Raw genomic sequence first — 57,671 nt, forward strand, 5'->3', positions numbered from 1 at the left:
CATCGGCTCGTTTCGGTGGTTCTGGTATAAGCGGTTTGATTACTTTCCATTGTTCGTCTGTAAGGTCCATCGGCTCGTTCCTCGTGAGGATTTGAGCCTGAGTTTACCATTTTTGAGATAGCTTCTAAGGAGAGTTAATCATGGCAATTGTTCTCGATGGAATGGGAAGTGACCAATATCCCGAACCCGAAGTTACCGGCGCGCTAACAGCCGCGGAGGAACTGCAGGAAGAGATCATCCTGGTTGGGCAGCAAGAGCTGCTTGAGCCGCGTCTCAAAGCCGCTAACACCAAGGGTCTGCCGGTACGAATTGTCCACGCCCCCGATGTGCTGGAAATGGGCGAAAAAGCAGTCGAATCGGCACGCAAAAAACCCAACAATTCAATGGCTATCGGCCTGGACCTTGTCAAATCAGGTGAGGCGCGCGCCTTTGTCACCGCCGGGAACACCGGCGCGGCGATGTTTAACGGCCTGCGCAAATTGGGACGCATTAAAGGCGTCCAACGCCCCGCTCTCACCGCCATGTTCCCGGTGATGACCGGTTATACGGTTGTGCTAGATATTGGCGCCAACGCCGACTGCCGCCCCAATTTTCTGCAGCAGTTCGCCGTGATGGGCAGCATTTACGCGCAAAAAGCCCTGGGGGTCGAAAACCCACGGATTGGCTTGCTTTCCAATGGTGAGGAAGCGGGCAAAGGCAATCAATTGATCAAAGACACCTATCACCTCATGGAAGAAATTGGTTTGAACTTCATCGGCAATGTGGAAGCTAAAGAACTCTTTGCCGGTCACGCGGATGTAGTCGTTACCGACGGCTTCACCGGCAATGTGCTGCTCAAAACCAGCGAATCGGTAGCCAAAATGCTGCTGACGGTATTAAAAGAAGAATTGATGGCCTCCACCCGTACCAAGATGGGTGCCTTTCTCGCCAAACCCGCCTTTGGTAAAGTGAAGAAAATGCTCGACCCCTCCGAAGTCGGCGCGGCTCCTTTGCTGGGCATCGACGGATTGGTGTTCGTTGGACACGGCCGGTCAGACGCGCACGCCATTCACAGTGCGCTGCGTGCCGCGCACGTCGCCGCCAACAACAACCTGCTGGAAGCCTTACGCGAGAATATCCAATCTCGCTTTGAAACCACACCTGAAAACGAATAGGACGGACTGTAATAGAATGAAAATTGTTACCAACGAAAAATACGTCGTACGCAATCAAAAGATCGGGAAATACTTCTTGTGGGCCAGTCTGGCTATCTTGGGCGTGGGTCTTTACATGTCCTTTCAGCCCAGTCTGATGCTATATTCCTACATCGCCTTATTGGTTGGCTTTGTTACCTCACAGGTCAGCGTCTTTTACACCAACCGAATCGGGGTCAAATCGCGGGTAGATCACAAAATCAGCGCGGCGCTCAAAGGTCTGGACAATAAATTCACCCTCTACCATTTTGCCACGCCCGTCTCGCATTTGCTGGTCGGCCCGGCGGGCATCTGGATAATCATGCCGTACCACCAGGCTGGCACCATCACTTACGACGAGAAACGGAATCGCTGGAAACAAAAAGGCGGCAACTTCTTTATGAAGCTCTTCGCCCAGGAGAGTATCGGCCGCCCCGATTATGAAGTCAAAACCGCCATTGAAGACCTGGAACGGTACCTCACCCAAAAGCTGAACCTGCAAGAACACCCCCCTGTCAAAGCCATTTTAGCCTTCTACAATCCCAAAGCAGAGACTCAGGCCGAGAACGCCCCGCACCCCACTGTGCTGCTGGAAAAAGCCAAAGACTATTTTCGCCGCGTGACCAAAGAAAACCCGGTCAACATGGAAGAAATCAAATCCATCCAAAACCTGCTGCCAGACTCAGAAGAATAACCCACCACCATCACATTAAGAAAACAACAACCTCACATGGGGTTGTTGTTTTTTTTCTTTAAGAATCCCGCCGAAAGCGTTTTGTTCGCTCACCGGGTTTATCCGTCGGTTTCGCCACAGGTTTGCCATCTGGTTTCGAGGTTGGCTTTCCAACCGGCCGGCGAGCAGGTTTTTCCGCTGGTTTACCCGTTGGCTTCCCGGCTGGTTTCGCGCCAGGCTTACCCATTGGCTTGCGCGCGGGCCCAACCGGCCGGGCAGTCTTTCGCCCCGCCATCGATTCGGGCTTAATCCCCGCTGTGCGCTTCAAGCTCAGTTCTTCCTGCGCCGTCAGGTGACGCCACTGCCCCACCTTCAACTTGCCCAGTTCCAGATTGGCTAACCGCACTCGGATAATTCGCTTCACCGGCAGTCCAATCCGCGCGCCTACTTCGCGGATCTGGCGCTTGCGCCCTTCTTTCATCGTAACCGTCAGCCAGGTTTCTCCCCGGTCAGTGTGGTTCACTTCCACCGTCGCCGGCTGGGTGCGGTATCCATCTTCCAGAACCACACCGCTGCGCCAGGCGCGAAGCTGCTGGCCGTCCGGCTCACCGATCACCAGCACTTTATATTCCTTCTCATGTCCGTAGCGCGGGTGCGTCAGGCGGTTGGCCAGCTCACCATCATTTGTCAGCAGCATCAACCCCTCGCTGTCAAAATCCAAACGCCCAACCGCAAATAAATGCCCAAAATCGGGCACCAGATCAAACACCTTCCTGCGCTGATCGCTTTCGTCCTGCACCGACAGCACGTATTGAGGCTTGTGCACCATGATATAAACCGGTTTGGGGGCCGTGGCAGGCACATCCTTGCCATCCACCGCGATTTTATCCCGCCCGGATTCAGCCTTCGATCCAATTTCCACGATCGCGCCGTTGACCGTAACCCGCCCCTGGATGATCAACTCCTCACAAGAGCGCCGAGAGCCATAGCCTAGTTGCGCTAAAATTTTCTGTACGCGTTCTTCCATTGCCTCTATCCTTAATCTTTCAACAATCCATTGCCTTTGGGCGTCTCTTCTGCGGTTTCTTCCTCAAACGGCGGAAGCTCGCCTAATGATCCCAATCCAAAATACTGCAAAAAGTCGGCCGTTGTCCCATAAAGAATCGGCCGCCCCGGGCCATCTGCCCGGCCCACCTCTTCCACCAAACCTTTGCTCAAAAGACTGCGCATCACACCATCACTGTTCACACCGCGAATCGCGTCCACCCCCGGCCGGGTAACCGGCTGGCGGTATGCAATGATCGCCAGGGTCTCCAATGCCGCGCGGCTCAGTTTCTGGGTTGCATCGAGCCCCAAAAATTTTTCCACCAGGTCCGCGTATTCCGGCGCGGTGGTGATTTGAACCCGCCCGGCATGCCACTGCAAGCGCAAACCACGCTGGGCTTGATACTCCACCTCCAGCGCCTTGAGTTGTTCTTCCGCCTCTTTGACCTTGATCGCCAACGTCTCTGCCAATTGCCCTGGAGACACCGGACCGGCAGCCACATAAAGCAGTGCTTCGATGGCATTGCGGATATCACTCTGTGATAGATGAGAATATTGTGCCTGTTCACTCATGCTATAATATGGCTTGTCTCCTGATCATTAAAGTCGTTTGTTCAAGGATTATTTTTATGAAATCGATTTATGGAAAACTGATTCCATTCCTTCTTATTGTTACGTTTGTGTCCATCGCTTGCAACTTACCCGTCAGTGTGGCCAGTGATCCGCACAGCCCGGTGGAAGTCTCCGCGCAAGACGCGCAAAGCGCTGTCAACACTCTGGAAGAAGCCGCCGATCAATTAGGGCAGAGCGGTGCAACCACCATTCAGCTAACAGAATCGCAGCTCTCCGCGTTATTGGCAAATCAGCTTGCTGGAGCAGAAAGCGGCGGTTTTTCTAATCCGCAGGTCCAGATCGAAGGCGAACAGATTTGGGTGGTTGGAAACATCCAACAAGGCCCCATTTCTGTCGGCGTCCAGCTCACTTTGGCCGCTGTAAAAGACGCAGCCGGAAAGCCATCCATCCAGCTTCAGTCGGTTGATTTTGGGCAGTTCCCTGCCCCTCAAAGTATGGTAGACAACCTTTCCAGCTTTGTCAACACCAGCATTAACCAGGCAATGAGCGAGACTGCCGGAGAGCTTGAAATCGTAGACCTGGTCGTTGGGAATGACGCGATCACAATTACGGTGCGCAAAAATTAATTTTATCATGGAATACCGCATCCATCGAAGGGACTGGGGAAATTCAAATCACGGTTTGCGAATGAATACTGTCATCCACTACCCTGCCAACCAAAACCGGCTTTCCAAAACGCCATTCCTCTTCTACCTCATCACGGCCGTGATGCTTTTGCTTGTTGCTGCCTGCGTCCCGGCTGCCAATACTCAGCCAACCGTAACCGTAACCATTTGGGTGGACGGCGCGCAAACAACGCAGGTCTTTCCCGCCGGTTCTACCGTGCAGGCAGCGTTGCAAATGGCGGGAATACAAATTAACCCACTTGACCGCGTTTCTCCTCCCCTGGCCACCCTCCTGGCAGACAAGGACTCAGTTGTCATTATCCGCGTTACCGAAGAATTTGTTCTGGAAGAGACCACCATCCCCTTCCAGCGCCAGACGGTTCGTAATGAATCGCTTCCGGAAGGCCAAACCATGCTCATTCAGTTCGGCCAGAACGGAGTGCAGCAGATCACCCACCGCGTTGTCAAAGAGAACGGAGTAGAGGTCTCTAATTCCGCCATTAAATCCATTACCCTGCAAGAAGCCCTGCCAGAAATTGTGATGGTGGGTATTCAAACCCCATTTACATCGGTTGAAATCAGTGGATCGCTGGTATACCTCACAGCCGGCTCTGCCTGGCTGATGAGTGAAACCACGGGCAACCGCACCCCCCTCATCACCAGCGGCGACCTGGATGGGCGGGTTTTCTCGCTCTCACCCGATGCCACATGGCTCTTATTTACCCGCACCTCACAACAAGATGGTGAGATTAACGCCCTTTGGGCGTTAAACTTGCAGAGCAAATCGGCTGAACCTATTGATTTGCGCGTGCGCAACATCATTCACTTCGCAGACTGGGTCCCCGGCCGCGGTCAAACCATTACCTACTCTACCGTTGAGCCGCGCGAGATCGCTCCTGGTTGGCAAGCCAACAACGACCTGCAACTGCTATCCTTCAATTCTTCCGGAGTCATCACCAACCAGGAAGAAATTTTAGAAGCGAATTCTGGGGGCATTTATGGTTGGTGGGGCACTCAATTCCGCTGGTCGCCAGATGGCTCCGCGCTGGCGTTTGCCCGGCCGGATGGCATCGGCCTGGTGGATTTTGAAAACAACCAGTTACTCGCGCTGGAAGATCTGATCCCCTACCAGACCCGTGGAGATTGGGCCTGGACACCTCAACTGGATTGGGCGCCCGACAGCAGTGTGCTTTATTCCATCACTCACACGCCCATGCCGGGACTTTCCAGTGATGAAATTTCTCCGCTGTTTGACCTCTCCGCCCACATTCCAGAAGATGAACTGGCCTTTAGCCTGGCTGCACAAACGGGCATGTTTGCCAACCCGGTATGCGGCCCGTTTCAAACGAAAAACCGTTATTCACTTGCCTTTTTACAATCAATTTTTCCAGAACAGTCAGAATCTAGCCGCTACCGCCTTGTGATTGTCGAACAAGACGGCTCAAACCCGCGAACGATCTTCCCTCCCGATGGCTCACCTGGCTTGGAGCCGCAGCGAATTGTTTGGGGCAAAACCGCTAATGACCAGGCGCCCGTCTGGCTGGCGGTGATTTACCAGGGCAATTTGTGGCTCATCCAGTCGGAAACCGGCCAATCTCAGCAGATTACCGGCGACGGCTCCATTGCGCGAGTGGATTGGAAATAAACAACGAGGAGAAACGAACACATGAGAGTATTAATCACCGGAGCAGCAGGTTTTTTGGGTTCGCATTTATGCGACCGCTTACTCAAAGAAGGCCACGAAGTGATCGGCATGGATAACTTCATCACCGGCAACGCCGAAAACCTGGGACATCTTTCAGGCCATCCATCGTTTTCCTTTATCCGGCACGACGTTGCCAACTTCATCTTCGTGCCAGGGAAAATTGACGCCGTAATGCACTTTGCCTCACCTGCCAGCCCCAACCCGGCCTCTCCTTTTGGATATACCAACCTGCCCATTCAGACCATGAAAGCCGGCGCCCTGGGCACGCACAATACCTTGGGAGTTGCCCGCGCGCATAATGCCCGGTACTTGCTGGCTTCTACCAGTGAAATCTATGGCGATCCCCTCGAGCACCCACAGAAAGAGTCGTATTGGGGCCACTGCGACCCAATCGGCGTGCGCTCTGTATATGACGAAGCCAAACGCTTTGCCGAAGCTCTGACGATGGCCTACCATCGTGCCCACGGCATTAATACCCGCATCGTGCGCATTTTCAACACTTACGGCCCGCGCATGCGCCTGGATGATGGTCGGGTGGTGCCAAATTTCATCCAGCAAGCCCTGCGCAACGAGCCGCTCACGATCTATGGGGACGGCGCGCAGACCCGCAGCTTTTGTTTTGTGGAAGACCTTGTCGAAGGCATCTATCGCCTGCTCATGTCCGATTACCACGAACCTGTTAATATCGGCAATCCGGTAGAAACCTCCATCCTCGATTTCGCCAAGACCATCATCAATGTTCTTGGCAGCCAGTCTGAAATCACCTTCAAAATGGAAAAGCGCCTGGGAGACGATCCACAGCGCCGCAGACCCGATATTTCGCGTGCCAATCAAGTTCTGGCCTGGAACCCGACCATTGCACTTGCGGATGGCATTCGCCGTACTGCACCCTACTTCAAATCCAAATTAGGTCTTTAGCATGATCCTAACAAAACGTAACGAACAAAGACGTTTTTTTCGCTTTGCCATTGTGGGCGCCATCGGCGCGGTCGTTGATTTTGGACTGTTCAATCTCTTATCCGCAGTTCTTCATGTGGATACAGTGGTGTCCAGTGTCATATCATTCGTCGCCGCCGTGCTCAACAACTTTCTCTGGAATCGCTATTGGACCTATCCCGATTCCCGTTCCAAGTCCGTCAGCACGCAGATCATTCAATTCGCGGCCATTAATGTCATTGGCCTCCTCATCCGCACGCCGCTGTTTGCCTTCCTCGAGTCGGCCACCGTGCCCGTCTTTGAAAAGATGCTGCCCTCCAATTTCTTTTTCTCGGCCACTTTCCTGGGGCATAATCTCTCTCTGGCAACCGCGATCCTGGTAGTGATGATGTGGAATTTCTTCGCGAACCGTCTGTGGACGTATAATGATGTCAAAAGTGATTGATTCAATCTATGGACATAAATACGACCGACCCAGATATAAATCCTGTTGAACAGCCCGAGAACACCCCGGTTGATCCGGAAATCTTCGGTGGCCATGCGTTGGAAGAAGATCACCCCAACCACACATTACCCCCAGTCAGGTCGCTGCGCGAATTGATCGATCGGGTTACTGGCCGCGATCTGCCCAAAGATATACCCCACGAAGATATGGGCATCGCCGAGACGCTCCCCTATCCCTTCCTCGGGCTGGTTGGGCAGGATGAGATGAAACTTTCTCTCATCCTCTCCTTGGTTAATCCCATGTTGGGCGGCGTGCTGCTGGTTGGCCCGCGCGGAACCGGTAAAACCACCGCCGTCCGCAGCCTGGTTAACCTCATTCCCGATGTACCCCGCAGCCTGTGTGTTTATGGCTGCACCGAAGCAGACGTGGAAGCCGGCGGCATGGACGCCGTGTGCCCTGATTGCGCGCGCAGATTTGCCGAAGGCAAACCTCTCTCCTGCATGGAACCTGCCCGCCTGGTGGAATTGCCTCTTAACGCCCGCCTGGAAGACGTGATTGGCGGCGTTGATGAACGCTCACTGCTTCAAAACCGCTTGCGCCTCAAAAAAGGCATTCTGGCACAGGCCGACCAAAACCTGCTCTATCTGGATGAGGTCAACCTGTTGCAGGACGATATCATTGATGCTGTGTTAGACGCGGCCGCGCAAGGCAGCTTTACCGTGCGCCGCGGGCCGCTTTCAGCTACCTACCGTTCCCGATTCACCTTAATCGGTTCCATGAATCCCGAAGAGGGCAATCTGCGCCCACAGATTCTGGACCGCTTTGGCTTGCGGGTGATCGTAAAAGGGCTTGAGGACGAAAAAGAGCGCAAAACCGCTTATGAACGCACAGTGGCGTACCGCAGCAACCCCCATCTCTTTACTTCCTTGTTTGAAGAAGAATCCATCCAGGCCCGTCAAGAGATCCAGGCCGCCCGCAAGTTGGTCCGCACAGTATCCATACCAGAAAAGATCGCCCGCTCAGGCATTCAACTCATCCAGCAGCTAAAGATCGACTCCCTGCGCGCTGAAATCACCCTGTTTGAATCGGCCAAGGCGCATGCCGCCGCCGATGGCCGCAAGCGGGTGGAACCCGAAGATCTCAAGGCAGTGATTCCGATGGCCTTACGGCTGCGCCGCTCGAAATATATGGTGGACTATATCAAAGACCGCGAGCGCGAAGACGCCGAACTGCATAAATACCTGGATAAGGTCATCACCAACGCCAGACCCTGATCGTCAAGTGAGGTATTTCTTTGAGTAACCCCAGAATCATCGCGGGGAAAGCCCGCGGTTTACGCATCCAATCCGTTCCCGGCGACACCACTCGTCCCATCACTGATCGGGTGAAAGAAGCGCTGTTTAACATTATCGGGCAGGATATTGTTGACGCTCATTTCTTTGACCTGTTTGGCGGAACCGGCAGCGTTGGCATAGAGGCGCTCAGCCGGGGCGCGGCGTATGTCCGTTTTTCCGACATGGCGCGCGCCGCGGTGACCACCATTAAAGCCAATCTGCAGCACACCCGCCTGGAAGCCAACGCCCAGGTCATCTTTGGCGATGCCTTTGCCCTGCTAAAACAAAAACCAGATCACCGCTTTGATTACCTCTACATCGCTCCGCCGCAGTACAAGCAGTTATGGGTGCGTGCCCTGCGTGAGGTGGACGCCAACCCCGGCTGGATGGACCCCTCCGGATGGGTGATCGTCCAAATCCACCCGGTTGAGTATGAAGAAGTGCCTCTGGAACATTTTGTCGAATTCGACCAGCGTAAATACGGCAGCACCCTGCTGATCTTTTACGAATTCAAAAAATCCGATTCGTCATCAACCTGAAATTTCCACCCTCAACTGGTTTTGCTCGTCATACCAATAGCGGGCTGAAAACGGAATTTGCGTTTCCCGGCTGCGCAGCACCGCCGGGATAAGCTGGTACAGGTCTTCCACCAGCGGAAGATGAATCAGCTCCGCCAAATGGACCCAATTTAACTCTCCCTCTTCTGATTCTTGCGGCTCGCCGTTTGCCGCTTCACCCCAATAAACCAGCAAACAAATCCCGTGCTCCGCTCCAGCGTCAATCAAAACTGTGCCGCACAGACGCAGCAGCGTTGCATCCAGACCAGTTTCCTCTTTCAATTCCCGCCGGGCCGCATCCAGCGCGCCTTCTCCGCGCTCAAGATGCCCCCCAATACCGTTATAGCGGTTGGCCCATAATCGTTTCTGTGGGCTGCCTTTCAGTAAAAGCACTTCATCCCCACGAAACAAGAAAATCAGCGTCCTGGGGATTACGGTGTAACGTTCCGCGTCAGCGCCCTGGTCTTCTCTGCCCATGTCTGCTTCTCCTCACATGATGAAAAAAACCCTGCCTGATCCAATCATCAAGCAGGGTTTATGGTATAACCGGAAATCGGTTAGCCCTTGATTAACTTCCAAACGGCGTCCAACTCGCCCGCGCTGCCGAGATAATCGTTCTTCTCAGCAATGAACTTGGCATACGCGGCCATGAATTCTTTTCCTGGCGGGCGCAGATCAAAGTTCTCAGGGTGCTCTTTGAAGAATTCGCGGTGTACGCGCGTCCACACCAGGCGACCGTCAGTATCGATATTGATTTTTGTCACGCCCAATTCTGCGGCGCGACGGAACTGGGTCGCATCCACGCCCTTCGCGCCTTTCAACTGGCCGCCGGCGGCATTGATGCGCTCTACTTCTTCCTGCGGAACCGAGCTGCTGCCGTGCATCACCAGCGGGAAGCCGGGAAGTTTCTTCTGAATTTCGGATAAAATGTCGAAGCGCAGCGCCTGGCTGCCGGAAAATTTATAAGCGCCGTGGCTGGTGCCAATGGCTACGGCCAGCGAATCGCAGCCGCTGCGCTCCACAAATTCTTTCGCGGTTTCGGGGTCAGTCAGGTGAGCGTCAGCTTCAGAGACCTGAACATGTTCTTCCACGCCGCCCAGCTGGCCCAACTCTGCTTCCACAACGATTCCGCGCGCGTGAGCCGCTTCGACAACTCGCCGGGTAATTTCAATGTTCTTATCAAAGTCTTCATGGCTAGCGTCGATCATTACCGAACTGTAAAAACCGCTCTGGATGCAGTCCATACAGGTTGCCTCATCGCCATGATCCAGATGCACCGCAAAAACCGCCTCCGGGAAGATTTCGTCGGCTGCGCGGATTAATGCTTCCAGCATGTTTTTGTGCGTATAAGAACGCGCGCCCTTGCTGATTTGGATAATAAAGGGAGCTTTGCTGTCAATACAACCCCGGAACAGGCCCATCGTTTGTTCCAGGTTATTGATATTGTACGCGCCAATCGCGTACTTACCATATGCTGCTTCAAACAGCTTTTCAGTAGTAACAATCATTTGAATTTCTCCTTAATTTCATCGGCCCGATCAACAGCCGTGCCTAACTTAAGAACATCGGAACGCCCAGGAAATCTTTAATGAATGGTTTGTAAGTGCTGATGTCATAGAAAGACTTCACATCCACAACTTTCTTACCCGAAAGCACCATTTCCACCGGTACCGTTGTGTACTTACCGCCATGCAGCGCGGTCAGCTTGCCAAAATCGTTGCGCTGGATCAATTGAATAGCCAGATGCCCAAAAGACATCGCCACCATCCGGTCCAGCGAATCTGGCGCGCCTGAGCGCATCAGATAGCCCAATTGCTGGTACATAATACCCTGGCCGGTCAGGCGTTTAATCTCTTCCGCAACAACTTCGCCAATCCCACCTAATTTGCGATGACCGTAGGCATCTTCCTCGCCAGATTCAATGATTGAGCCGGCTTCCATGATCGCGCCTTCTGAAATGGTCAAAATGGCGTAATTGGAAGGGTTGTTGCGTTTGTCTTCCATGATGTAGCCGGCCAACCGCTCCATATTGAAAGGCACTTCAGGGATCAAAACCCGGTCAACATAGGCCAGGTAACCGGCAATCAGACTGGTCTCACCGGCGTTGCGGCCAAACAATTCCACCACACCAATCCGCTCATGTGAGCCCACCGATGTGCGCATATTGGTGATGAAATCAACGCTGCGGGTAATGGCAGTTGAAAAGCCGATGCAGTAATCCGTGCCAAAAACATCGTTATCCATTGTTTTCGGGATGGCCACAACCGGGAAGCCTTCTTTATGCAGGCGAACCGAGTAGCTGAGGGTATCGTCACCGCCAATGGTAACCAAAATATCGATACCGAGGTGCGACAGCACCTTCATGATATAATCGGTGTAATCCATCGTGCCTTTATCATCGATGGCTTTTCCATAAGCGGAATTCTTTAAGAAATCTGGCACATCCTGAGGCTTTACACGCTGAGGGTTGGTGCGAGACGTGTGCAAGAAAGTGCCGCCCGTTCGATCAATCCGGTGAACATCATGTAACGACAGGTCTTTCACATAATAATCATGCGTGCTGTGCTCATCCAGGTTGTAATGCAATAAACCAGCCCAACCCCGGCGAATACCAATCACACGATAATCATTCTCGAGAGCGCTCATTACCACGGACTTCATGCATGGGTTGAGGCCGGGAACATCTCCGCCACCCGTCAAGAGACCAATTACCTTTTTTGCCACGAAAGCCTCCTTAATAAAAATAGAATTAATGAATGATCTTTGCGACCTGCCGCTGAGTTTTTTACACAGGAATCTGCAAAGCTATTCGTGCGCCTTTTGTGGGTCCCGAATCCAATTCCATCACACCGCCCATTAATTCGACCCGTTGCTTAATAAACTTCAAACCCATTCCAGAGGTCTCATTGAGGACCCCTTCATGGAAACCTTTCCCATTATCACTGACAGAGGCGCGAACAAAATTCTCCTCAATGGACAGTTCTACTTCAATCCGCACCTTCATAGGCATATCTTGATTATGCTTTTCGGCGTTTCCAATGAGTTCTTGCAGCGCGCGGAAAATCATCACCTCCATATAGGATTCCAGCCGGCGCTCCCGGCCTTTAATGGCCAACTGCACATCGCAGCCGGTTTGTTCTTTGAAAGTATCAACATATCGTTTCAAAGTGGGTATCAGGCCCAGGTCATCCAGCATCATCGGACGCAGCTCAAAAATAAAACCGCGTACCTTCTGGAATGTGCTCATCGCGGCGACTTTCAGGTTATTTAATTCTTCCTTGGCACGGTTGGGGTCAATTTCCAGCAAACGAGCCGCAATTTCGGTTTGCACAATGAAATTCGAAAGAGTTTGCGCTGGCCCATCGTGCATCTGCCGAGAGAGCCGCTGCCGGATCGATTCCTGACCATCAATTAACATTTCCAAAAGCGCTGTTCCGTTGCCGCCTTTCGCAATTCCGGTCAGGTCGGCGCCAAAAATTTCCTGCGTGCGTTGCAGCACTTCCACCAACTTCTGCAATCCGGCACGCTCGCTTTGCAATTTTTCGAGCTGAGTTCGCATCACCAGCAGGCGTTGTTGGGCGTCTAAAGATGCGTTATAAGCGGATACAATATCACTCCGAGGGATCGCTTCAAGCTGACCGATGATCTGCTGCACATGACCGGTAATGACCGCGTTGCGCTGGGTTAATTTTGCCAGTTCCGCCTGGCTCTGCTCCAACATCAACGTGATTTCATTCAAAGCGCGCTTCGACTCTTGCAGTTCGCTGGAAATAAACTGCTTGAAATCTTCCCAGGGATTGGGCTCGGATTGGTTTAGCAGACCCATGCGTTTGAACTCCTGTTCTTTTCTACAAGCAGCTCCGTTGGAATGGAAGAAAAATCTCTCAATCGTGAAGTATAGCATATACACGTCTGAACAGGCAAATACATCGCAGATTTCATTTCTTTTGATGGATTTCCCACCGGTATACCGCCATATTTTCACCTCCGGCGTTGGGCGCGAATTGCGCATCTGACCGGTAGACAGGCATGCGTCCCTCGCTCAACCTGGGGTACCAACCTGGAAACGTAACCAGATAATCTACGCCCCGTTCATCCATAAAAACCGCCAGCCCATCCTCATCCCGGATATAAGGCACCACCTCCGGTGAGACCAACCCCGCCAGGTCAACCAAAGAACGTTCAGAAAAATAACCGATGGCGCCAATATCATGAACCGCGATCAGATCGCCGGGTTGCGTGTTCTCATTCAACCAATGTGCCGTATCCACCATTTCGGTTTCAATAATCGCCACATCCTCGCCATAGGCGTTTGCCCCCACCCCCCAAAAGACCAGCAACACCCCCGCGAAGCTAAGTTTCCAGAGCGTTTTCAACCCCCAGGCCCATTTTCCCGGCAGATTCAGCCCGGCCAGGCTGAGCATCCCCGCCGCGCCAATCACAAAATAGACGCACATGGCCGGGATCAGGTAGCGCCCGTGCTGGTAAGTAACCGGCAGCCTCGCGGCATAAATTCCCGTGTACCCCAGCCACCACAAAATTGCCGACATCAGGATAAAATTGCGTTGTTTCACACTCTGATATGCGCTCGCAGCGAAACCCGGCAGCAGCAGCACCCCCGCACCCACCAGGGGTAGGCGCGCCAGATTCAAAAACCGCAGAATCAGCGGCGTCTGATACAACACCGCGTATTCAGCCTGCTTCGCGTAAAACGTATTCGGCCAGATGCTGCCAGAAATGGAAAGATTAAATCCCAGATAGGGGACGAAGGCGAGGGAAAACCCCGCCAGGGCAAACGCGGCTTTTTTCCAGGTGGGCAGATCAGATGTTTTTTCCAGCGCAGCCACAAACAAGATGGGGCCCAACAGGGTAATGGCGTCTGGCCGCACCCATACCATCCCTCCCGCCATCAAGCCGATCACAAGCCAATGTTTGCGCTTTCTGGCCAGCAGGTAAAAGCACACCAGAATCAGTCCCCCATAGACGCCGGTTTCCATCCCCGAAACCGCCGCCCACACCAGATGCCATTCAAATCCCAAAAACGCCGCCACCCAGGGCCAGCGGCCCGGCGCGTCAACTTGAATCTCAGACACAAAGGCCTGTCCGGCCCAGGCTGTCAGAAATAATCCACACATGCCTAAAGCCATTGCCCATCCATACGGAGACAAGCCCAGCATATAACCAGCCGCCAGCAGAAAAGTCCACAACGGCGAAGTGGAACCCGCCGCCGGAATGCCGCGCAAGAAAGACCACTCGCCATACAACCCCAGGTTGCGCGCGAAAGTCTGGTGAATCCAGGCGTCATCCAGCGGAAAGCCCGTTTTATACACCAGGCGGCTGGCCAATATATACCCTGCCGCGCTTATCAGACAGGCCGCCGCCAGCAGGGCCAGAACCAGCGTTTGATTTCTGATGAGCTTTTCAGGCTTGCCAGCGGATTGTGTCATTCATTCCCTCCCCACCCGGTAGATAGGAAATAGTGCGATTCCGCGAATGTCCCCAGGTAATGAAAGCCCGGAACATCCCGCGGGTTTTCGTACAAATCTTTTAACCCGCTCACCGCATTGCGGTCCAGCACCAAATATTGCACGTCATAACGATCCGCCACTTCCGCCAGTGTATCCTCATTGCCATCTGGAATCACCACTGCCGGATATCCCGTTGCCGCGTGAAACCCAGGAGGGTTATTGACCATCACGATATCCGTCTCTTGCGCCCCATACGCGGCCAACTGCCGGCCAACTTGCTGATGAACGCGCCAGGTGAGGTTCCAGTCTTCTCCGCTGGCGCCCCACACCCGCGCCGAGAACAACATCCCGCTGATCAGCGCGCATAATACTGCCAGTCCAATCCCAAAAACCGTTCCCGCTTGCCCAGGTTTCCAGCCGCGCTTCCGCGCGCCCAGCGCAATCAACTCTTCCAATCCGGCAGGCGCCAGCGCCCATAGCAACGGCTGCAGCGCCGAACCCGAATGGAAGAACCCACCCCGCGCCCCCGAATAGGGAAAGACCAGCGTCATCACCAACACCGTGGCCAGCCAGGCCAGCAACCCGACCCAAACCATGCGTTGTTTTCTCAACCGCCAGCCCCCCAAGCTCATCAAAGGCAGCAGAACCACCAGACTCTGCACACCCAACAGAGTCATTAAATTGGATTGCAGAGCTTGCAAGCGGTCTGATAGATGCTCCCGCCAACTGGTTTGCAGCCAGGTTTCCAGTGTCAGAGAATCTGCCGGATAAACAAAAGTCTGGTTGTAATCTGTCAGGTAGATGGTTTTCGAGCCGCCCGGCGGCATCACCTGGCCGTAAAAGCTCAAATTTCGCCCATACCAGGCTCCCATCACCAGCGCGTAACCGGCCCCGGCCAGCAACACGCCAGCCAGCACTTTTTTCCACCGGCCCGCGGGCTGGCTGGCAAGCGCGTCCAGTATAATCACGGCAGCAGCCCCCAACCCCCACAACAGACCGTCCGCGCGCGAAAGGTGCATCAACCCGGCAATCAACCCCAGTGCCGCAGCGCGTACCGGCTGCTGCGCCAGACTGCCCGAAACCGGAAACGCGGTAAGAAAAAAACCGCCGCCCAGGAGCATGTACAGCGAAAAGGATTCAGGCAGGGCAGCATACGGCAGGTAAAACCCACTAAACAGCGCCAGAACGCCTGCCAGCGTCCCCTGGCGCGTATTCAACCCCAACCGCCAGGCGATCAGCGCCGTCACCAGTGGCACCAATGCGGCCAGAGGAATAAATAGTGACCGAGCCGCGTTGAAACCATCATTTCCCTGCAAAAACATCCCACCTGCCGCGATCAGCGAAGGCAGAGGCATCCAATAAGTATGCGAGATATGCGGCAGACCCGCGGGGTCATCCAGATAATTCCATAAGAATGGCTCCCAAAATCCATCCCCCCGGTAGAGTTGCTGGCCGCCCGCGAAGTAATATTCTGCGTCCATATAACCGGGTGTTTGCACCAGCAGCACCACACCAACCTGCAAGGCCAGGCCAGCGATTAAGAGCAGGACGAGGATGCGCTTTCGGATAGAGCCTGCCGGATCAGCGTTCATAGGTGCGAACCTCCAGGTCTCCAAACACCTCTTTGCTGGTCAGCGCATAATTCATCTCCAGCCAGCGAATCGCCGGGTGCGCGCTGCCCATTTGCGCGTACTCTTCCAGGGTTTTCGCGAACACAATAAAGCGCAGCCGGTCCGCCGAACCCGCGGCTGCCGCGATGCTGCCTTCAGCTGTCAAATCCATCGCGGCTTGCGTGGCCGGCGCCAGCGTATCATTGGCCGATCCCACCTCATCAGCCAGAAATTTCATCTCCAATTCAGGGGCATAGACTGCCAGCGGAAAGTGACTCAACTTGTTGTCATTGACAATCACATCCCCCGGCCGCTGAGACTCACTCAGGTAAGCTGCCGCTTCCGCGAATGGCGAGCGCGGGAACGCCTGGTAAGTGATCTGGTAAGGGATCGAAATCACAGCGGCCAGCACAAACAAGCCCAACAAAAGCTTACCGCCGCCCGCCTTCCACTGCCGGGCAATCACCAACCCTGCCAGGCCTAACAACCCCGCGCTGGAAATCAGAAAGCCTCTCGGCACAAACACCGGCCGGATCAGGTAAGACACCCCAAAAAGCAGCGCCGGCGGCAGCAAAAGCAGCAGACCGAAGAAAACCAGCGCGTCGCGCGTTTGCGCTTCCTTGCGGTAAAGCCGCGCTGCTTCAATCGCGGTCAGCACAACCACCTGCAGCGCTATCAATACACCAGCCCACAGCCACACCCCCGGCAGCGGAAGGCTGGCCACCAGCATCACCAATGCCTGCACCAGCTCGATCACCCCTGGCCGCGGGGTCCAAAAGGCTGCCTGAATCTTTTGCAATTGCCCGGGCAAATAGACCAGCCAGGGGGCAAAGAAAACACCAACCAGCAATTGCAGCGCCAGCAGCCTGCCCAGGTTTTTCCAATCCCGTTTCAACAGCAAATACGCGTTGGGAACGATCAGCCCAAAACCAGCCAGATTGTGGCTGTAAAGCGCCGCCGCCGCGCACAGGATCATCCCCGCCGCAAACAGACTTCGCCGCCGCGCGCCGTTTTTGGCCCGGATCCAATGAAAAAAGCACACCAGGTAACCGGCTTCAGTCAGCATCACCAGGGCGTACATGCGAATATCCTGCGCGTGGTAAATTTGCAGGGGAGAGACAGCCGCCAGAAAGGCCGCTGCCAGCCCGCCGCGCTCGCTGCCGCTGACCAGGCGCACCAGCTCATAAACCAACCAGACGGTGCCCAGGCTCAGCAAAACGCTCAACAGACGGGCAAACACAATCCCAGGCTGAATCAAACCCCAAAAATGCAGCAAAAAATAAAACAGCGGCGGCATGGTATCGGCCGCCGTGCCTTGAACAATCTCTAGCAGGCTGCGTTCAGCCAGCAGCAGGCTAAAGGCGTCATCGTATTGGATACTGCGCGTGCCAATCAACAGCAGCCGCAGTCCAGCTGCCATTGCCAGAATTGCCAGCAGCCAGCCCGTCTTTTTCTTCATTCCAATTCAGGGTTTTCCAGCTCGTAGATGGAATCCATCCATGTGCTTGGCGGGCGCACAGCCCACCAACGCACCCAGTACAGCATCACAAACAGCGCCAGCGGCAGGGGGATAAACATCACCGGGCTTTGAATAGGCTGGTAAGAATATTCCACTGTCGCCAGAAAAATTGCCCAGATTCCAACCATCAGCACCGCGGAAAAGGCGTAAATGATCTTTTTCCCGCCCACTCTCCAGCGTTTATCCCACAGCGAAAAGGTCAACACAATCCCCGGGAAGGCCACGATAAAATTGCCCGGGTCAGTTTGAATGCCAATCCACAGACTGGCTGCCAGTGTCAGGCAGGCCGCCCATAAAAATCCGCGGAAATTTGCCCGCCGGGCCATATTCCATTCCAGCAATAAAACCAGGCTCAATACCCCCGTTACTGCCCAGCCAATCCGCTTACCGGCATCCGGCAGCCAGACGGCCAGCGCCGCGCCCAACGTGCCAGGCGGGTTATACCCTGGGTAGCGCAGAATTTCACGCAGATTTTGCAATATCCAATCCGGAATCAACAAAGACGCAGTCGCAACCAGCAACGCCAAAATTCCGAAGAACCAGCCCACCAGCTTCCAGCGCCGGTTGGCAACCGCCCAAAACAGGATAAAAACAATGAACAGCGCCACAACCTGCGGCTTGATCGTTGAAAATGCCAGCAGAACCCCTGCCAGCTCATCCGCCCGCTTGCGTATCGCCAACAGAACCCCTGCCAGCATCACGGCCACCAAAATCACCGCGTTTCCCAGAATCAGCGGGCGCACCGCGTGATACCACAGTAGGCTGAACCCCAAAAAAACGCCCAGCATCAGTAAAGAAGGTTTCCAATCCGTCAATTGAATGCTGATCAGGCTTAAGCCCACAAGACTCACTTCCAAAACGGTCATCCATAGCGCGCGCGCCAGATCAAAATCCGCCGCGGCGGCAAAGGGCATAAACAGAAACATTGAATACAGCGGGTAGGCCACCCGCAGCTCGTGTTCGCCCGGTCCGGCCGCCCGTCCGTAGGTAAATGTTTGAATTTTCAAAGAGGTCTCGTCGCTGTAAGGGCTTAATCCGTCCATAAGATAAGTGCGCGTTCCCATCCAGTGCACCATAAAATCAGTGCCCCCCGGATTTTGTTTCGAATACTGGTAATTGGCCGAGGTTAAGAGTCCCAAAAGGATCACGGCCGATAAAATGATCCAGAGTGTATTCAAAGTCGGTTTTGTTCTTAATTGATTCATACCATCTGCCTCTACCTGAATCGGATTCCCCCCATTCGCTTCACTGCTTGCAATCAATTATAATTCAATCATTCATGAAAATTCTCGCCGCCATTGCTCAAACCCGCATCCAGTTTGGTTCGCTGACCGCCAACCTGGCAATCACTCGCGCCCGTATGCAAGCAGCCGCCCGCCTGCACGCCCATTGGATTGTCTTTCCCGAGTTATGGCTGCATGGCTACGATTTGAAACACTTCAGCGAACACGCCCGCGGAACGCCCGCCGCCTTACAAGAAATCGCCGCTCTGGCCGCGGATTACCAGCTCACCGTTTGGGGCACCGTTCTGCAATCGGAAGGCGACAATCTCTATAACAGTTTGGTTACCATCACGCCCCAGGGAGAAATCCGTTACAGATACCGAAAAACACACCTCTTTCGGCCTCTCAGAGAAGACAGCTGGTTGCAAGCCGGCGGCGAGCTTGCCCCGGTGTTCACCCACCAGGGCATTTCAATTGGCCCAGCGATCTGCTATGATCTGCGCTTCCCCGAGCTGTTCCGCGCGCAAATGCTGGCCGGCGCCCAATGCGTTGTGCTGCCGGCGCAATGGTCGCGCCCGCGCCTGGAACACTGGCAAACCTTGCTGCGCGCCCGCGCCATTGAAAACCAAACCTTTGTCATTGGAGTTAACGCGGTTGGGCTGACCGGCAAAGAAACCCTGACCGGGTCCAGCGCCATCATCTCCCCCAGAGGCCAGGTTCTTGCCCAGGCTTCGCTGGAGGAGGAAGCCCTGCTGACAGCCGAATTGGATTTTGACGCCCTGCTGGCCTGGCGAACAGACTTCCCGGTGCTGAAAGACCGCCGCGGCGATCTCTATGGTTGATTTTTCGCCTCACGCTGCAGAATAACTGCCTGATCATCCGCGTAGACTGTTTTCCAGTCCTCAGCCACCAGCAGACGCGCCAGCGGACGGTTGGGCCTCAGCAGCAGTGTCTCAATCTCATACCGCTCCAGAAGTTCGTCAGCCCCCTCTCCTCCCTGAACCAGCCTAATCCAATCTCCCAGAATTTTATCGCCATACAAATCTGTCCGCCCATCGATGAACACAGGCACATCGCGCGCGAACCAGATCAGGTAACCGCCCCAATCATACTCATTGAGCAGGTTGCCCATATCGCTTTGTGAGCGCAGCCATTCCACCGCTTTAACCGGGTAGCTTTCCGAGAGATAGCGGTCCATCATCACCGGGTGAGATACGCTGTACAGTTTCCCCAGCCCTACCACACCCAAAACAGCCGCCATCCCCAGGTTAAGCCATTTGCGCGCTCGCAGCAAAAACGGGTGCTGCGGGCGGTTGGCCTGTTGGAACCACTGCCGCATCGCCAGAGACACACGCTTCAAAGGCGACCCCGGTGCGATCAAACCGTCCAACCCGCGGTGCAGCGCCCTTGCGGCAGCCGGCGCGGCGATCACTGCGAACGGCGCGATGTTCCTGCGCGCGTAAAAGGCCAGCAAGCTGAATGCAAAAAACTTGGCCAGATCAGCCCCGCTGACGCGCTCTTTGCAAAGCACCAATATCACCGTGCAAAACAGAAAGAACAACAAAAACAGCAGTTGGTCCAACTGGTGAAAATCCGGGGAGGCCCACTCGGAAATGAATTGCTGCAGCGCCTGCACATCCACCGTGGAAAAAACGACGCGCCAGGTGTTCAACCCGTTAGGGTTAATCAGGGTTGCCAGCCCCGCCAGCCCTGCCCACAACGCCAGCGCGCTGGCGGGTTTAAGGCTTTTCCCGGTCAGCAGCCAGTCCAATCCATCCCCGGTCAGAATTGCCGCGATGAGAATGAACCCCAGGCTGTAACCGGCGTGCAAATTCGACCACACCGCGAACAGCAGCGGCAGCGCCCACAACCACTTCGGTTTGCCCTGCCGGGACGTTTCGATCAATTCCTCCAATACCGCCAGAAAGAGCAAAGACATAATCTGCGGGCGCGGCGCCCAGGCCAGCGAGCTGAAGATGGCCGCCGCCAGCAGCCACACCGCCCTATACAGCGGCGGGCCTTCCAAACGAGTCCACACCATCAACATCGTCGCACACGCCGTCAGCGCCACCCAACCCGCCAGGCCACTGTAGCCCAGACCGCGATAGGCCAGCGCCATTAGCACTTCAGAAAACCAGCTGTGATTCATCCATCCTTCGCCGCCGCGCGTAAAAGAGAAAATATCCATCAGCAACGGCTTGCCGCTGGCAAGCGTGCTTTCACCGGCGCGCAAATGCCACCACATATCGGTGTCCAGCGGCGCCCGCGCGGAGATGATCCACACCAGCAACAGGCAGATAACCAGCATCAAGCCCTCTACTTGTTGTTCGTTGTTTTGCGGGGAACTCTTCACGCTCATTTTGCCTCAATTAAATCAAGGTTTAGATCATCCACTCGCAGCATTGGATTCAAGTGGTAAAACACCACATAATCCCCAATGGTTTTTTCTTCCCACGCCGCCCCCAGCCGCTTAAATTCACCGCGCAGTTGTTGGTTGAGCGGTTCGTTGTGGGTGGTAATGTAAGCAATTTGCTCCGCCTGCGCAACAATGTCATTATAAGGTGCGTAACGGTTATCGCGCGCGGTATAGCGCAAGTCCGGGTGATATGGCAGCGCGGGGATATAAATCAGCTCTTCCTGGCTGAGAAAAGCCAGCGGGTAAGCCACCCAATAATTGGTATATCCACGAGTCAACTGATTGGCTTTCAAAAAATCAATTAATTCCGGAGCGTAACGGTGATCCACCTGCGCTGGCGCGTAAAACTGGGTGGTCAGGCCGGGCGGGTTACGCAGCGCGGACTGTACCGTTCCCACCCCGTGAAACGCCATCACCGCGCCAACCGCAGCCCAGGCCAGCCGGCGATTGGGTGCCTTCGCGGCTAAAAAGACCCCACCACACACCGCCAGAAACGCTCCCAACGGCAAAAAATACCGCCCGGAAGGGTCCACCCCAAAAGAAGTCAACAAAAATCCAGCTATCAATGCCAACGCGGAGAGGGCAAATAACAGGTAAAAACCCCGTTCTTGCCAGGTCTTTTTCGCAAAGTACGCCGCGCTGAGCCCCGCAAAGACCAGTGCCAGCGGCGCCAGCGGCAGCGCCAGCCAGCGAATTTCCCACGGCGGCCGCACACCCAGCAGCACCGGCAGCCCCAGCAGCAGAAAATTCACGGTGTGCCGCCCCAACCGGCTTAAATATGAGCCCGGCTCCACCGCCACAGCGCTGCCGGTCAGCTCGCCCAGCAGATGGTCAAACCCGTGCTCAACAGCGAACCCCCACCACGGCAGCGCGCCAACCAGCCCGCCCGCCACAAACGTGAAAGCGAAAATCCACAAAAAATCGCCTCGCCGCTCCCGCGTGGCGCGGGCCGCTTTGAATAGCACGATCAATGCCGCGGGCGCGGTGAAAACAAGGCTCAACGCGTTCGCCCATACTCCCAGGCCGGTTAAGAAACCCAGTCCCAGCCCGGCCAGCCACAAATACCCGCTTTTCGATTCATCCAACTCCAGGCGTTTCACAGTGATCACCGCCAGCCAGGTTTGCAACCCGCCGATCAGCAGCGCCTCACCGTACCCGCCCATGCTGACGGTGGTGTAGAGCGTCATATTGACCGTAGGAATCGCCAGCAGAAACGCCGTCCAAATACCGGCTTCGTCGCTTTCAAACGCGACCCGCACTGCCGCGGAGATGGACACCAAGAATCCCGCATACAGCAGCATCTGTACCAGGCGAATCACCATCACTTGCTCGCCCAGCAGCACGAACCCGGCTGCCGCCAGATAAGCATCGAGGCTGCCCATGTACGCCTGCCCGTAAAAGAAAACCGGCCTGGCACCCTGCAAAATATGCCGCGCCATCAGGGCCACAATCGCTTCATCTGAATTGAACGGAAATGCCTCAAATGCCAAAAAAATGGCTTTCCAGACCGTTGCCAGCGCCACTGCAACGCAAACCATGACCCAAAATCGCTGTTTTTTAATCATCAATCGTCACAATTCCCAAGCGAAGAAAACAAGAATTGACCTGCATATCCGTTTCGAAGTAGAATCGAATTGCAGCTCGTTCTTAATTGTAGTGTTAGCGGCATAAGCTCGCAATGACATCATGAAACCACTCAGTCAAACGCCCGTTAACCGTGTATTTCTGGCATGTTTTATTCTCATCGCCAGTTATTTTTACTGGCAGGGTGTGGATGGTGTTCCTTTCCACCCCGACGAAGCCACCCAGCTCTATATGAGCGCCGATTTCCAGCAGTATATTACCGATCCATTTTCAATGGCCTGGCGGCCCGAACAACGATACGACCCCGTCATTCATTTTCGTCTGCTCGACGCGCCGCTCACCCGCTATGCGGCTGGGGCTGTTCTCTACTTCACCGGCCGGGAGCCACTGCCTGTTGATTGGGTTTGGAGTCAGAACTGGCAGACCAACGTAAACCGCGGCGCCCTGCCCGATGCGGCTATGCTGCACGCTGGCCGACTGGCTGTTGCCTGGGTTTTCCCTTTTTCCATGCTACTCCTCTATGCCATCGCTGCCGGGGTGATGGACTACCGCGCCGCCTGGATCAGCCTGCTGCTCTTTGCCGGCAACGCTCTGGTGTTGTTGCATACCCGGCGCGTAATGACCGAAAGTTTTCTCACCTTTTTTGTGCTCCTCAATATTTTCATGCTCATTTACGTCAAGCCACCCCATCTGCCCTGGCTGGGGCTGGCCGCCGCCTTAGCCATTTGCGCCAAGCAGTCTGCTGCGGCGCTGATTCCGCTTAACCTGCTGGCCATCGTGTGGATTACACAAAAAGAATATCAATCCTGGAAAAGAACCTTGCGCGCCGTTTTGTTATTCCTCTTTCTTTTTGCGCTTATTTTCATGCTCCTCAATCCGGTCTTTTGGGCACACCCAATTCCATCTCTTCAAGCCGCCGCTACAGAACGCCAGCAGCTCCTGCAATCGCAGATCGAAACCATCTCCCGCCAGGACCCCGATCAGATTTTGACCAGCGTCCCCATGCGGGCTGGCAGCCTGATCGCGCATACCTTTTTCACGCCGCCCATGATCGCCGAATCGCGCAATTATTATGCCGCCACCCTCGAAGCAGAAAGCATCTATTTCGATCAACCCCTTCACTCTCGATATCGTGCCATGTTCCCCGGAACCATCTACCTCATTTTCACGCTCATAGGCCTGGCAACCGCGGTCTACCAGACTGTAACCCGCCAAAATCCACCCGATTCACGCATTCCCTGGCTGCTTCTTTCTTTGGCATTCTTGGCTGGCGGATTGATCGCCGTAGTTCCGCTGACCTGGCAGCGCTATGTTATGCCGTTGATCGCCTTCCCTTGCATTTTCGCGGCCTGGCCTTTTTATCGCCTGCTCTGCGCCAATCAGACCATCGGTCAGGATTAGAAAAGCCCCCTTGCGGGGGCCACAGCCCCCTTGCGGGGGGGCAAGATGCTTTCGGGGGTGATTCACGGTCAGCCAGGGACTAGATAGCGCGGTGATACACCCGGTGATTCTTATACTCAACACCACCCACGTTGATCAGGTCTTTACGCATTTGGCGCGTCGTCTCAGCCACCTGGGTAAGTTCGGCGTGCACAAACCCAAAATCGTGAATCGTTTTGTACATTTCGCTGTAGAGCAAGGCGTTCCCACCCCGGCCCTGGAAATCGGGCAAAATACCCGCCCCGTTCAGCGTAACATATTTTGTCCGTTTCATCGTCGTCAGCAGATCCACAATGCCCCACGGTGTGATGCGCCCCTTTTGACGCTGCAGCGCGTCAGAAATATCAGGAAAAGCCACCAGGAAGCCGATCATTTTTTCTTCGTGCGTAATAATCTTGATCAGCCGGTAATCCAGCACCGACATTAACTGGCTCAACAGGTATTTCACTTCCGCCGGGCTGAGCGGATAATATTCCCAGTTATTCACAAAGGTATTGTTGTAGGCTTCTCCAATGGTCGGCGCGTAATCAATTAATTCGCGCCGGCTCTTAAAGTTTTTCACCTTCAGCGTGCCGCGTTCTTGCACGCGCCGCGCCACTTCATGAATTTTTTCCGGCAGGATGAACTTCTCCATCGGCAGCGAACAGCTCACAAAATCTACTTCTTTCTCAAATCCCATATTTTCCATCAGCTTCGGGTAATAGGGATAGTTATAGCTGCTCATGGTCATCATTTGGCGCTGGTCAAAACCGCTTTCCAGAATGCCGTAACCATCAAAAGAGCACATACCCTTCGGACCCACAACTTCATTCAGGCCTCGCTTGCGGCCCCATTCAAACCCGTATTCAAACAGGGCATTAGCCACTTCCTGGTCATCGATGCTATCAAACATGGTGAACGACATTTTCTTGCACTGGTGATAAGCATTGAATGGCTTATGCTCCATCACCATCAAGCGTCCAACCACCTCATTTCCCTTCGTGGCGATTAAGAAATCACCGTCCGATCGCTCAAAAAAGGGATGCTTGTCGCGATTCAACATGAACTTAACATCACTGATGAAGGGCGGCACCCACTGCGGGCAGTTCTTATACAAATTGAAAGGGACTGAAATAAATTGGTTAACATCTTGCTTGTTCCGCGTATCAACAACTTTGACCTGGATCATAATAACCTCACGAAGGAATAAATGGATGTACAAAATGGAAAAAATACGGAATGAACCTTAATATTGCGAGTATACACCTATTTGGAATCTTCGTCTCTGTTTTTTTATTTAACAACCCCACCATTCAGTCATTGTTTCACCACAGCACTGCCAAAAAATGATATGATGATTATACAGACTTGATTTGTCATATTACAAAGGAAAAGCACATGCCCAACCGCCTGAAGGATTCAAACTCCCCTTACCTGCTCCAGCACGCTCACAACCCGGTTGATTGGCAGCCCTGGGACGAACAGGCGTTGCGGCTCGCGCGCGAGCAAAACAAGCCCATTTTCTTAAGCATAGGGTACGCCGCCTGCCACTGGTGCCATGTGATGGAATCAGAATCGTTCACCGACCCCGAAATTGCCAATCTTCTCAACACTCATTTCATCAGCATCAAAGTGGACCGTGAGGAGCGCCCGGACCTGGACACGATTTACATGAATGCTGTTATATCCATGACCGGGCAGGGCGGCTGGCCGATGAGTGTCTTTCTCACACCCGAGCAAAAACCCTTTTTCGGCGGTACCTATTTCCCACCCCACCCACGCAATGGCATGCCTTCTTTCAAACAGGTTCTGCTCTCCATTGTCCGCTTCTGGCAGCAAGAGCCTGAAGAAGCCCGCCGCCTGGCCGGCTCGCTGACCGAGCAGATTGCCAACGCCCTGGATTTCCAGATTGATTCATCCGCGTCCGGCGCTGCCGACGAGCAAGCCATCTCACAGGCTGCGCAGAAATTAATCGAAACGTACAACTGGAACGATGGCGGCTGGGGGTCTGCCCCCCGCTTCCCCGCGCCAATGAGCATTGAATTCCTTCTTCAGCAAGGAATGCGGGGCAACGCCGATGCCATGCGCCTGTGTTTGCACCTGCTTGATCACATGCGCCAAGGCGGCATGTATGACCTGGTCAGCGGCGGATTTCACCGCTACAGCACAGATCGCTACTGGCATGTTCCGCACTTTGAGAAGATGCTTTACGATAACGCCCAGCTTGCCAGGGTGTATCTGCATGCGTGGATAGTGAGCGGAAACCCTGCCTACCGGCAAGTCGCCCAACAAACCCTGGACTTTATTCTCAGGGACCTGTCTCACCCGGCAGGCGGCTTCTTTAGCAGTCTGGATGCCGACTCGGAGGGTGTGGAAGGGGATTATTATACCTTCACCGCTGAAGAGATCCAATCTGCGCGATCCACACTGCCAGCCCGGGTCTTTGAGCCATTCGCCCTGACCGGGAAATTTGACAAAGCCGGCCCTTTCTTGCTGCGCTACAAAGATCAATCCGACTTGCAAACCGCCGGTGACCCAGCCGCGCTGGATGTATCACCTCTGCTTGAATCGCTGCGCAAGATTCGCGAGAGCAAAAAACGCCCGCGCGTCGATGATAAGATCATCGTCCTCTGGAACGCCCTGGCGCTGCGCGCCTTCTCTGAAGCCGCCCGCTATCTGAACGAGCCGCGCTATCGGAAAGCCGCTCAAAAGAATGCCGCGTTTTTGCTGGAAAACCTCTATTCATCCCCTCAACTGTATCGCTCCTGGCGAAACGGCGCCGCCGCCCAGCCCGCCTTTTTGGAAGATTACACCGGGCTGGCCGTCGCGCTTTTCTCACTTTACCAGGTGGACGCCAACCCGCGCTGGTATCAAGCCGCGATTGACCTAACCCGCCTGTGCCTGGATCGGTTCTCTGCCCCGAACGGAGGTTTTTATGAATCGCCGCCCGCCCAAGAGAACCTCATCGCTCAAATGAAGAATGTTCAGGACAACGTTACCCCCTCGGGAAACGCCCTGGCTGCCCACGCAGTATTGCTGGCCGCCCAAATGGATGCGCAATTCCCCTACCGGGCAGAAGTCATGAAGCTCTTTACCAGCCAGCAATCCCTGATATCCCGCTATCCTTCTTCATTTGCATACTGGCTTACCCTCTCCCCGCTGGTCTTGTCTCAACCCATGCAGCTAATTATTGTCTATACGCAATCTTCACAACAATCAAAAACCTTTCTCGATCTCGCCCGCCGCGTATTTCTGCCCGGCAGCGTCTTCATCGCCGCGCCAGAGCCCATCGACACCGCTCATGCTCCCCTGCTGAATAACCGCTCCGCGCAAAACGGCCAGCCCACAGCTTATCTCTGCCAGAATTTTGTTTGCCAGCTCCCGCTGATCTCGCTCTCGCAGTTCGCGCAAGCCCTCCAGCAGACGGGCGCGGTCATCGCTCCCGCAGAAACGTCAGCAAAGTCCGGTTAAATTCCTCCGCCTGGTCAATCAACACCGCGTGGCCGGATTGCTCAATCCGCACCTGGCGCGCGTTTGGCAGCCGGCTGGCCAGCTCGGTTTGGATCGATGGCGCAATGGTCGTGTCCTCCTCGCTGGTGACAACCAGAGCGGGCATCGATAATTTTTTTGCTTTGCGCCGCGCGTCAAAAACCGCCAGCGAGAGCATTGCCTGCCGGTAAACCCTGGGACTGGCTTGCAAAATCTTCTCTACCACCAGCTCCCGCCAAATCGTCTGGTCTTCCCGTGGAAAAACACGCTCAGCCACCTGCGCCGCCTGTTGGTCCAGTCCCCGGAAATTCAAAGTAACAAACCGCCGCGTCAGGTAGCGCGTTTCTCCGCTGAAGCGAATGCGCAGGTGAGCAAACGTGTTCACCAAAACCAATTTCTCTACGCGTTCCGCGCAGATCAATGCCAACTCTTGCGCCACGGCGCCGCCCATCGAATGCCCCACCAGGGAAAATCGTTCAACCCCCAGTGCTGCCAGCCACGCTGCCAGCTTCTCTGCTGTGCGCTTCACGCTCCAGCGTTGAGCATAGGCTGCGGAACGCCCAAACCCTGGCAGGTCGGGGGCCAGCGGCCTGAACCCCGCAGCGATGAGTACCGGATACTGAAACACCCAGCTTTCCGCGTCTGCGCCCAAGCCGTGCAGCAACACAATCACACGCTGGCGATCAGGCGCCGGGTCCAGGTAGGCAATGCCCAGGCGTTCTTTCCAAAGGCCGGTATAATTCAAATACGGTTTCATCCTGGATCAATTATAGTCCTCTGGTAAAATTTATTAATAAGATCAACTCGACAGCATCCAATTGCAAAACGGAGGTGTTATGGAAAAATTCATCATCGAAGGCTCTCAACCACTTTCGGGCGAGGTTACTCCCGCAGGAAACAAAAACGCCGCCCTGCCTTTGCTCTCCGCCTGCATGCTGACCGATGAACCCATCATTCTTAAGAATGTGCCCGACATCCTGGATGTCAACGCCATGCGATCTCTGCTGGAAAGCCTGGGCGTCAGTATCCAGAATCTGGATCAACACACCTGGCAAATCCAGGCCAAAGAGATCCGCCCTGCTGATTTAGACCCCGACATGTGCCGCCGCATCCGCGCCTCCATCCTTTTAGCCGGCCCTATGACCGCCCGCATGGGCGAGCTGCAACTCCCCCCGCCCGGTGGAGATGTGATTGGCCGCCGCCGGGTGGATACGCACATCCTCGCCCTCGAAAAATTGGGCGCGCAGGTGCACTATGATCGCTCCTTTATCTTCAAAGCCAACGGCTTGAAAGGCGCAGACATTCTACTGGACGAAGCCAGCGTTACCGCTACCGAAAATGCGATCACGGCGGCTGTTACCGCGAAAGGCACAACCACCCTGCGTAACTGCGCCTCCGAACCGCATATCCAGGAGCTTTGCCATTTCCTCAACGGTCTGGGCGCGAAGATCGAAAATATCGGTTCCAACACCCTGCACATCACCGGCGTAGACCGCCTGCATGGCGGCGAGTTCACCATTGGCCCCGATTATTTGGAAGTCGTTTCCTTTGTCGGCGCGGCAGTCGTTACCCGCGGACAAATTCGCATCCGCAATGCCGGTGTGCGCTACCTGGATATGATTCGCCTGGTGATGAAACGCTTGGGCGTGCATTGGATCGAGGAGGGAGAAGACATCCTTATTCCTTCCGACCAGAAGCTGGAAGTGGAACCAGATCTGGGCGGCGCCATCCCCGAAATCAGCGTCATGCCCTGGCCGGCCTTTCCCACCGACTTAATGAGTATCGCCATTGTGATCGCCACCCAATCCAAAGGCTCCGTGCTCTTCCACGATTGGATGTACCCCTCGCGCATGTTCTTCACCGACAAACTGGTGGGCATGGGCGCGCATATCGTCTTGTGCGACCCGCACCGCTGCATTGTGCAGGGACCCAGCCGCTTATATGGCGAAAAAATGGAAAGCCCCGATATCCGCGCGGGTATGGCCCTTCTCCTCGCCGCCCTTTCGGCGGAAGGAAAATCAATCATTCGCAACGTCGGGCAGATTGACCGGGGCTACGAAAAGGTGGACCAGAAATTAGCCGCCCTGGGCGCAAAAATTGAACGCTTAACCCAGGCTTAATGCCCCCCGCTAAGCAACCAAAAACAACGGCTGCGGAAAATCCACAGCCGTTGTTGGTTTTTTATTGGTCCTTTTTTCCGTCGAAGTTACGCGCCCGTCTGCGCCTGCCCGGCCACTTCCAGGAATTGCTCAACAATATCGCGCAGCATGCCTTCCGGCAGCGCCCCGGTTTGCCGGTGAACAACTTTTCCGTTGGCCACAAACAACATGGTCGGGATGCCTTGCACATTGAACTGGGTGGCCCAGCGCGGATGTTCATCGGTATTCACTTTGGCAATCAGCAGCTTGCCTGAATACTCTTTGGCAAATTTTTCCAAAGCAGGGGCAATCATCTTGCACGGCCCACACCAGGGGGCCCAAAAATCGACCACCACAGGGATACTGGATTTCAAAACGACTTTTTCAAACGATTCATCAGATACATGGACAGGTTCTTGGATCATGAATACTCCTTGGCCGGCAGTAAGCGCGGGCGGTAATAATTTTTTCCTAATTCAACCAAATTGGTATGATTATACCAAAAGTTGGGTTATTCGTCAGTCCTTCACCGCTTCAGTCGATTTTTTGCGATGGTCAGTGCTGTACCACCCGCTGCCCTTAAAGACCACCGACGGCGCCGAGTATTCTCTGCGCACATTTACGTGTCCATTCGGGCAGGTTATATTCCCGTCGCCGTCCTTAAACGAGCGCCGCTGTTCAAAACGAGCACCACATTCACTGCATATATAAGTATAAACTGGCATACATCCTCCAGAAATACGGGTATCGGCAAAAAAACCGCAGTTGAACTATCAAACAAAAAGATAACCCGCTCGCGTTAGAAATGCACAAGCGGTTTATTAATTTTTTGTTTGCGCGCAGCCTGCCTCACCCTGCTTGCTTTCGATAGTCCACAAAGCGGTACCCTACCCCCCGCTCCGTTAATATGTATTGCGGGTTGGATGGATCTTTCTCCAATTTTTGGCGCAAATAATTCACGTAGAGGCGCACATAATGGGATTCATCCCGGTATTCGTATCCCCACACCTTGGAAAGAATTTGATCATACGTCATCACCCAGCCGGCATTTTGCACCAGATGATAGAGAAGGCGGTACTCGGTCGGCCGTAGTTGTACTTTTTCGCCTTCCACCCACACTTCCCGGCGGCCAAAATCGATTTTCAGGCGGTCATCCACCTCAATAAGCTCTTTCGAGCCCGAACCCGCCAATTCTGTGCGCCGCAAAACGGCGCGCACCCGGCTCACCAATTCCCGTGGTGAAAACGGTTTGGTCACGTAATCATCCGCGCCAAACTCCAGCCCTTTCACGCGGTCATCTTCCTCGCCTTTTGCCGTCAGCATAATCACCGGCACATGGGTTACTTCACGCACCAGGCGCAGCACTTCAAACCCATCAATGTCCGGCATCATCACATCCAACAGCACCAGGTCGGGCATGTGGTCGCGCACCGCCTGAATGGCGTCCATCCCCCGGTATGCCTCAATCACCTGAAAACCATCATGCTCCAGGTTAAGTCGGATAAACCTGGCCATGCGTTCTTCGTCATCCACTACTAAAATTAAACGGTTCTGGAATTGGCTCTCCTGCATAAGCCTACTCCCTCACAAATGAAATAATCTGCTCTTCCTCCTCACCGGGAAGAACCTCAATGAAATTAATCCGGCTAATGGGCCAGATCACCGTGGTGACGCGCGCATCAATATAGGTGAGATCTTTGCCATCCCGTTTGCGCGGATTACGAACAGTGATAATCTGGTCTGTTGGCGTGGGAAGATCCTCTACCTCGCACAGCACCGGGTCTTCATTATGGATATGAATAATAATACTGGGCATTTTGATTCCCTAATCTTTTTGATCAATCAATATTTTAATTCGCAGTTTGCCTAACGCAACCAGGTCGCCATGATTGATGGGATAATCAATATGCGGGCCAATGCGTTGGCCGTTCACCCGCGTCCCGTTGGAAGAACCAAGGTCAGAAAGGATTATGATTCTTGGGGATATTTTAATCGAAGCGTGCAGCCTGGACACCCCTTGCGAATAAGCGTCATACGGTGATAGGTCAATATCCGGCAAAATTAATTGTCCCTCCGCCACTCTCCCCAGAGAGAATTCGCGCTTGCCCGAAAGATGAATCATTTTTCCAGAATCCAGCAGCAGCAGAGAAACCTCCGACTGCGCCATCATGCTGATGTCATCTTCCAGTTCAACATCGGGCAAATCGGTCAGCGGTGACGTAAATAATTCAGGAGAATCCTCCGAATTCAAGGTTTTGAATTCAAACGCGTCCAACGAAACCAATTGAGCGCCACATTCATTACAGAATAGCGCGCCGTCAGGCTGTTCAGTGTGGCATTTTGGGCAGATCACCATAGCTCATCTCTCCTGTCCGGAAGGAAGCAACAAAGCTCTTGTTCCATACTTAATTCGTTTATCACCTTCTTGACTCATCCGGTGATGTTGTTCAATGTTCTCTGATTCGCGGATAACCACTTTTGCCAGGTCCAAATCACCCATACTGAGCAAGTTGGTCGCTAAATTTTTAAGATATTGAGTCGCGCCTTCAATGTTTCCTGTTTTGATGTGGGCGCGCACTTTTTCATGCATCCTGTACAAGTTGATCTTCGACAACGCCTTCAAAATCTCCGCGGGAGGCTGCCAGTCATCACTGCTATCTGTAATTTTGAGCGTTTGATGCAAATAAATCCGCCGTGGCTGTGCCTCTCCAGGCAGGTTAAACAACAGCCACCCATCTATTATTCTAATTTCATCTTTGTCATCAGGCAAATCATTAACCGCAAATTCGCATAAAATCGAAAGGTTTTCTTTATACCGCAGCATTCCCAGTGGCAGCACATCTTCAATCCCGATTTCGCTGGTGTTGGGGCTGATGCGGTAAGCGTAATTCATAGAAATCAGTGGGTCTTGAACACAATCCAGATGGATATTTTTTGCAAACACCGTGCTGCGCACCCCGATTTTCTCATCCAGGTACCGGGCTAATTCTTTGGATGAGCGCACAAAGCTCGTGTTGCCGCCCGTGATGGAAGCCAATTGATCCAGGAATTCATCATTCCATTCCGCGCCAATGCCCAACCCACTGATCACAATCCCATGCAAAGCCGCATCTCTTGCCAGAGCGAAACATTTTTCTTCATCGCCATAGGTGTGGCCGTCGGTTAAGAGGATTAAATGTGCGTCTTGATTTCCGTTCACCACCTCAAGCAGCTTTTTATACCCCAATTCAAGCCCGTGGAAAATTTCTGTGCCACCGGAAGTTTGAATAGACATCACCGGATATTCATGACGCTGCAATTCATCTGCCGGAGTTGGCGGTAACACCAGCTCGGCCCGGTCACTGAACGTGACAATGCTGATGATGTCTTGCGGATTCAGGCGTTTGAACAATTGCAGAACATTCGCCTTAACAACTTCCATGCGCTCGCCTTTCATCGAAGTGGAGCGGTCGATCACCAGCGATATGCAGCGCGGAACTTGCCTGCTAACGTCCATTTCTCCGGTGGCGGTGAATTTTAATAAGCCATACACCAATTGGGCTTCTTTTTTCCACGCGATCTGATCCCTCGACACAAGGAATTCAACCGAGAAAAGCGGATTAAGATCCGCTTCGCTCAGCGTCAGGTCGTACCGCTCTCTCCGGCTGATATTGGAAAGGACCTCAAAGGCGTCCTGGATCTTGAGAAACTCTTCCCTGATAGAAGGATCGGGGTTCACATCGGGGTGCATGCGTCGGGCCGCAAGGAAATACGCGCCTCTGATCTCCTCAAAAGTCGCGCTTGGAAGCACACCCAATATCTCATAATAATTCAAAAATGCCCCCTTGCATTCATACTCACTCCAAATACTGGACTAAAATCACGCTGATATTATCGGGGCCGCCAGCCGCGTTGGCAGCATCCACAAGCTGCAGGCAGGCCTCGGAAGGATCCGGGGCTTTCGTAATGATTCGGAAAATCTCCGCGTCTCCCAACACACCCCACAGTCCATCACTGCAAATCATCAAATAGCCTGGGTGCGGCAGCAAATGCGTGTTCACTTCCGGCCGGAAGGGTTCTTGCTGGCCTAATGCCCGGTAAAGAACATTTCGCTGCGGGTGAACAGCCGCTTCATCCTCATTGATTTGGCCTAATTCAATCAAGCGCCGCACTAAAGAATGGTCTTTTGTTACCGCGCGCATCCGTCCATCGGGGTGGATAAAATACGCCCGGCTGTCGCCCACATGCGCGATGGTCACCCGCTCCCCCATTACCAGAGCGGTTGTCAGCGTGGTGCCGCCGCCGGGTGCGTTCTTCACCACAGCCGACTGCGCCTCTTGCACACCTTCTTCAATAATTTCATGCAAACTCTCAATTTGCGTGCCAGAACGCATACCCAACACCGGAGAATACAGCCGGCTGATTAAATACTCCGCCATCGACCGGACAGCAAACGCGCTGGCCACCTCACCGTTCTGATGCCCCCCCATTCCGTCCGCCACAATGAAGACACCAAACGGAACGTCGTCCCGGCCGTCGGCGAACATGGCATTCAACGTGAATAGCGTATCCTCATTATGGTCGCGTTGCCGGCCCACCGATTGCGCGCTGCCCACCAGTAATTGCGGCGGCGTATGAGCGATCACCTCTTTTTCCAGGCTCTTAACCTGCTCATTGGAAAGTGGTGTGGTCTGCACATCAGATTCTGATTGTGAAGATTTCTTCGTAAATAATTGTTTGATGAAATCAAACACGTTCTCCTCCTTAAAGCCCGGCTTGGTCTGTGCCTCAGGTCATGAGTGCATACAGAATATGGTCCAAAGAACCAATGTAAAGAACGTCATTTTCAATGTACGGCGTGCCGGTAATCGCGCCGCCTGTGCTGAATTTCCACCGCAAACGGCCGTTTTTCGCGTCCAGGCAGTACATCTTCCCATCCACCGAGCCGCAATAAACCGCGTCTTTATAAAGAACCGGCGAACCGCTGACCTGGTGCTCGGTCGCGTACTTCCACACTTCACGCCCGCCCCCCGCCTCAATACAGTAAATATTACCATCCGCCGACCCGATATACACATTACCAAACCCAATAGCCGGAGATGACACCGATCCTTTACCCATATGAAAACGCCAGATCATCCAGCCGCTTTTCGCTTCCAGTGCGTACACCGAAAAATCAAGCGAGGCGGCATACAGAATCCCATCGTGAAGTGTCGGCGAAGATGTGATTCCCCTCTTCGCCCGGTATTTCCACTTCAGTTCGCCCAGGAAATTGACACAATTTAGCTCACCGCTGTCGCACCCAAAATAAACCAGGTCTTTGGTCACATACGGCGTGGAACGGATCGGCTGCACCGCGTCAAACCGCCACAGGCGAGTGTGCGTGGACAGGTTGACCGCGTGCAAATACCCATCATCCGATCCGATAAAAACGCAGCCTTCGGACACCGTCGGGCTGCAGCGAATGGGGCGGTCAGTCGCATAATGCCACATCTCGCGGCCATTGCGGGTGGACACCGCATACAGCTTATGGTCTTCGGATCCAAACAGAATCATGCCTTCGTGCAGCACCGGCCGCGAAACAATCCCGCCTTCCGCGGGAAACTTCCACAAGAATTCTCCATTGTCCGTATTGATCGCGTAAAGGTTATTATCATACGACCCAAAGTACACGACCCCTTTATGGTACACAGGCGAGCTGCGAATTTCATCCTCACAGGTAAATGTCCACAGGGGTTTGATTCCCTGCTCATTGTTGATCATGGGAGAGGTATGGAAGAATGCGCTTCGCAAAGCTCCCGTCTTTTTGGCCACCATCAGCAGGGCTTCTTTCATCGCCTCAGCCGAAGGGAAACGATTCTTCGGGTCGTACTGGAGCGCGGTACTGATCACCGCCTCCAACTCGGCGGAAACATTCGGGTTAATCTTTTTCACCGGCCGTTCATGAAAAGTGAATGGCGCTTCCAAGCGCGGGTCTTGCCGGGTAAGCAAATGATGCATGGTCGCCCCCAAAGCGTAAATATCGGCAACCGGGCTGGCCTCGCCGCGGTACTGCTCTGGGGGTGAATACCCTTCAGTTCCGATCATAGTGCCTTTCTGACCGGTCTTAAAAATTTTTGCGATCCCAAAATCGACCAGCACAATATGGTTTTGCTTATTGACCATAATGTTGGACGGTTTAATATCACGGAAAATAATCGGCTCTGGTTTGTGGTTGTGCAAATAGCTGAGCACATCACACAGTTCCGTTGCCCAGACAATCACCTGGTCTTCCGGCAAGAAGGAGCCAGACTCTTCCAACACCTTCTCCAGATCCATTCCGTTGACATATTCCAATACCAGGTATGACCGGTCTTGATGGGAAAAATAATCAAAAATCTGCGGAATCGACGGATGGGACAGGGTAACCAGAATATTGGCTTCCCGCTCAAAGTTTTGCACAATCGTGTCGCGAACCAACGGGTCAGGCGCAGAGTTAATCATCTCCTTAACCGCGACAATTTTTTCCACATTCGGAAAATGCAAATCCTTTGCCCGGTAAACCGAACCCATACCCCCCAGGCCAACCACATCACGGATCAAGTACCGATCCATCAAAACGGTGCCGGGCGCTAATTGCTTCTCAGGTCTTTGATTACTGCTAAAACTTTGTGTCATGCGTAACGTATCCAGCCTAGCCTCCCAATCGAAGGACAAAAAGCACGTCCCCCATTGCATGTTGATCTACCTTGTCCGTTTTTTTGATATCAAATTGGGTTTAACAGGAGCCTCGTTAAATTATAAGCACCCTGATATATTATTGCAACTTGCACAAAATTTACATTTTTTGATTTGGCGCACAACACTCCAACCGGCCGCTGCTTTTTCACCCCGCTTGTGGTTACGACACAGGCACATCAGTCTTCATTTTTCATCGCGGCATTCAGCGCAAGAGCATAGCTCACGCAAATAATGCCAGGTAAAAATTCCATCTGAGTGACCATCTTGCCAAGTTAACCGGATTCCATAACCACCCACAGCCTCAATTTGGGCCAGCATGGTAGCATCCGACTCGCCCAATTCCACCAAAAAAATGTCTTCGTCCGGCTCTGAGCGCATGTTTTCGTGGCCTCCCCGGCAGCCAGCGCAAGGACAGGCGGCACGCAGCAAAGAAAAACCATACCGGCTGACGTGACCATCTCCCCATTTCACTTCCACAACCCGTTTGCTTTTACTTGCTTCAATTTGCAATGCGGTCTCACGTTGATTGATCATCTGAATTTTCCTGTATTGCTGTTAAGAATTAATCCTGCCGCACTATCGCCGACAGGAAACTGCTGGCCGCCCATCCGCTGCGGCTTTCATCATATGGAGAAACAATATGCCACCAAACGTAGCCGTCTTTTTCAACAGGACCTTCAGTAATTTCAAACACCTCAGAATCCATCGCGATGAATTTCACCAGAGCGGCCGTTCCGGCATTCTCGCGCAAACGCAGGCCCGCGCCATCGGTTCCCGTGATCTGAGCCACACCGCCCACCGCCAGCCCGCCGGTTTCGATGATGGTTGCAGGGTCAACAGTGGGAGTAATGGTTGGCGTCTGCGTTTGCGTTGGGGCCGGGATGACCGTAATCAACGCCGAAGATTGGCTCACCGCGCTTGCAGAAGGCCGCGAAATCAAGAAAATTGCCGACCAGATCACACACAAACTTATAGCAAGCCCCACTGCCGCCCACGCCATCCACTTTTGAAATCTCAATCCGCTCTCCATTCCTGCCTTTCCTGTCTGGGTACGTTTCACTTCACCATTATATCGTACCGGCAGCCGAAAAAGTTGTATGATATAATTTTTAGATCATATGGAATCTTCCAAAGTGCCTAACTCGCTTGGAAATCGATACGAACTGCAACAGCCGCTCGGAACTGGTGGGATGGCTGTTGTTTATCTTGCCCGCGACCGGATGCTCGAAAGACTGGTGGCCGTAAAAATCTTAAAACAAGACTTTTCCAAAGACGACGCCTTCCGAGAGCGTTTCCGTCTCGAAGCCCGCTCAGCCGCCAACCTTTCGCACCCCAATATTGTAACCGTTCACGATTTTGGCATGGATGGCGACAATTTCTACTTTGTAATGGAACACATGCCGGGCAAGGATCTGAAAACCATTATCCGCGAGCGAGGACGCTTTCCTGTTAAAGAAGCCATGAGCCTGATCATCCAGGCCGCCGAAGGCCTCGGTTACGCGCATCGCGCCGGACTGGTCCACTGCGACGTGAAACCGCAGAACTTCCTGGTCACCCACGACCAGCAGTTAAAGGTGACCGATTTCGGCATCGCCCGCGCCCTCAGCACCATCCATCCCGAAGAAAAATCGGATGTGGTGTGGGGCACACCGCAGTATTTTTCCCCCGAACAAGCCGCCGGATTGGCGCCTTCGCCAGCCTCCGATGTCTATTCCCTGGGCGTGATTCTATACGAAATGCTCACCGGCCGCCTGCCGTTCATCGCCGATGACCCCGAAGAACTGGCGCGACTTCACCGTGAAGCCGAACCGGTTCCTCCCCGCCAGATCAACCCCAAAATTCCCGAGCGGCTTGAAAAAGTCATTCTCAAGGTCCTTTCAAAAGAACCATCCGCCCGCTACCGCACAGCCGACCAGTTTGCCCGCATTTTGAAAACGGTCAACCTTGAAATCGCCGACCAGGCAACCATCCCTCCCCATCCGGTTGTCCAGCAGGCAGCCCCGGCCGTTTCCTACATCCCCCCACGCATTGACCTGAACCATGCGGCTGCGACATCATCCGCTCCGATCGAGATTCCCCAGGGGGAGCCTCTCGAAGAAGTGCGCCAAATTGACTGGATTACGATCCTTCTGGGATTAGGCGCGGCTCTCGCGGTTGGCGGTCTGATCCCCTTTGGTCTGTACGTCTGGCTTACATTATCCGCTCAATGAAATTTTACCGGAACCATATCATGAACAACATTATCTTATCCGCTTCCATTCTCTCAGCTGACTTCGCCAGGCTCGGCGAAGAGCTGCGCGCAGCATCGGCCACCGATCTGGATTGGGTGCACATTGACGTAATGGACGGGCAGTTTGTGCCCAATATTTCAATGGGTCCTTTCATTGTTGAAACTTGCAATCGCATCACCGATCTTCCCCTCGATGTCCACCTGATGATCCAACAGCCCGAGCGCCACATTCAATCCTTCGCCAAAGCCGGCGCGGATTGGATCAGCGTTCACTACGAGGGCAACCCTAACATCCACCGCACCCTGCAAGAAATCCGCGCCCTGGGCTGCCACCCGGGAATCGTGATTAACCCAGGCACGCCCGCCGCTGTGCTCGAATCGGTGCTGGATATGGTTGACCTGGTCTTGGTGATGAGCGTTAACCCGGGCTTCTCCGGACAGAAATTCATGCCAGAAATGGCTCGCAAAATTGCCCAGGTTGACAGCATGTTGAAACAAATTAACTCTTCCGCTATCATCCAGGTGGATGGTGGAATTACCAGCGAAACCATTTGCGCGGCATACGATGCTGGCGCGCGCAGCTTTGTGGCTGCCACAGCCATCTTCAAACACCCCCAGGGTATCGCGGCGGGCATCGCCTCTTTGCGCAACGCGGTTCGCTGATGATCAGTTGTTTAAACGAAAATCACGGCTTGCGCCGCGACTTTCAAAGGATGGTTTGGTCGGTATTACGCGGTTTTTGCCATCGTTCGGATGCATTTCGCGCACAACACCTTCTTGACTTTCCGGCCGTTCTCAACAACGGTCACCCGCTGGAGATTAGGGCGAAAAGTACGGTTGGTGGCTCGCATCGAAAAGCTTCGATTGTGGCCAAAAGTTGTCGCTTTTCCACAAACTTCGCACTTTGCCATTTCATAATCCTTTCGTACAATAAGTGCCGATTAAACCGGAGAACAAACCGGAGATTGCTCTAACCAGGAACTGATTTTACCATAATGCGAAACGATCATCAAGAAGAACGGTTTTAACCATATCTAAAGAAAGCAAAAAGGGCTTGATTATGACAGACGCAAACAATCCCCTTGGAAACATCTATATTTCTCACCGGGCAATTGCGACGATTGCCTGCCAATCCGCTCTCGAATCGTATGGCGTTGTTGGCCTGGCAGCCAAGAATTTTGCCGAAGGCATTACCCAGGCGATTGTAAAGGACCCGCTAGCGGGTGTCGAAGTCAACTTCACCGGGTCTGAAATCAAAATTGATTTATACATCATCATCGAATACGGCACCCGCATCAAATCAGTGGCTTCCAGCGTTGGCGATAGTGTGCGCTACCAGGTAGAAAAAGCCACGGGCCTTCCGGTATTACAAGTCAATGTTCATGTGCGTGGTTTGCGCATCAGCAACCCCGATTAATTTTTTCTTATTGTATCTCTTTTTTATTTAGGAGCGTTATGAGCATTAATCCGCAATTTCCGCCGGTTGCTGGTGGAAAAAATTCTGAAGAATCCACGATCGACGGACAGGAATTAAAAATTCTGGTCGAAGCAGCCCTTACCTGGCTGAAGACCAACCAGCAAACCGTCAATGCTTTGAATGTATTCCCCGTTCCCGATGGCGACACCGGCACCAATATGCTGCTGACCATGCAAGCCGCCTACGACGAAATCAAAGATTCGGGCGAGCGCAATGTTGGCAAAATGGCTCACGCCGTCGCCCAGGGAGCGTTGATTGGCGCGCGGGGAAATTCAGGTGTGATCCTTTCACAGCTCTGGCGCGGTTTCGCGCGCGCATTGGATAACTATGACCGTATGGACGTCCTGAAGCTCATCGCCGCGTTTCGCGAATCACGCAACACCGCTTACAAAGGCGTTGTCCGTCCGGTGGAAGGCACCATTCTAACTGTGGCCAGCGACATCGCCGACGCGGCTGAGGGTGTCAAAGAAAGCGTTACCTGCCTTTCTGAGCTGCTGGAGCTGGTGGTTGAAGCGGCAGACGTTTCGGTCAAGCGCACGCCTGATCTGCTCCCCATCCTCAAACAAGCCGGCGTGGTCGATTCAGGTGGAAAAGGTCTTTTCTTTATCTTGGAAGGTATGTTGCGAAAGATTCAGGGGCTGCCGCTCGAAACAGCCCTCACAACCGTTCAGCCGCTTGCGGCAATGGAGTTGGACCACGCGATGGAAACAGTGGAACCCGGCCAGGACTTTGAAGTTGTTCTCGATCTTCGCCCTTCACAACCGCTTGATTTGGAATCATTCTACGACGCATTATCCGAAATGGGCACATCTATTCAGGTTGGTGAAGGCGATGGAATGTACCGCATGCACATTCATGTCCCCACCGAAAACCGCTACAAACCCATCGATTACGCTATGACTCTCGGCACAGTAACCAAAGTGGCTATAGAAAACTTGATTGCCCAGATGGAATCCCCCGAAGAGACTGAATCACACCTAACCCTTGCTCCGGTGGAACCCGGTCAAATCGCAGTGGTGGCTGTCTCTCCCGGATCGGGTATTTCGCGCATTTTTGCCAGCTTGGGTGTGGCCGCCATCGTAGAAGGCGGGCAAACTATGAACCCCAGCACCAAAGAGATATTGAACGCCTTTGAGAATCTGCCTACCGATAAAATCGTCATCTTGCCAAACAATAAAAATATTGTCATGGCTGCTCAGGCCACCACTGATCTCACTGTAAAAAAAGTGGCAGTCATACCCAGTAAAACCGTGCCGCAAGGCCTATCCGCCATGCTGCGCCTCATGCCCGACGGTGATTTAGACAATGTGGTAGCAGAAATGACCGCGGCCCTCACCGATGTGGAAACCGGCGAAATCACAACGGCCACCCGCAGCGTGGAGATCAACGGAATTCAGGTTGACGAAGGCGAAGTGATTGCCTTGCATAATGGCAAGCTCATTCAATCCACACGCTCCCTCGAAGAAGCCTGCCTCGGCTTCCTCACCGCCGCGGAAACAGAAGACCGCGAGCGCATCACCCTCTTTTACGGTAAAGACATCTCAAAAAACGAAGTCAACAGTATTGCTGATGTCATCCGCAAAACTTACCCCTCACACGAACTGGAAATTCACGCCGGCAACCAACCACACTACCAATTCATCATCGCCGTTGAATAATTTATGAATTCAATTTGCATTGTAACTGACGATTCAGCTCAATTTCTCACTCCCCAATACCCGGGAAGTTCATTCACGTTTATCCTTCCCAATCAAGTCCACCTGGAAGGGAAAAGCCAAAAAATATCTTCCGCGCGCGATCTGCCAAAAACCGCGGGAGAAGATTTTCATCCACGCCTCGAAGGCCCTTCCGTTGAAAGTTACCGGCAATTTTTTCAGCAGCTCGGGCAATCTTTCAATGTCATTGTGTGCATCCTGGCCAGCAGTCACCTGACCAACAGCGTAGACAATGCCCGCGAAGCGGCTTCGGGGTTTCATGGCGCGCCCGTCATTCAGATCATCGACTCAGGATCATTCGCCATCGGTCTGGGATTGATAGTTCAATCCGCCGCCAAAGCCATTCAACAAGGCGCGAACGGCATCGAGGTTGAGCGCATCGCCAGAGATTTGATCCAGCGATCTTACGCCGTGATCTGCGCGCCAGGGTTGTCTTACTTGGCCAGCAATCACTTTCTTGACCATGCACAGGCCTCTGTGGGCGAGATGCTCAGCATCTTTCCGATTTACTCGCTTGAAGATGGCAACCTGGTTCCTGTTGATAAAGTTCGCAACCACCGCCACGCCATTATTTATTATCAAGAGTTCATTGAAGAGTTCGATGACCTCGAGAATATTGCCTTCCTGCAAAGCGCGCCTCCCAACCCGCAAGATACCCGGTTGTTGCGCGAATTTGTGCATGAAAATTTTGGCGGCGCAGTTTTTAGTGAGCACAGCATTAACCTGCCCTGCGCGTCTCTCTTTGGGCCGCGCACAACATCGCTTTTCCTGGTGGAAAGCCAGCAGGCATCCATCTAACCTCTTTGGATACCAGGCGCTGCCCGGAATGCTGGTTTGGCGGCGCCTTGTCTATTTAATGCTGCGCAACTAGTTTTGTTCTATGAATCCTAGATTAGGGTAAAATTGTTTTATGGTTTCATCAATCGAAAAATTACTCAAATTTGCTAAACTGGAAATTGACCGCGGTTACGATAACCGCTCTGTGTTCGGCGGCCTGAATTACATTGCCCCTTTATGGGACCAGGAAGCTAAGAGTCAAAAAATTGACTCCGCTCTGGTGGAAAACATCACCGCGATACTGGCCGCTTATGATTCTTACAACCTGGAACAGCGCAAAGTAGCCATCGCGGAAATCATTTCCACTCTTTCTGAGGGGGCACAGGCAGGCCCCGCCGCTGCAGAATCCGCTCCAGCCTCCCGACCCACCAGCGCCACTGGTGTGGAACAGCCTACCCAACGCGCCACGCGCCCGCCAGAACCAACCGGCAGCCAACCACGCCCTGCGCCTGCTGAAACGCCATCCCAACCGGCTAAAATGGTGGAACTCTCTGCGCCGCTGACCGTTCTTAGCGGCATTGGCTCGAAAAAATACGCACAACTAAAGAAACTGGGCCTGGAAACCATTGGTGACCTGCTCTACTTCTTCCCGCGTCGATATGATGATTACAGCAAATTAAAACCGATTAACCGTCTGGAATATGGTGAAAAAGTAACCGTCATCGGCACGGTCATGAGCGAATCCACCCGCACCTCCCGCGGTGGAAAAACCATCACCGAATTGATCGTCAGCGACACTACATCGTTCTTAAGAGTCAACTTTTTCAACAACCCTTATGCGGCTGCTCGCTACAAAACTGGTGATCAATTGGTTTTATCTGGCAAAATTGACACCTATCTCGGCCGCCTGGTGATGAATCACCCGGACATTGAATTGATTGATCAGCAGCACCTGCACACCAACCGAATCGTCCCAGTGTATCCCTTGGTCGAAGGCATTACCCAAAAAGACATCCGCTCGCACGTCTCCAGAGTCGTCGAGCGCTACGCTCCGCTGGTTGCCGATCCGCTTCCGAGTTTTATTCGCAAAGAAGCCGGGATTCCCGATTTACGCCGGGCGCTGCAGCAGGTTCACTACCCCGATAACGAAGATCTGTTGAAGCAAGCGCGCCGCCGCTTTGCCTTTGAAGAAATTTTCTATATTCAATTGGGCGTATTAAGCCAAAAACGAAGCTGGAAAGCGGCTTCGGCAGCATCGTACTCCATAACCGATGACTACCTTGCGCAGCAGATTCAACGCCTGCCCTTTCCCCTCACCGGAGCGCAACGCCGTGTCCTCGATGAAATCCGCGCCGACCTGGCCTCTGGCTCCCCGATGAACCGCTTGCTGCAAGGCGATGTGGGCTCCGGGAAGACCATCATAGCCGCGCTGGCTGTGCTGGTTATCGCCCAGAATAACGCTCAGTCCGCCATCATGGCCCCCACCAGTATCCTGGCAGATCAGCATTACCGCAACCTCACCCGCCTGCTGACTCAACCCATCGCCGAAGACGAACAACCTCCGCTGCGGCCGGAAGAAATCCGCCTTCTCGTTGGCGACACCCCCGAATCGGAACGCCAGGAGATCCGCGCCGGTTTGAGCAGTGGAGAGATTAAGCTGCTCATCGGCACCCACGCACTGATTGAAGACGGTGTGGAATTCAATCAATTGCAACTGGCCGTCATTGACGAGCAGCACCGCTTTGGCGTCAACCAGCGCGCGCGCTTGCGCGCCAAAGGTCAAAACCCGCACCTGTTGGTAATGACCGCCACTCCCATTCCCCGCTCAATGGCCTTGACCGTCTACGGAGATCTGGACCTATCGATCATGGACGAGATGCCCCAAGGCCGCCAGCCCGTCAACACGCATGTCCTAAGCCCGCGCGAGCGAGAGCGAGCCTACTCGCTCATTCAATCACAAATCACCAGTGGTCATCAGGCTTTCATCATCTGCCCCCTGGTAGAGCAGCCTGACGACGACCAGCCCGACCCCGACTTGGAGAAGAAAGCCGCCGTGCAGGAATATGAACGTTTGCAAACCTCCGTATTTCCACACCTCAAGCTTGGTTTGCTGCACGGCCGCATGAAGCCCGATGAAAAAGATGCCGTCATGCGCAAATTCCAGCAGAAAGTATTCGATATTCTCGTCTCCACCTCCGTGGTTGAGGTGGGCGTCGATATACCCAATGCCACCGTCATCCTCATTGAAGGCGCCAACCGCTTTGGCCTGGCACAGCTGCACCAATTTAGAGGCCGGGTTGGGCGCGGTGGCGACGCAGCTTATTGCATCCTCGTTCCCGAAAAAGAAGATGCCGTTGAAAATGAGCGGCTGATGGTGATGACCCAGACCAATGACGGCTTTGTCCTTGCCGAAAAAGACCTGGAACAGCGCGGGCCAGGCCAGTTCCTCGGAACCCGCCAATCGGGATTCTCAGAACTCAAAATGGCCAGCCTCAGTGACGTCCATCTCATCGAAAAAGCCCGCGGGTTGGCCCATCAGCTCTTTGAACGCGACCCAGAGCTTCAAAACCCCGAAAACCTGGAATTGTCCCGCCGTCTGCAGGCCTTCTGGAAAAGCGGCAAAGGAGACCAGAGCTGATGGTGAAAGCTGTATTCCCGGCCACCTTTGATCCGATCCACTACGGCCATATCGATATCGCCTATCGCGCCTCCAAAATGTTTGACGAGGTTGTCGTGGCCGTATACGATAAACCGCTGAAAAATCTGGTTTTTACTCCCGAAGAACGCTTGCAAATGGCTCGCCTTGCCTTTGAATCCAACTCAAAAATCAACGTGGTGGGATATTCTGGATTAACAGTGGACTTTTGCCGTAAAATAAACGCACAGGTAATTGTACGCGGGCTGCGCGTTTTTTCTGATTTTGAATATGAATTCCGCATGGCACTGGCAAACCACCGCCTGGCACCGGAGATTGAAGTGGTTGCGCTCATCACCAGTGAGCAACACTCTTTTCTCTCCTCGTCGACCGTTAGAGAAATTGCCGCCCTCGGGGGAGACGTAAGCAGCATGGTTCCTCCGCATGTGGAAAGGGCGTTAAAATTTCGCTATCAAGAGCTGTCGCAAGAAAAGGAATATATTCCGCACAGCTCGCTGCGTGACTAACCAAAATTGGCCTGATTATTGCAACATATAGGGCGATTCTGTCTGGAGGACGATATGGACATACTTCATCTTGTGGATAGGCTTGAAGAGCTCTTTAATGAAAGCCGTTCAGTTCCCTTCACCCACAGCGTGATTGTGGATGAAGACCTGATGCTGGATATCATTGATCAAATGCGCGTTTCCATCCCAGAAGAGATCAAAAAAGCTCAGCAGCTTCTGGCGCAAAAAGACCGCATCCTGGCGCAAGCTCAGGAAGAGGCCAATCGCACCCTAGCGCTTGCACGCGAAAAATCAGAATCAGTTGTTGAGCGCGATTCCATCGTCCAGGCTGCTCAGGCACGCGCTGAACAAATCATCGCTCAGGCCAAGGTGGAAATCGAAAACACCAAACGCGAAGCCGATGACTATGTACTGGATACGCTCACCAAATTGGAAATGGAATTGGACCGTTCTCTTAACCAGGTACGGAACGGCATTCGCACGCTGTCTCGCCCTCCAGAATCAGAATAACACCGCATTCCAAACGAACAATGAGAGAACCGCCGGAAACTTTGCTTGTCTCCGGCGGTTGTTTGTTTTCCATTACGCAGAAGGCTCAGCGCTGTCCGGCGTGGATTCAGCCTCCGGTTTGGTTTTGCCTCTTACCCGTTTCGGTTTGGGTGTATCGGCGTGCAGCGCAATATCCAAAACTTCATCCATGTGGCTCACCAGCCGGATGGACATACTTTCCCGCGCTTTCTTGGGTACATCCACCAGGTCTTTCTGGTTGCGTTCCGGCAAAATGGCGATGCTTAAACCAGCCCGGTAGGCCGCCAGAATCTTCTCGCGCACCCCGCCCACCGGCAGAACCCGCCCGCGCAGGGTGATCTCGCCGGTCATCCCCACTTCTTTTCGCACCCGGCGCCCGGTGAACGCAGAAATCATGGCTGCCGCCAGGGTGATGCCAGCGCTCGGCCCATCTTTCGGAATGGCGCCTTCAGGAATGTGTATGTGAACATCCAGGTTTTCATACACATCCGGGCTGATTCCCAGTTGTTCAGAGCGTGACTTCAGGTAAGACAAAGCCGCCTGCGCCGATTCTTGCATAATCTCGCCCACCTGTCCGGTGATTTGCAGGTTGCCCTTTCCGTCCAGCACTACCACTTCCACGGGCATAATCTCACCACCGCTCTCTGTCCAGGCCATCGCGGTGGCCACACCCACTTCATCCGCTTTTTCCGCTTCCGTCTGGAAGAACTGCGGCGGCCCCAAGAATTTTTCCACCAACGCAGATGTGATCCGGGTTGGGTAGCTGGCGCTTTCTGATTTCTTGCGCGCCACTTTCCGGCAAATCCGCCCCAATTCGCGTTCCAGGCTGCGCACACCAGCTTCGTAGGTGTACTCGCGAATCACCCGGCTGAGCGCCTGGCGTTGAAAAACCAGTTCCTTCTCTTGCAGCCCGCTCTCTTCCAACTGGCGCGGAATGAGAAACTGCTGGGCAATTTCCACTTTGTCTTCTTCAATGTAACCGGGAAACTCAATCATTTCCATACGGTCAAGCAGCGCAGGTGGAATGCTGCCCACCGAATTGGCCGTGGTAATAAACATCACCCGCGAGAGGTCATAAGCTACTTCCAGATAATGATCAGAAAAGGCGTTGTTTTGCTCAGGATCCAGCACCTCCAACAAAGCCGCTGAAGGGTCACCGCGAAAATCAGAACCCAATTTATCGATCTCATCCAGCATGAAGAGCGGGTTGATCGAGCCTGCCCGTCGCATGGTTTGCAGAATCCGGCCTGGCATCGCGCCAATATAGGTGCGTCGGTGTCCGCGGATTTCAGCCTCATCACGCACGCCGCCCAGTGACAAGCGCACAAAATTTCGTCCCAGCGCCTCGGCAATCGAGCGGCCTAAGGAGGTTTTGCCCGTGCCAGGGGGGCCGACGAAACAAAGAATCGGCTGGCGCAGGCGTTTGGGTTTCAGGCTGCGCACGGCAATATATTCCAAAATACGTTCTTTGGCGCGCGGCAGACCGTAATGGTTTTTTTCTAAAACCTCAGCCGCGTGTTTCACATCCAGGTTGTCTTCGGTCTCTTCCGTCCACGGCAGGTCAAGAATCCAGTCCAGATAGGTGCGGATGATGCCCACTTCGGGTGCCATCGGCGGAACTTGCGCCAGCCGGTCTAATTCTTTCACCGCCGCCAGTTTAACCTCTTCGGGCAGCGAGCGGTTTTCAATCTTTTCGCGCAGCTCATTGAGTTCACGGGTAAAAATATCGCCTTCACCCAGTTCATTCTGGATTTGCTTTAATTGCTCGCGCAGATAGTATTCACGCTGGCTGCGATCAACCTCGCTCTGCACCCGTGTTTGAATTTCATCTTCCAGTTCCAGCACATCCAGTTCCTGCGCCAGCATGTGATTGATGCGCTTTAGCCGCTCGGCTGGGTCGGGCAGCATCAGTAAAAGCTGCCGCTCTTTGAAAGGCAGTGAAATGGCAGTTGAAATCATATCCGAAAGCCAGCCCGGCTCATTGATGTTCATCGAAAACAGATGGGCTTCTTCGGGTAAACTGCGGTCAAGCTGCACGCAGCGCTCAAACAGATCCCGCGACGTGCGCATCAACGCCTTGGTTGTGCGGTCCACCCGCGTCGATTCGGCAATGACCTTGACTTTGACTTTGACAAACGGTTCATATTGGGTGAATTCTAGAATTTCTACCCGCCGCCGGCCTTGCACCAGCGCGGAATTATTGCCATCGGGCAGGGTCAAAAGCCGCCCAACCGCCATTTCCACCCCAATCGGAAGAAAATCTTCCTCACCTGGTTCATCTAAATCTTCATCGCGCTGGATCAAAGCCACTACCGTGCGATATTTATACTGCGCGTCTTGAATCGCCAGCAGATTCGGCCCCGGTGTGATGAAGATCGGCGAGATCATGTGCGGAAAAACGACAATATCGCGCAGCATCACCGCGGCCGCTTCAAATTCTTGTTTTTCATCGGTTACACTGTCCGGGATGCGGTACAGCTCTTCGGTGCGCTGGTGCAGCGCAGAAAAGTCATCCGGGGCATCCTGTCGTTGGTACCAGTCATCAGCTCTCATACATTAACCTTTGAATTCTTTCTTCACGTCCAAACTTGCGAACCACAGCTCCCGCACTGCCGCGGCCATAAACATACTGCCGGCTACCACAACGGCGGCGTCTGCCCCGGCTTGTTGAAGCGCGTATGCTAACGCATTTTCCACCGGTTTAACCACCACAGCCGGACGCCCAAATTGGTGCGCCAGCTTCACGATCCTTTCGGCTTCCATCGCCCGCGGATGCAGCGACTCGGAAGCCACTACCTGACAGACACGCGGCATCAGCTCGATGAACATCCCTTCCACATCTTTGTCTTCCGATGCGCCAAACAACAAAACTACGTCTTTTCCCGGAAAATAATCATCAATCGCCAGCCGCAGTTTCAAGGCGGAATCGCGGTTATGGGCTGAATCAATCACAACCGGCGGGTCTCGGCGTAAAACCTCAAAGCGCGCCGGCCAAACCACATAAGCGAACCCCTTAAGAATATCCGCTTCGGTCAGCACCAGGCCCTCTTCTTGCGCAACCTGCAGGGCCGCGTAGGCTGTCGCCGCGTTCTGCACCTGGTGCTGACCAAGCAGCGGCAAGAACACCTCCAGCGGCTCCCAGCCTTGCGGGCCATCTTCCTGCAGGTAGGCGTCCATTCGGTCTTGCTCTTCCGCCCGCCAGATCAGCATCGTCTGGCCATCCAGCGAGCTGCGCCACGGTGCGAAGCGAACATCCCGCCCCACCAGCACCATCTTGGAACCGCGTTCCTGCGCAGCGCGCGCCACGGTCTCCAGCGCTTCCGGTTTCTGCGGTGAAACCACCACCGGCCGGCCGGGTTTGATAATGCCCGCTTTTTCAAAAGCGATCTTCTCCAGGCTGTTGCCCAAAATCGCCATGTGATCCATCGAAAGAGAAGTGATCACCGAGACCAGTGGCTGCACCACATTCGTGGCGTCCAGTCGCCCGCCCAGGCCCACTTCCACCACGGCCACGTCCACGTTTTTTCGCGCAAAATACAAAAAACTTAGCGCCGTGGTAATCTCAAATGTGGTAATCCGCTCCACCGCTTCGACCTGCGGCTTTATCTCGTTGACCAGCGCCACCAGCTCATCTTTGCTAATTTCTACCCCATTAACCTTGATTCGCTCGGTGTATTCCACCAGGTGCGGAGAAGTAAAAAAGCCAGTGCGGTATCCTGCCATTTGTAGCGCGCTGGCAATCATCGCTGCAACCGAACCTTTCCCCTTGGTTCCCGCGACATGGATCACCCGGTATTTTTTGTGCGGGTTGCCTAATCGCTCCAGCAGTTCCGTGATCCGCTCCAGGTTGAACACACTCGGATCATATTGTGATGTGCGGTTTAATGAATAATCAACGTACCGGTAAAGATAATCCAGCGCCGACTGGTATTCCAGATTAATTTCCATTGGCCTTTAGCTTTCTCTCTGCTTCTTTGTTATCATCATTCACAAACCATAATTATACGATAGGATTTGACCATTGCTGGTAGATCGGGTACATTAATTTTACAAAAAGAGGTTAATACCATGCCGGTTGGGTTATTGAGTCTTCAAATTCATCTCGCGGACTGCCATTCGCTGAAGGAAAAACGCGCCCGCATCCAGCCGATTTTGCACCGGCTTCACCGTGAATTTAATGTTTCGACTTCTGAGCTGGATTACAACGATATTTGGAAAGACGCCCTTTTGGGTATTGCCTGCGTCAGCAACGATTCCATCTTTATCCGCCAGGTGTTTCAAGAAATTCAGCACTTTTTTCAGCGCGCCTGGCCAGACGTAGAAATTGTCGACGAGCGCATCGAAATCCTATAAACATTTTTTAAGCCATAACAGGAGAACAACATGGATTTGAAATTGAAAGATAAAGTGGCTCTGATCACCGGTTCCAGCAAGGGATTGGGCTATGCTACTGCCCTCAAATTGGCCGAAGAAGGCGCGCGGGTGGCCATTAATAGCCGCAATCCCGAAGCCCTGCAAACAGCCGCCAACCAGATCCGCCAGCAGACCGGCGCCGAAGTGCTGGCTCTGCCCGGTGATGTTACCCAACCCGACCTGCCTGCCCACCTCGTCGAACAGGTTCTGGGGCATTTTGGCAGGCTGGACCTGCTGGTTTGCAACGCTGGCGGCCCGCCTTCTGGCGAGTTTGAATCGTTTACAGACGAACAATGGCACCAGGCCGTTGAACTTTCCTTTCTCAGTCAGGTGCGCCTCATCCGCGCCGCCTTGCCGGCCCTGCGCCAGTCGGAATGCGCCAGCGTGCTGACCATTACATCCTATTCCGTCAAGCAACCCATCCCCAACCTGGTGCTTTCCAACAGCGTCCGCGCCGCCACGGTGGGGCTGACCAAAAGCCTGGCACTCGAACTGGGCTCGGAAGGCATCCGCTTTAACTCCATTCTCCCTGCCTGGACGGAAACCCAGCGCGTGTACGACCTGATGAACGCCCGTGCCGCCTCCACCGGGCGCAGCGTGGAAGAAGAAATCGCTCTGCAGGCGGTCAGCAGCCCAATGGGCCGCATGGCCACCCCCGAAGAATTTGCCAACGCGGCCGTGTTTTTGCTCTCTCCCGCCGCCTCGTACATCACCGGCGTCATGCTCAGCGTGGATGGCGGCATGTACAAAGGCACCCTTTAACGGTTTATCGTCTTCAAGATCATCGGCTGCCGGAAAAACCGGCAGCCGTTTGGCTTAAAAATCGGGTAAAATTACCCCGAATTTATCGTTGTAAAAGGACTTTGAATGCTGCTATCAAATCAAGAAATTAAAGACCGGCTTGAACGCGTTTTACTCAGCGTGGAAAAACCTGGCCGCTACGTTGGCGGAGAGTATAATCAGGTCGTCAAGGACTGGGACGCGATTCAAACGCGTGTCGCGCTGCTCTTCCCGGATATTTACGATATTGGTTTTCCCAACCTGGGGCTGGCTATTCTTTACGAATCACTCAATAACCGCGCAGACACCCTGGCCGAGCGCGCCTTTGTCCCCTGGATTGATATGGAAGCCGCCATGCGCCGCGCTGGCATTCCCCTCTACAGCCTGGAGACCAAACACCCCCTGGCCGCGTTTGATATTCTCGGCATCACCCTGCCGTACGAGTCGCTGTACACCAACGCCCTCAACGCCCTCGACCTGGCTGGCATTCCCCTGCACGCCGCTGATCGCGGCCTGGAGCACCCCATCGTGATCGCGGGCGGCCAGTCGTGCTACAACCCCGAGCCAATGGCGCCCTTTATCGACGCCTTCGTCATCGGCGAGGGCGAAGAGATCATCCATGAGATCGTCGCCGCTCACCAGGCCTGGAAGGCCAGCCGCGCCCCCCGCGCCGAACTGCTCAGCCGCCTGGCATCCATCTGGGGCGTCTATGTGCCGTCTTTTTACGAGCCGGCTTACAACCCCGACGGCACCCTCAGCGCGGTGAATCCCATTCACCCCGCTGCGCCCAAGCGCGTGCGCAAGCGCATTGTAGCCAAACTCCCCGAGCCGCCCACCCGCCTGCTGGTGCCCTCCATCAATATCGTGCATAACCGCGTCTCGGTGGAAATTATGCGCGGCTGCACGCGCGGCTGCCGCTTTTGCCATGCCGGCATGGTCAACCGCCCGGTGCGCGAGCGCTCGGTGGAAGACATCGTCAATGCCATCCAGAAAGCGGTGGACCAGACCGGGTTTGAAGAAATCGCCCTCCTGTCCCTGTCCTCTTCTGACTACACGAAAATTTTTGACCTCGTCCAGCAGGTCAGCCAGCGCTTCAATGCCCGCCACCTCAAAACATCCCTGCCCTCGCTGCGCATCGAATCCTTTTCCATCGACTTGATGGAAATGCTAAAAGATGCCCGTTCCGGCGGCTTTACCCTGGCCCCCGAGGCCGCCACCGACCACATGCGCGAGATCATCAACAAGCCCATCGCCTCCCAGCAGCTGCTGGACACCGCCCGCGCCATCTACTCGCGCGGCTGGACCACCATCAAGCTTTATTTTATGATCGGGCATCCCTCCGAAACGCTGGAAGACGTCCAGGCTATTGCCGACTTATGCAAAGCGGTGATTGCTGAAGGCCGCAAAGCGATTGGCCGCCGCGCCAAACTTAACGCCGGGGTCAGCACCTTTGTGCCCAAACCGCACACCCCTTTCCAGTGGGTTGCCACCGACCGCCCCGAGCAGATCGCCGCCAAGCAGGCCCTTTTGCGCCGCGAGCTGCGCGAGCCGGGCATCAAACTCAACTGGACCGACCCCAACACCACCCTCTTTGAATCCTGGCTCTCTCGCGGCGACCGCCGCATGTCCGCGGTGGTAGAGCTGGCCTGGCGCAGCGGCGCGCGCTTTGACGCCTGGGACGAGCATTTCAACTTCGCCACCTGGCAGGCGGCCTTCCAACAGGCCGGCCTCGACCCCGATTTCTATTCCCACCGCCAGCGCGCCCTTGATGAAACCTTCCCCTGGGATCATATCGACCCCGGTGTGCGAAAGTCATATATTCGCCAGGAATACCAGTGGTCGCTGGAAGGGAAAACCCGCCCCGACTGCCGCGACCAGTGCTTCGCCTGCGGCATTCTGCCCGTCTTTGCCAATCTGCGGTATGAAACCCCCGGCGACTCGTGGCGCTGCCCCGAAGTTACTTCCCCTGTCGCTGAGGAGGTGCAATCATGATCCGTGTGCGCTTTACTTACGCCAAAACCGAAGACCTGCGCTACACCTCCAACCTCGACGTGCACCGCGTGTGGGAGCGCGCCCTGCGCCGCGCCGGCCTGCCTCTCGCCTACAGCCAGGGCTTCAACCCGCAGCCGCGCATTAATCAGGCCTGCCCCTTGCCGCTCGGTATCACCAGCCAGTGCGAAATCCTCGAAGCCTGGTTGGAAGAAGACCTTCCCCTGGAAGACATCGCCTGCGCCCTCAACCCGGCTTTACCTTCCGGTTTCAAACTGCTGCGCACCGACCCAATCGACTTGCAGGCGCCCCGCGTGCAGACTCTGGTGGCCTCCTCCACCTACCGTGCCCTGCTTCTCGACCCAGTGGACGAAGCAGCCCTGCGCCAGCGGGCAGCCGAACTGCTCGCCCAGCCCAGCCTGCCCATGAACCGCCGCGGCAAAGACTACGACCTGCGCCCCCTTATTGAAACCCTCAGCATCGAATCCGGCGCGGATGGAAGGCCCGCCATCCTCATGCGCCTATCCGCCCGCGAAAGCGCCACCGGCCGCCCCGAAGAAGTGCTCAAAGCCCTCGGCCTCGACCCTTCTCTCGCCCGCCAGGAGCGCGTGGAACTGCACCTCAAAGAAGAATAAACCTCTTTAACACCGCCCTAATCTTGTAGGTCAGGTTGAGGAAATGGGAATTTCATCAACCTGGCTTTATCCTTTTTACCCACACAAAGTGAATCAACGCACCCTTCGATTGCTTCTGTCGCTTTCCAATTCGCCCGTCTCGTGGTAAAATCACGCCAGTACCCGTCCCCGTAGCTCAGTGGATAGAGCGTCGGCCTCCGGAGCCGAAAGCGGGAGTTCGAGTCTCCCCGGGGACGCCTCATCAGCGCAAAATCTCCTTCCAGCAGGACAGGGGATTTTTTGTTTCCATCGCACTCATTGCGGGTATTCCAGTACAATAAAGGGAAAGTAATCAAAGAAAACATCAGCGGAAATTATGCCCTCCAGCTACCCTGTCCCTCAAACCCAACCCTTTCTGCTGCCCGGCGGCAGCACCGGCGTCATCCTCGTCCACGGTTTCACCAGCACCCCCAAAGAGATGTCCCGCCTCGGCGCGTACCTCAACCAGCAGGGCTTCACCGTCATCGCGCCGCGTCTGCCCGGCCACGCCCTCACCATTCAAGACATGCCCCGCACCCGCTACCAGGACTGGTATAACGCGCTGGAAGACGCCTACCAGCTTCTGCGTCCCCACTGCGCCCAAATGGCCATTGTCGGCGTTTCGATGGGCGGCGCGCTGAGCCTGCTCTTTGCCGCCAACCATCCTTTCGATGCCCTGGTGACCCTCTCGGCCCCCTACGACCTGGCCGATTCACCCCGCCTGCGTAAGATTTTGCCCCTGCTGCGCCTGCTCAGCCGCGTCAAGCCCTTTCTCAAAAAGCCCAAAGGCGGCCACTGGTTCAACCCCGAAGCCGGCCGCGAGCATTACAGCTACCGCTATAACCCCACCCGCTCGGCCGTGGAACTGCTGCTCATGCTGAGTGAAATGCAAGCCGCTCTGCCGCGCGTAACCGCCCCGGCCCTGCTCATTCACTCGCTGGATGACGGCTATGTACACCCCGCCAATCTGCTGCCCCTCTTTGCCCTGCTGGGCAGCCCGCAGAAAGACATGCGCTTTATTCAAGGCTCCAGCCACTGCGTTACCATCGATGGCGACCGGCAGGCGCTCTACGAACAGATTGGCGCGTTCCTCACCGCGCGCTGCGCATCAACTCCGCCTGCCCAATAAAAAAAGGCTCAGGCTGAAACCAACCTGAGCAAATCCCATACGAATGCTTCCCGTTTTGCTTATTTGGGCAGCAGCTTTTTCACCGGGATGCCGCACAAGAATTTGAAGACAGTGCTGCCCGCGTTGCGGTACTGGTGATCGGCATTCGGCGGCATAAAGACCACATCACCCGCTTTCAGGTCGTGCCAGACCCCATCCATCAGCACCTGGCCTTCTCCCTCCACCACAAAATTTTCATGCTCATAAGGGTGCGAATGGTGCGGCGAATGGCCGCCCGGAGCCAGCTCAATCATCCGCAGCGCGTAGGTCGGCGCGCCGTCGTGGTCGTCATCAATCAGCCAGCGAATGGTCGCGCCCGGTGCCACGTCGCCCATGCTCTGCCCTTCCACCTTTGAATAATGAATGACTTTTCCTTTTGCTTCTGTCATCACATAGCCTCTTTTTCCAATTTTTTTATCATTGTACCGGATTCCTGGTGATTCTTATCTATTTCTTGTACAACGCTAATACCGCGTAGATGAAAAATTCATAAAATTGTGGTCTAATAGGATTAAATTGTGAAATTGACTGCACTTTAGGAGAAACAAAAATGGTCCCCATGTTTGGTGGTTACGGTCTTTACATTCTCTTCAGCCTGCCAGCCCTTCTTTTAGGCATGTGGGCGCAGGCCAAAGTCCGCTCCGCCTTTTCCAAGTACTCGCGTGTGCGCAGCAATGTCGGCATGAGCGGAGCTGAAGTAGCCCGCGCCATGCTCGATTCAAACGGCCTGCAAAATGTGCGCGTCGAAGAAACCCGCGGCATGCTCAGCGACCACTACGACCCGACCTCGCGCACGTTGCGCCTCAGCTCCGATGTTTACCGCTCTAACAGCATCGCTGCCGCCGGAGTGGCCGCCCACGAAGCCGGGCACGCCTTGCAGCACAAGCAGGGTTACTTCTTCCTGCAGTTCCGCTCGCTCATGGTCCCCACTGTGCAGCTCGGCAGTTGGCTGGGACCGATCATCTTCATGATTGGCATGTTTATCCAGTCCACCCTGGGCACGCAGATCGCTACCTTCGGTCTGATTCTCTTCGCCGCTACCGCTGTTTTTGCCTTTATTACTCTGCCGGTAGAATTTGACGCCACCAAGCGCGCCAAAGCCTGGCTCTCCACCAGCGGCGTGCTGTACCAATCGGAGATGACCGGCATCAACAGCGTGTTGGACGCGGCCGCTCTCACTTATGTAGCCGGCGCGGTTCAGGCGGTTTCAACCATCTTGTATTACCTCTTTTTACTCTCTGGCCGTCGCAGCCGCCGCTAAACCATGCGCACCCTCGAACCGGGTTTGAGACTGCTCAAATCCGGTTCTTTTCTGTTCACCGGATCGCTCATGAAAAAACACCACCACACTCTGAAAATTGTTCCGGTTTTTCTGGTTGTCTTGATCCTGCTTTCCGCCTGCGCGATCCCAGCATCTGCGCCGCAGCCCGCCGCCGGCGAAGACAACGCCAGCGCGCTTCTGCGTCTCGACCCGCCCGACGCCGCCCCGGGTGAGCCAGACCTGGCCGCTCTTTCCGCCCGCCTGCAACCCAATTCACTCACCGTGCGATTGGATCTCCTGGAGCAGCCCCAGGTCGAGTTTTCCACAGAGCTTCACCTACAAACCCCCGCCGCGCGGGTAACCATTCTCATCGCCCCCGATCTCTCAGTGTCCATCCAACCGGCTGATTCTAATTTGCTTCACGCAGCCAACGCCCAATGGGTCACCAGTACCGGTCTGGAAGTCCAACTCAATTCGCCCAAACCTCTTCCCGCGGACACGGAGGTATCCATTACGCTGCGCGACCCGGTCAGCGGGCAAGGATTGGATGAAATTGTCCCCACTGCGCTTTCCGCGCCCGCGCCCGCCCCCGCCCAGGTCGCTCTCATCTTCTGGAATGTGATGCCCGCCAGCACGCCCGCCCAGGCGCTCCGCCGTTGGGATGGCGCACACACCGGCCCGGTTGGGCAGCGCCACGGCCTCAAACACCTGCTCAATGCTGCCAGCCAGGCAGGTCTGCCCATCACCCTGCTGGACGCCCTCACACCCCAGGCGCTGGCCGCGTTGGAGCTTCTTGGTCAGGTGGATACCCTGCGCGGCCTGCAGCAACAGGGTTTGGTTGCTTTTGCT

The 57,671-nt window shown here is 54.4% G+C and carries 55 protein-coding genes and 1 tRNA gene (1 of these 56 running past the window's edge); 28 read left to right on the top strand and 28 right to left on the bottom strand.

Annotated elements, in window-relative coordinates; genetic code table 11:
• Positions 1-140 precede the first annotated feature (140 nt).
• Both plsX and ADN00_RS13720 read left to right on the top strand, forming a co-directional pair.
• The gene (plsX, locus tag ADN00_RS13715; RefSeq protein ID WP_075063566.1) at positions 141-1,154 is read left to right on the top strand and encodes a phosphate acyltransferase PlsX; all 1,014 of its coding nucleotides are present in this window, start codon (positions 141-143) and stop codon (positions 1,152-1,154) included.
• A 16-nt stretch (positions 1,155-1,170) separates the two neighbouring features.
• Positions 1,171-1,866, top strand: a complete 696-nt coding sequence (locus ADN00_RS13720; RefSeq protein ID WP_075063567.1) for an NERD domain-containing protein — start codon at positions 1,171-1,173, stop codon at positions 1,864-1,866.
• Between the two features lie 58 nt (positions 1,867-1,924).
• On the opposite strand, the gene ADN00_RS13725 is transcribed toward ADN00_RS13720, so the two are convergent.
• Positions 1,925-2,872, bottom strand: a complete 948-nt coding sequence (locus tag ADN00_RS13725) for a pseudouridine synthase (RefSeq protein WP_075063568.1) — start codon at positions 2,870-2,872, stop codon at positions 1,925-1,927.
• Positions 2,873-2,883: 11 nt separating this feature from the next.
• Positions 2,884-3,462 (bottom strand): SMC-Scp complex subunit ScpB, encoded by a 579-nt coding sequence (gene scpB / locus ADN00_RS13730; RefSeq protein ID WP_075063569.1) that lies wholly within the window; start codon positions 3,460-3,462, stop codon positions 2,884-2,886.
• Positions 3,463-3,518: 56 nt separating this feature from the next.
• On the opposite strand from scpB, the gene ADN00_RS13735 reads away from it, so the two are divergent.
• The 6 genes from ADN00_RS13735 (at position 3,519) to rsmD (ending at position 9,086) form a co-directional block, all read left to right on the top strand.
• Complete coding sequence (locus tag ADN00_RS13735) at positions 3,519-4,088, top strand: hypothetical protein (RefSeq protein ID WP_075063570.1); 570 nt, start codon at positions 3,519-3,521, stop codon at positions 4,086-4,088.
• Between the two features lie 61 nt (positions 4,089-4,149).
• A complete protein-coding gene (locus tag ADN00_RS13740) occupies positions 4,150-5,772 on the top strand; it encodes a G5 domain-containing protein (protein ID WP_075063571.1) in 1,623 nt (540 codons plus the stop codon).
• Between the two features lie 21 nt (positions 5,773-5,793).
• Positions 5,794-6,750 (top strand): UDP-glucuronic acid decarboxylase family protein, encoded by a 957-nt coding sequence (locus ADN00_RS13745; protein ID WP_075063572.1) that lies wholly within the window; start codon positions 5,794-5,796, stop codon positions 6,748-6,750.
• Between the two features lies 1 nt (position 6,751).
• A complete protein-coding gene (locus tag ADN00_RS13750; RefSeq protein WP_075063573.1) occupies positions 6,752-7,213 on the top strand; it encodes a GtrA family protein in 462 nt (153 codons plus the stop codon).
• 8 nt (positions 7,214-7,221) lie between these two features.
• A complete protein-coding gene (locus ADN00_RS13755) occupies positions 7,222-8,487 on the top strand; it encodes an ATP-binding protein (protein ID WP_082390142.1) in 1,266 nt (421 codons plus the stop codon).
• A 20-nt stretch (positions 8,488-8,507) separates the two neighbouring features.
• Entirely contained in the window at positions 8,508-9,086 is a 579-nt protein-coding gene (gene rsmD / locus ADN00_RS13760) for a 16S rRNA (guanine(966)-N(2))-methyltransferase RsmD (RefSeq protein WP_075063574.1), read from the top strand.
• Here the strand turns inward: rsmD and ADN00_RS13765 are convergent.
• The 8 genes from ADN00_RS13765 to ADN00_RS13800 all read right to left on the bottom strand — a co-directional run bounded on the left by ADN00_RS13765 (position 9,078) and on the right by ADN00_RS13800 (position 18,906).
• Positions 9,078-9,581 carry an NUDIX hydrolase gene (locus ADN00_RS13765; RefSeq protein ID WP_075063575.1) on the bottom strand — a complete coding sequence of 168 codons (504 nt, stop codon included), beginning with the start codon at positions 9,579-9,581 and terminating at the stop codon, positions 9,078-9,080. The genes rsmD and ADN00_RS13765 overlap by 9 nt on opposite strands.
• A gap of 80 nt (positions 9,582-9,661) precedes the next feature.
• Positions 9,662-10,612: a class II fructose-bisphosphate aldolase gene (locus tag ADN00_RS13770; protein WP_075063576.1), complete on the bottom strand. Its 951-nt coding sequence runs from the start codon at positions 10,610-10,612 to the stop codon at positions 9,662-9,664.
• A gap of 43 nt (positions 10,613-10,655) precedes the next feature.
• On the bottom strand, positions 10,656-11,828 hold the full coding sequence (locus ADN00_RS13775) for a 6-phosphofructokinase (RefSeq protein WP_075063577.1): 1,173 nt from the start codon (positions 11,826-11,828) through the stop codon (positions 10,656-10,658).
• Positions 11,829-11,889: 61 nt separating this feature from the next.
• The gene (locus ADN00_RS13780; RefSeq protein WP_075063578.1) at positions 11,890-12,930 is read right to left on the bottom strand and encodes a sensor histidine kinase; all 1,041 of its coding nucleotides are present in this window, start codon (positions 12,928-12,930) and stop codon (positions 11,890-11,892) included.
• A gap of 112 nt (positions 12,931-13,042) precedes the next feature.
• Entirely contained in the window at positions 13,043-14,551 is a 1,509-nt protein-coding gene (locus tag ADN00_RS13785) for a hypothetical protein (RefSeq protein WP_075063579.1), read from the bottom strand.
• Positions 14,548-16,164 carry a phage tail tape measure protein gene (locus ADN00_RS13790; RefSeq protein ID WP_075063580.1) on the bottom strand — a complete coding sequence of 539 codons (1,617 nt, stop codon included), beginning with the start codon at positions 16,162-16,164 and terminating at the stop codon, positions 14,548-14,550. Before ADN00_RS13790 ends, ADN00_RS13785 begins: the two co-directional genes overlap by 4 nt.
• Positions 16,154-17,641 (bottom strand): glycosyltransferase family 39 protein, encoded by a 1,488-nt coding sequence (locus ADN00_RS13795; protein WP_075063581.1) that lies wholly within the window; start codon positions 17,639-17,641, stop codon positions 16,154-16,156. The genes ADN00_RS13790 and ADN00_RS13795 overlap by 11 nt, the downstream gene beginning before the upstream one ends.
• A complete protein-coding gene (locus ADN00_RS13800) occupies positions 17,638-18,906 on the bottom strand; it encodes a glycosyltransferase family 87 protein (protein ID WP_075063582.1) in 1,269 nt (422 codons plus the stop codon). Before ADN00_RS13800 ends, ADN00_RS13795 begins: the two co-directional genes overlap by 4 nt.
• A 74-nt stretch (positions 18,907-18,980) precedes the next feature.
• Between ADN00_RS13800 and ADN00_RS13805 the strand changes: the two genes are divergently transcribed.
• Positions 18,981-19,766, top strand: coding sequence for a nitrilase-related carbon-nitrogen hydrolase (locus ADN00_RS13805; protein ID WP_075063583.1), 786 nt, complete (start codon positions 18,981-18,983; stop codon positions 19,764-19,766).
• On the opposite strand, the gene ADN00_RS13810 is transcribed toward ADN00_RS13805, so the two are convergent.
• Positions 19,757-21,283, bottom strand: coding sequence for a hypothetical protein (locus tag ADN00_RS13810; protein ID WP_075063584.1), 1,527 nt, complete (start codon positions 21,281-21,283; stop codon positions 19,757-19,759). The genes ADN00_RS13805 and ADN00_RS13810 overlap by 10 nt on opposite strands.
• The gene (locus ADN00_RS20035; RefSeq protein ID WP_075063585.1) at positions 21,280-22,905 is read right to left on the bottom strand and encodes a hypothetical protein; all 1,626 of its coding nucleotides are present in this window, start codon (positions 22,903-22,905) and stop codon (positions 21,280-21,282) included. Before ADN00_RS20035 ends, ADN00_RS13810 begins: the two co-directional genes overlap by 4 nt.
• 121 nt (positions 22,906-23,026) lie before the next feature.
• Between ADN00_RS20035 and ADN00_RS13820 the strand changes: the two genes are divergently transcribed.
• Positions 23,027-24,325: an ArnT family glycosyltransferase gene (locus ADN00_RS13820; protein ID WP_075063586.1), complete on the top strand. Its 1,299-nt coding sequence runs from the start codon at positions 23,027-23,029 to the stop codon at positions 24,323-24,325.
• Positions 24,326-24,404: 79 nt separating this feature from the next.
• On the opposite strand, the gene ADN00_RS13825 is transcribed toward ADN00_RS13820, so the two are convergent.
• Positions 24,405-25,532, bottom strand: a complete 1,128-nt coding sequence (locus tag ADN00_RS13825; RefSeq protein ID WP_075063587.1) for a hypothetical protein — start codon at positions 25,530-25,532, stop codon at positions 24,405-24,407.
• Between the two features lie 209 nt (positions 25,533-25,741).
• On the opposite strand from ADN00_RS13825, the gene ADN00_RS13830 reads away from it, so the two are divergent.
• Complete coding sequence (locus ADN00_RS13830) at positions 25,742-27,814, top strand: thioredoxin domain-containing protein (protein ID WP_075063588.1); 2,073 nt, start codon at positions 25,742-25,744, stop codon at positions 27,812-27,814.
• Here the strand turns inward: ADN00_RS13830 and ADN00_RS13835 are convergent.
• The gene (locus ADN00_RS13835) at positions 27,777-28,577 is read right to left on the bottom strand and encodes an alpha/beta fold hydrolase (RefSeq protein WP_075063589.1); all 801 of its coding nucleotides are present in this window, start codon (positions 28,575-28,577) and stop codon (positions 27,777-27,779) included. The genes ADN00_RS13830 and ADN00_RS13835 overlap by 38 nt on opposite strands.
• Before the next feature lie 91 nt (positions 28,578-28,668).
• On the opposite strand from ADN00_RS13835, the gene murA reads away from it, so the two are divergent.
• Complete coding sequence (gene murA, locus ADN00_RS13840) at positions 28,669-29,952, top strand: UDP-N-acetylglucosamine 1-carboxyvinyltransferase (RefSeq protein ID WP_075063590.1); 1,284 nt, start codon at positions 28,669-28,671, stop codon at positions 29,950-29,952.
• An 86-nt stretch (positions 29,953-30,038) separates the two neighbouring features.
• Here the strand turns inward: murA and trxA are convergent, their stop codons facing one another.
• From trxA to ADN00_RS13890, 10 genes are all read right to left on the bottom strand, one after another.
• Positions 30,039-30,395: a thioredoxin gene (gene trxA / locus ADN00_RS13845; protein WP_152966360.1), complete on the bottom strand. Its 357-nt coding sequence runs from the start codon at positions 30,393-30,395 to the stop codon at positions 30,039-30,041.
• 93 nt (positions 30,396-30,488) lie between these two features.
• Complete coding sequence (locus tag ADN00_RS13850; RefSeq protein WP_075063591.1) at positions 30,489-30,695, bottom strand: FmdB family zinc ribbon protein; 207 nt, start codon at positions 30,693-30,695, stop codon at positions 30,489-30,491.
• Between the two features lie 124 nt (positions 30,696-30,819).
• Positions 30,820-31,542 (bottom strand): response regulator transcription factor, encoded by a 723-nt coding sequence (locus ADN00_RS13855; RefSeq protein ID WP_075063592.1) that lies wholly within the window; start codon positions 31,540-31,542, stop codon positions 30,820-30,822.
• 4 nt (positions 31,543-31,546) lie between these two features.
• Entirely contained in the window at positions 31,547-31,786 is a 240-nt protein-coding gene (locus tag ADN00_RS13860; protein ID WP_075063593.1) for a hypothetical protein, read from the bottom strand.
• A gap of 9 nt (positions 31,787-31,795) precedes the next feature.
• Positions 31,796-32,326, bottom strand: coding sequence for an FHA domain-containing protein (locus ADN00_RS13865; RefSeq protein ID WP_075063594.1), 531 nt, complete (start codon positions 32,324-32,326; stop codon positions 31,796-31,798).
• A gap of 3 nt (positions 32,327-32,329) precedes the next feature.
• Positions 32,330-33,784 carry a DnaJ domain-containing protein gene (locus tag ADN00_RS13870; protein ID WP_075063595.1) on the bottom strand — a complete coding sequence of 485 codons (1,455 nt, stop codon included), beginning with the start codon at positions 33,782-33,784 and terminating at the stop codon, positions 32,330-32,332.
• Positions 33,785-33,806: 22 nt separating this feature from the next.
• The gene (locus ADN00_RS13875; RefSeq protein ID WP_082390145.1) at positions 33,807-34,703 is read right to left on the bottom strand and encodes a PP2C family protein-serine/threonine phosphatase; all 897 of its coding nucleotides are present in this window, start codon (positions 34,701-34,703) and stop codon (positions 33,807-33,809) included.
• Between the two features lie 34 nt (positions 34,704-34,737).
• Positions 34,738-36,606: a protein kinase domain-containing protein gene (locus ADN00_RS13880; RefSeq protein WP_236691518.1), complete on the bottom strand. Its 1,869-nt coding sequence runs from the start codon at positions 36,604-36,606 to the stop codon at positions 34,738-34,740.
• 246 nt (positions 36,607-36,852) lie between these two features.
• A complete protein-coding gene (locus tag ADN00_RS13885; RefSeq protein WP_075063596.1) occupies positions 36,853-37,203 on the bottom strand; it encodes a gamma-butyrobetaine hydroxylase-like domain-containing protein in 351 nt (116 codons plus the stop codon).
• A 28-nt stretch (positions 37,204-37,231) separates the two neighbouring features.
• Entirely contained in the window at positions 37,232-37,687 is a 456-nt protein-coding gene (locus tag ADN00_RS13890) for a hypothetical protein (RefSeq protein ID WP_152966361.1), read from the bottom strand.
• Positions 37,688-37,787: 100 nt separating this feature from the next.
• On the opposite strand from ADN00_RS13890, the gene ADN00_RS13895 reads away from it, so the two are divergent.
• Both ADN00_RS13895 and rpe read left to right on the top strand, forming a co-directional pair.
• Positions 37,788-38,879, top strand: a complete 1,092-nt coding sequence (locus ADN00_RS13895) for a protein kinase domain-containing protein (protein ID WP_075063598.1) — start codon at positions 37,788-37,790, stop codon at positions 38,877-38,879.
• Positions 38,880-38,899: 20 nt separating this feature from the next.
• A complete protein-coding gene (rpe, locus tag ADN00_RS13900) occupies positions 38,900-39,562 on the top strand; it encodes a ribulose-phosphate 3-epimerase (protein ID WP_075063599.1) in 663 nt (220 codons plus the stop codon).
• A gap of 65 nt (positions 39,563-39,627) precedes the next feature.
• Here the strand turns inward: rpe and rpmB are convergent, their stop codons facing one another.
• On the bottom strand, positions 39,628-39,810 hold the full coding sequence (rpmB, locus tag ADN00_RS13905; RefSeq protein ID WP_075063600.1) for a 50S ribosomal protein L28: 183 nt from the start codon (positions 39,808-39,810) through the stop codon (positions 39,628-39,630).
• A gap of 149 nt (positions 39,811-39,959) precedes the next feature.
• Here rpmB and ADN00_RS13910 point away from each other — a divergent pair, with 149 nt between their 5' ends.
• The 6 genes from ADN00_RS13910 to ADN00_RS13935 all read left to right on the top strand — a co-directional run bounded on the left by ADN00_RS13910 (position 39,960) and on the right by ADN00_RS13935 (position 46,540).
• Positions 39,960-40,316, top strand: coding sequence for an Asp23/Gls24 family envelope stress response protein (locus ADN00_RS13910; RefSeq protein WP_075063601.1), 357 nt, complete (start codon positions 39,960-39,962; stop codon positions 40,314-40,316).
• Between the two features lie 38 nt (positions 40,317-40,354).
• The gene (locus ADN00_RS13915; protein ID WP_075063602.1) at positions 40,355-42,034 is read left to right on the top strand and encodes a DAK2 domain-containing protein; all 1,680 of its coding nucleotides are present in this window, start codon (positions 40,355-40,357) and stop codon (positions 42,032-42,034) included.
• Positions 42,035-42,037: 3 nt separating this feature from the next.
• Entirely contained in the window at positions 42,038-42,889 is an 852-nt protein-coding gene (locus tag ADN00_RS13920; protein WP_075063603.1) for a DegV family protein, read from the top strand.
• A 112-nt stretch (positions 42,890-43,001) separates the two neighbouring features.
• Positions 43,002-45,506 carry an ATP-dependent DNA helicase RecG gene (gene recG, locus ADN00_RS13925; RefSeq protein ID WP_075063604.1) on the top strand — a complete coding sequence of 835 codons (2,505 nt, stop codon included), beginning with the start codon at positions 43,002-43,004 and terminating at the stop codon, positions 45,504-45,506.
• Positions 45,506-46,030, top strand: coding sequence for a pantetheine-phosphate adenylyltransferase (gene coaD, locus ADN00_RS13930; protein ID WP_075063605.1), 525 nt, complete (start codon positions 45,506-45,508; stop codon positions 46,028-46,030). The genes recG and coaD overlap by 1 nt, the downstream gene beginning before the upstream one ends.
• Before the next feature lie 54 nt (positions 46,031-46,084).
• Positions 46,085-46,540 (top strand): ATP synthase F0 subunit B, encoded by a 456-nt coding sequence (locus tag ADN00_RS13935; RefSeq protein WP_075063606.1) that lies wholly within the window; start codon positions 46,085-46,087, stop codon positions 46,538-46,540.
• 72 nt (positions 46,541-46,612) lie between these two features.
• Here ADN00_RS13935 and lon read toward each other — a convergent pair whose 3' ends face one another.
• Entirely contained in the window at positions 46,613-49,111 is a 2,499-nt protein-coding gene (gene lon / locus ADN00_RS13940) for an endopeptidase La (protein ID WP_075063607.1), read from the bottom strand.
• A 3-nt stretch (positions 49,112-49,114) separates the two neighbouring features.
• Positions 49,115-50,506 (bottom strand): bifunctional folylpolyglutamate synthase/dihydrofolate synthase, encoded by a 1,392-nt coding sequence (locus tag ADN00_RS13945; protein ID WP_082390146.1) that lies wholly within the window; start codon positions 50,504-50,506, stop codon positions 49,115-49,117.
• A gap of 120 nt (positions 50,507-50,626) precedes the next feature.
• On the opposite strand from ADN00_RS13945, the gene ADN00_RS13950 reads away from it, so the two are divergent.
• The 6 genes from ADN00_RS13950 to ADN00_RS13975 all read left to right on the top strand — a co-directional run bounded on the left by ADN00_RS13950 (position 50,627) and on the right by ADN00_RS13975 (position 55,522).
• A complete protein-coding gene (locus ADN00_RS13950; protein WP_075063608.1) occupies positions 50,627-50,911 on the top strand; it encodes a DUF503 domain-containing protein in 285 nt (94 codons plus the stop codon).
• Positions 50,912-50,941: 30 nt separating this feature from the next.
• Positions 50,942-51,733 (top strand): SDR family oxidoreductase, encoded by a 792-nt coding sequence (locus tag ADN00_RS13955; protein ID WP_075063609.1) that lies wholly within the window; start codon positions 50,942-50,944, stop codon positions 51,731-51,733.
• A gap of 105 nt (positions 51,734-51,838) precedes the next feature.
• Positions 51,839-53,743 carry a TIGR03960 family B12-binding radical SAM protein gene (locus ADN00_RS13960; protein ID WP_075063610.1) on the top strand — a complete coding sequence of 635 codons (1,905 nt, stop codon included), beginning with the start codon at positions 51,839-51,841 and terminating at the stop codon, positions 53,741-53,743.
• Positions 53,740-54,375, top strand: coding sequence for a TIGR03936 family radical SAM-associated protein (locus tag ADN00_RS13965; RefSeq protein WP_075063611.1), 636 nt, complete (start codon positions 53,740-53,742; stop codon positions 54,373-54,375). Before ADN00_RS13960 ends, ADN00_RS13965 begins: the two co-directional genes overlap by 4 nt.
• Positions 54,376-54,539: 164 nt before the next feature.
• A tRNA-Arg gene (locus tag ADN00_RS13970) sits at positions 54,540-54,611 on the top strand.
• A 119-nt stretch (positions 54,612-54,730) separates the two neighbouring features.
• Positions 54,731-55,522, top strand: coding sequence for an alpha/beta hydrolase (locus tag ADN00_RS13975; protein ID WP_075063612.1), 792 nt, complete (start codon positions 54,731-54,733; stop codon positions 55,520-55,522).
• A 59-nt stretch (positions 55,523-55,581) separates the two neighbouring features.
• Here the strand turns inward: ADN00_RS13975 and ADN00_RS13980 are convergent, their stop codons facing one another.
• Positions 55,582-55,950 carry a cupin domain-containing protein gene (locus ADN00_RS13980; protein WP_075063613.1) on the bottom strand — a complete coding sequence of 123 codons (369 nt, stop codon included), beginning with the start codon at positions 55,948-55,950 and terminating at the stop codon, positions 55,582-55,584.
• Positions 55,951-56,111: 161 nt separating this feature from the next.
• Between ADN00_RS13980 and ADN00_RS13985 the strand changes: the two genes are divergently transcribed.
• A complete protein-coding gene (locus tag ADN00_RS13985; RefSeq protein ID WP_201781198.1) occupies positions 56,112-56,822 on the top strand; it encodes a zinc metallopeptidase in 711 nt (236 codons plus the stop codon).
• Positions 56,823-56,891: 69 nt separating this feature from the next.
• On the top strand, positions 56,892-57,671 hold the beginning of the coding sequence (locus ADN00_RS13990; protein WP_152966362.1) for a hypothetical protein. It continues 1,476 nt past the right edge of the window; the window shows 780 of its 2,256 coding nt (coding positions 1-780); its start codon is at positions 56,892-56,894; its stop codon lies off the right edge, out of view.

Source organism: Ornatilinea apprima (assembly GCF_001306115.1).
In the GTDB taxonomy this organism is placed as follows: domain Bacteria; phylum Chloroflexota; class Anaerolineae; order Anaerolineales; family Anaerolineaceae; genus Ornatilinea; species Ornatilinea apprima.

Excerpts from the sequence above, each read along its gene's own strand:
- plsX (WP_075063566.1), top strand. The coding sequence starts at position 141 with ATGGCAATTGTTCTCGATGGAATGGGAAGTGACCAATATCCCGAACCC.
- ADN00_RS13720 (WP_075063567.1), top strand. The coding sequence starts at position 1,171 with ATGAAAATTGTTACCAACGAAAAATACGTCGTACGCAATCAAAAGATC.
- ADN00_RS13725 (WP_075063568.1), bottom strand. The coding sequence starts at position 2,872 with ATGGAAGAACGCGTACAGAAAATTTTAGCGCAACTAGGCTATGGCTCT.
- scpB (WP_075063569.1), bottom strand. The coding sequence starts at position 3,462 with ATGAGTGAACAGGCACAATATTCTCATCTATCACAGAGTGATATCCGC.
- ADN00_RS13735 (WP_075063570.1), top strand. The coding sequence starts at position 3,519 with ATGAAATCGATTTATGGAAAACTGATTCCATTCCTTCTTATTGTTACG.
- ADN00_RS13740 (WP_075063571.1), top strand. The coding sequence starts at position 4,150 with ATGAATACTGTCATCCACTACCCTGCCAACCAAAACCGGCTTTCCAAA.
- ADN00_RS13745 (WP_075063572.1), top strand. The coding sequence starts at position 5,794 with ATGAGAGTATTAATCACCGGAGCAGCAGGTTTTTTGGGTTCGCATTTA.
- ADN00_RS13750 (WP_075063573.1), top strand. The coding sequence starts at position 6,752 with ATGATCCTAACAAAACGTAACGAACAAAGACGTTTTTTTCGCTTTGCC.
- ADN00_RS13755 (WP_082390142.1), top strand. The coding sequence starts at position 7,222 with ATGGACATAAATACGACCGACCCAGATATAAATCCTGTTGAACAGCCC.
- ADN00_RS13765 (WP_075063575.1), bottom strand. The coding sequence starts at position 9,581 with ATGGGCAGAGAAGACCAGGGCGCTGACGCGGAACGTTACACCGTAATC.
- ADN00_RS13770 (WP_075063576.1), bottom strand. The coding sequence starts at position 10,612 with ATGATTGTTACTACTGAAAAGCTGTTTGAAGCAGCATATGGTAAGTAC.
- ADN00_RS13780 (WP_075063578.1), bottom strand. The coding sequence starts at position 12,930 with ATGGGTCTGCTAAACCAATCCGAGCCCAATCCCTGGGAAGATTTCAAG.
- ADN00_RS13785 (WP_075063579.1), bottom strand. The coding sequence starts at position 14,551 with ATGACACAATCCGCTGGCAAGCCTGAAAAGCTCATCAGAAATCAAACG.
- ADN00_RS13790 (WP_075063580.1), bottom strand. The coding sequence starts at position 16,164 with ATGAACGCTGATCCGGCAGGCTCTATCCGAAAGCGCATCCTCGTCCTG.
- ADN00_RS13795 (WP_075063581.1), bottom strand. The coding sequence starts at position 17,641 with ATGAAGAAAAAGACGGGCTGGCTGCTGGCAATTCTGGCAATGGCAGCT.
- ADN00_RS13800 (WP_075063582.1), bottom strand. The coding sequence starts at position 18,906 with ATGAATCAATTAAGAACAAAACCGACTTTGAATACACTCTGGATCATT.
- ADN00_RS13805 (WP_075063583.1), top strand. The coding sequence starts at position 18,981 with ATGAAAATTCTCGCCGCCATTGCTCAAACCCGCATCCAGTTTGGTTCG.
- ADN00_RS13810 (WP_075063584.1), bottom strand. The coding sequence starts at position 21,283 with ATGAGCGTGAAGAGTTCCCCGCAAAACAACGAACAACAAGTAGAGGGC.
- ADN00_RS20035 (WP_075063585.1), bottom strand. The coding sequence starts at position 22,905 with ATGATTAAAAAACAGCGATTTTGGGTCATGGTTTGCGTTGCAGTGGCG.
- ADN00_RS13820 (WP_075063586.1), top strand. The coding sequence starts at position 23,027 with ATGAAACCACTCAGTCAAACGCCCGTTAACCGTGTATTTCTGGCATGT.
- ADN00_RS13825 (WP_075063587.1), bottom strand. The coding sequence starts at position 25,532 with ATGATCCAGGTCAAAGTTGTTGATACGCGGAACAAGCAAGATGTTAAC.
- ADN00_RS13830 (WP_075063588.1), top strand. The coding sequence starts at position 25,742 with ATGCCCAACCGCCTGAAGGATTCAAACTCCCCTTACCTGCTCCAGCAC.
- murA (WP_075063590.1), top strand. The coding sequence starts at position 28,669 with ATGGAAAAATTCATCATCGAAGGCTCTCAACCACTTTCGGGCGAGGTT.
- trxA (WP_152966360.1), bottom strand. The coding sequence starts at position 30,395 with ATGATCCAAGAACCTGTCCATGTATCTGATGAATCGTTTGAAAAAGTC.
- ADN00_RS13850 (WP_075063591.1), bottom strand. The coding sequence starts at position 30,695 with ATGCCAGTTTATACTTATATATGCAGTGAATGTGGTGCTCGTTTTGAA.
- ADN00_RS13855 (WP_075063592.1), bottom strand. The coding sequence starts at position 31,542 with ATGCAGGAGAGCCAATTCCAGAACCGTTTAATTTTAGTAGTGGATGAC.
- ADN00_RS13860 (WP_075063593.1), bottom strand. The coding sequence starts at position 31,786 with ATGCCCAGTATTATTATTCATATCCATAATGAAGACCCGGTGCTGTGC.
- ADN00_RS13865 (WP_075063594.1), bottom strand. The coding sequence starts at position 32,326 with ATGGTGATCTGCCCAAAATGCCACACTGAACAGCCTGACGGCGCGCTA.
- ADN00_RS13880 (WP_236691518.1), bottom strand. The coding sequence starts at position 36,606 with ATGACACAAAGTTTTAGCAGTAATCAAAGACCTGAGAAGCAATTAGCG.
- ADN00_RS13885 (WP_075063596.1), bottom strand. The coding sequence starts at position 37,203 with ATGATCAATCAACGTGAGACCGCATTGCAAATTGAAGCAAGTAAAAGC.
- ADN00_RS13895 (WP_075063598.1), top strand. The coding sequence starts at position 37,788 with ATGGAATCTTCCAAAGTGCCTAACTCGCTTGGAAATCGATACGAACTG.
- rpe (WP_075063599.1), top strand. The coding sequence starts at position 38,900 with ATGAACAACATTATCTTATCCGCTTCCATTCTCTCAGCTGACTTCGCC.
- rpmB (WP_075063600.1), bottom strand. The coding sequence starts at position 39,810 with ATGGCAAAGTGCGAAGTTTGTGGAAAAGCGACAACTTTTGGCCACAAT.
- ADN00_RS13910 (WP_075063601.1), top strand. The coding sequence starts at position 39,960 with ATGACAGACGCAAACAATCCCCTTGGAAACATCTATATTTCTCACCGG.
- ADN00_RS13915 (WP_075063602.1), top strand. The coding sequence starts at position 40,355 with ATGAGCATTAATCCGCAATTTCCGCCGGTTGCTGGTGGAAAAAATTCT.
- ADN00_RS13920 (WP_075063603.1), top strand. The coding sequence starts at position 42,038 with ATGAATTCAATTTGCATTGTAACTGACGATTCAGCTCAATTTCTCACT.
- recG (WP_075063604.1), top strand. The coding sequence starts at position 43,002 with ATGGTTTCATCAATCGAAAAATTACTCAAATTTGCTAAACTGGAAATT.
- coaD (WP_075063605.1), top strand. The coding sequence starts at position 45,506 with ATGGTGAAAGCTGTATTCCCGGCCACCTTTGATCCGATCCACTACGGC.
- ADN00_RS13935 (WP_075063606.1), top strand. The coding sequence starts at position 46,085 with ATGGACATACTTCATCTTGTGGATAGGCTTGAAGAGCTCTTTAATGAA.
- lon (WP_075063607.1), bottom strand. The coding sequence starts at position 49,111 with ATGAGAGCTGATGACTGGTACCAACGACAGGATGCCCCGGATGACTTT.
- ADN00_RS13945 (WP_082390146.1), bottom strand. The coding sequence starts at position 50,506 with ATGGAAATTAATCTGGAATACCAGTCGGCGCTGGATTATCTTTACCGG.
- ADN00_RS13950 (WP_075063608.1), top strand. The coding sequence starts at position 50,627 with ATGCCGGTTGGGTTATTGAGTCTTCAAATTCATCTCGCGGACTGCCAT.
- ADN00_RS13955 (WP_075063609.1), top strand. The coding sequence starts at position 50,942 with ATGGATTTGAAATTGAAAGATAAAGTGGCTCTGATCACCGGTTCCAGC.
- ADN00_RS13960 (WP_075063610.1), top strand. The coding sequence starts at position 51,839 with ATGCTGCTATCAAATCAAGAAATTAAAGACCGGCTTGAACGCGTTTTA.
- ADN00_RS13965 (WP_075063611.1), top strand. The coding sequence starts at position 53,740 with ATGATCCGTGTGCGCTTTACTTACGCCAAAACCGAAGACCTGCGCTAC.
- ADN00_RS13975 (WP_075063612.1), top strand. The coding sequence starts at position 54,731 with ATGCCCTCCAGCTACCCTGTCCCTCAAACCCAACCCTTTCTGCTGCCC.
- ADN00_RS13980 (WP_075063613.1), bottom strand. The coding sequence starts at position 55,950 with ATGACAGAAGCAAAAGGAAAAGTCATTCATTATTCAAAGGTGGAAGGG.
- ADN00_RS13985 (WP_201781198.1), top strand. The coding sequence starts at position 56,112 with ATGGTCCCCATGTTTGGTGGTTACGGTCTTTACATTCTCTTCAGCCTG.